Origin of the sequence: Kitasatospora sp. NPDC056531 (assembly GCF_042794375.1) — a bacterium.
Classification (GTDB): Bacteria; Actinomycetota; Actinomycetes; order Streptomycetales; family Streptomycetaceae; genus Kitasatospora.
In genome coordinates this window covers 53,673-111,343 of record NZ_JBHTTU010000001.1, presented here as the reverse complement: position 1 = coordinate 111,343, position 57,671 = coordinate 53,673, and the positions used below count along the sequence as shown (strand labels likewise).

Annotated in this window: 47 protein-coding genes, 3 tRNA genes and 2 pseudogenes (2 of these 52 cut by a window edge); 40 read left to right on the top strand and 12 right to left on the bottom strand. The window is 71.1% G+C overall.

The window, feature by feature from the left end; translation table 11 throughout:
• The 4 genes from kdpB to ACFQ87_RS00580 form a co-directional block, all read left to right on the top strand.
• Window positions 1-218, top strand: partial view of a potassium-transporting ATPase subunit KdpB gene (gene kdpB / locus ACFQ87_RS00595; protein ID WP_380608317.1) — the 3' end only. 1,897 nt of this gene lie to the left of the window's left edge; 218 of the gene's 2,115 nt are visible here — the last part of the coding sequence; its start codon lies off the left edge, out of view; the stop codon is at window positions 216-218.
• Window positions 219-239: 21 nt separating this feature from the next.
• Window positions 240-869, top strand: coding sequence for a potassium-transporting ATPase subunit KdpC (gene kdpC / locus ACFQ87_RS00590; protein WP_380608316.1), 630 nt, complete (start codon window positions 240-242; stop codon window positions 867-869).
• A 178-nt stretch (window positions 870-1,047) separates the two neighbouring features.
• Window positions 1,048-3,612, top strand: coding sequence for an ATP-binding protein (locus tag ACFQ87_RS00585; RefSeq protein WP_380608315.1), 2,565 nt, complete (start codon window positions 1,048-1,050; stop codon window positions 3,610-3,612).
• 60 nt (window positions 3,613-3,672) lie between these two features.
• A complete protein-coding gene (locus ACFQ87_RS00580) occupies window positions 3,673-4,377 on the top strand; it encodes a response regulator (RefSeq protein ID WP_380608314.1) in 705 nt (234 codons plus the stop codon).
• A 293-nt stretch (window positions 4,378-4,670) separates the two neighbouring features.
• Here ACFQ87_RS00580 and ACFQ87_RS00575 read toward each other — a convergent pair whose 3' ends face one another.
• The gene (locus tag ACFQ87_RS00575) at window positions 4,671-5,939 is read right to left on the bottom strand and encodes a hydrolase (RefSeq protein WP_380608313.1); all 1,269 of its coding nucleotides are present in this window, start codon (window positions 5,937-5,939) and stop codon (window positions 4,671-4,673) included.
• Between the two features lie 287 nt (window positions 5,940-6,226).
• Between ACFQ87_RS00575 and ACFQ87_RS00570 the strand changes: the two genes are divergently transcribed.
• From ACFQ87_RS00570 to ACFQ87_RS00545, 6 genes are all read left to right on the top strand, one after another.
• Window positions 6,227-6,299, top strand: a tRNA-Thr gene (locus ACFQ87_RS00570).
• A 43-nt stretch (window positions 6,300-6,342) separates the two neighbouring features.
• A tRNA-Met gene (locus ACFQ87_RS00565) sits at window positions 6,343-6,415 on the top strand.
• Between the two features lie 83 nt (window positions 6,416-6,498).
• The gene (gene rpmG, locus ACFQ87_RS00560; RefSeq protein ID WP_006604855.1) at window positions 6,499-6,663 is read left to right on the top strand and encodes a 50S ribosomal protein L33; all 165 of its coding nucleotides are present in this window, start codon (window positions 6,499-6,501) and stop codon (window positions 6,661-6,663) included.
• Window positions 6,664-6,779: 116 nt separating this feature from the next.
• The gene (locus ACFQ87_RS00555) at window positions 6,780-7,238 is read left to right on the top strand and encodes a MaoC family dehydratase N-terminal domain-containing protein (RefSeq protein ID WP_380608312.1); all 459 of its coding nucleotides are present in this window, start codon (window positions 6,780-6,782) and stop codon (window positions 7,236-7,238) included.
• Window positions 7,239-7,243: 5 nt separating this feature from the next.
• The gene (locus tag ACFQ87_RS00550) at window positions 7,244-7,666 is read left to right on the top strand and encodes a MaoC family dehydratase (protein ID WP_380608311.1); all 423 of its coding nucleotides are present in this window, start codon (window positions 7,244-7,246) and stop codon (window positions 7,664-7,666) included.
• 194 nt (window positions 7,667-7,860) lie between these two features.
• Window positions 7,861-8,904 (top strand): UDP-N-acetylmuramate dehydrogenase, encoded by a 1,044-nt coding sequence (locus ACFQ87_RS00545; RefSeq protein WP_380608310.1) that lies wholly within the window; start codon window positions 7,861-7,863, stop codon window positions 8,902-8,904.
• Here the strand turns inward: ACFQ87_RS00545 and ACFQ87_RS00540 are convergent.
• Window positions 8,901-9,944 carry an adenosine deaminase gene (locus ACFQ87_RS00540; RefSeq protein ID WP_380608309.1) on the bottom strand — a complete coding sequence of 348 codons (1,044 nt, stop codon included), beginning with the start codon at window positions 9,942-9,944 and terminating at the stop codon, window positions 8,901-8,903. The genes ACFQ87_RS00545 and ACFQ87_RS00540 overlap by 4 nt on opposite strands.
• 138 nt (window positions 9,945-10,082) lie before the next feature.
• Window positions 10,083-11,330: a pyridoxal phosphate-dependent aminotransferase gene (locus ACFQ87_RS00535; protein ID WP_380608308.1), complete on the bottom strand. Its 1,248-nt coding sequence runs from the start codon at window positions 11,328-11,330 to the stop codon at window positions 10,083-10,085.
• Window positions 11,331-11,615: 285 nt separating this feature from the next.
• Between ACFQ87_RS00535 and ACFQ87_RS00530 the strand changes: the two genes are divergently transcribed.
• From ACFQ87_RS00530 to ACFQ87_RS00470, 13 genes are all read left to right on the top strand, one after another.
• Window positions 11,616-11,688: transfer RNA gene (locus ACFQ87_RS00530), tRNA-Trp, on the top strand.
• A gap of 150 nt (window positions 11,689-11,838) precedes the next feature.
• Window positions 11,839-12,162, top strand: coding sequence for a preprotein translocase subunit SecE (secE, locus tag ACFQ87_RS00525; RefSeq protein ID WP_380608307.1), 324 nt, complete (start codon window positions 11,839-11,841; stop codon window positions 12,160-12,162).
• 209 nt (window positions 12,163-12,371) lie between these two features.
• Window positions 12,372-13,262, top strand: a complete 891-nt coding sequence (gene nusG, locus ACFQ87_RS00520; protein WP_380608306.1) for a transcription termination/antitermination protein NusG — start codon at window positions 12,372-12,374, stop codon at window positions 13,260-13,262.
• Between the two features lie 165 nt (window positions 13,263-13,427).
• Window positions 13,428-13,862, top strand: a complete 435-nt coding sequence (gene rplK / locus ACFQ87_RS00515; protein ID WP_380608305.1) for a 50S ribosomal protein L11 — start codon at window positions 13,428-13,430, stop codon at window positions 13,860-13,862.
• 80 nt (window positions 13,863-13,942) lie between these two features.
• On the top strand, window positions 13,943-14,665 hold the full coding sequence (rplA, locus tag ACFQ87_RS00510) for a 50S ribosomal protein L1 (RefSeq protein WP_380608304.1): 723 nt from the start codon (window positions 13,943-13,945) through the stop codon (window positions 14,663-14,665).
• Window positions 14,666-14,891: 226 nt separating this feature from the next.
• Window positions 14,892-15,674: a hypothetical protein gene (locus ACFQ87_RS00505; protein WP_380608303.1), complete on the top strand. Its 783-nt coding sequence runs from the start codon at window positions 14,892-14,894 to the stop codon at window positions 15,672-15,674.
• Window positions 15,675-15,778: 104 nt separating this feature from the next.
• Window positions 15,779-16,630, top strand: coding sequence for a hypothetical protein (locus ACFQ87_RS00500; protein ID WP_380608302.1), 852 nt, complete (start codon window positions 15,779-15,781; stop codon window positions 16,628-16,630).
• A gap of 88 nt (window positions 16,631-16,718) precedes the next feature.
• Window positions 16,719-17,642, top strand: a complete 924-nt coding sequence (locus ACFQ87_RS00495) for a hypothetical protein (protein ID WP_380608301.1) — start codon at window positions 16,719-16,721, stop codon at window positions 17,640-17,642.
• A gap of 265 nt (window positions 17,643-17,907) precedes the next feature.
• On the top strand, window positions 17,908-18,786 hold the full coding sequence (locus tag ACFQ87_RS00490; RefSeq protein ID WP_380608300.1) for a hypothetical protein: 879 nt from the start codon (window positions 17,908-17,910) through the stop codon (window positions 18,784-18,786).
• Window positions 18,787-19,137: 351 nt separating this feature from the next.
• Window positions 19,138-19,701, top strand: a complete 564-nt coding sequence (rplJ, locus tag ACFQ87_RS00485; RefSeq protein WP_030290437.1) for a 50S ribosomal protein L10 — start codon at window positions 19,138-19,140, stop codon at window positions 19,699-19,701.
• A gap of 90 nt (window positions 19,702-19,791) precedes the next feature.
• Complete coding sequence (gene rplL, locus ACFQ87_RS00480; protein WP_380608299.1) at window positions 19,792-20,175, top strand: 50S ribosomal protein L7/L12; 384 nt, start codon at window positions 19,792-19,794, stop codon at window positions 20,173-20,175.
• 662 nt (window positions 20,176-20,837) lie between these two features.
• Entirely contained in the window at window positions 20,838-24,314 is a 3,477-nt protein-coding gene (rpoB, locus tag ACFQ87_RS00475; RefSeq protein WP_380608298.1) for a DNA-directed RNA polymerase subunit beta, read from the top strand.
• A gap of 99 nt (window positions 24,315-24,413) precedes the next feature.
• Window positions 24,414-28,307 carry a DNA-directed RNA polymerase subunit beta' gene (locus ACFQ87_RS00470; RefSeq protein WP_380608297.1) on the top strand — a complete coding sequence of 1,298 codons (3,894 nt, stop codon included), beginning with the start codon at window positions 24,414-24,416 and terminating at the stop codon, window positions 28,305-28,307.
• 118 nt (window positions 28,308-28,425) lie between these two features.
• Here ACFQ87_RS00470 and ACFQ87_RS00465 read toward each other — a convergent pair whose 3' ends face one another.
• The 5 genes from ACFQ87_RS00465 to ACFQ87_RS00445 form a co-directional block, all read right to left on the bottom strand.
• Complete coding sequence (locus ACFQ87_RS00465; RefSeq protein ID WP_380608296.1) at window positions 28,426-29,733, bottom strand: M48 family metalloprotease; 1,308 nt, start codon at window positions 29,731-29,733, stop codon at window positions 28,426-28,428.
• Window positions 29,734-29,906: 173 nt separating this feature from the next.
• Entirely contained in the window at window positions 29,907-30,857 is a 951-nt protein-coding gene (locus ACFQ87_RS00460) for a hypothetical protein (RefSeq protein ID WP_380608295.1), read from the bottom strand.
• A gap of 44 nt (window positions 30,858-30,901) precedes the next feature.
• On the bottom strand, window positions 30,902-33,139 hold the full coding sequence (locus ACFQ87_RS00455) for a hypothetical protein (protein WP_380608294.1): 2,238 nt from the start codon (window positions 33,137-33,139) through the stop codon (window positions 30,902-30,904).
• A complete protein-coding gene (locus ACFQ87_RS00450) occupies window positions 33,136-34,029 on the bottom strand; it encodes a hypothetical protein (protein ID WP_380608292.1) in 894 nt (297 codons plus the stop codon). Before ACFQ87_RS00450 ends, ACFQ87_RS00455 begins: the two co-directional genes overlap by 4 nt.
• 111 nt (window positions 34,030-34,140) lie before the next feature.
• A complete protein-coding gene (locus tag ACFQ87_RS00445) occupies window positions 34,141-34,860 on the bottom strand; it encodes a Crp/Fnr family transcriptional regulator (protein WP_380608291.1) in 720 nt (239 codons plus the stop codon).
• Window positions 34,861-35,090: 230 nt separating this feature from the next.
• On the opposite strand from ACFQ87_RS00445, the gene ACFQ87_RS00440 reads away from it, so the two are divergent.
• The 10 genes and pseudogenes from ACFQ87_RS00440 to ACFQ87_RS00395 all read left to right on the top strand — a co-directional run bounded on the left by ACFQ87_RS00440 (window position 35,091) and on the right by ACFQ87_RS00395 (window position 43,734).
• On the top strand, window positions 35,091-35,765 hold the full coding sequence (locus ACFQ87_RS00440; protein WP_380608290.1) for a DUF4097 family beta strand repeat-containing protein: 675 nt from the start codon (window positions 35,091-35,093) through the stop codon (window positions 35,763-35,765).
• An 82-nt stretch (window positions 35,766-35,847) separates the two neighbouring features.
• Window positions 35,848-37,035, top strand: coding sequence for a sensor histidine kinase (locus ACFQ87_RS00435; RefSeq protein WP_380608289.1), 1,188 nt, complete (start codon window positions 35,848-35,850; stop codon window positions 37,033-37,035).
• Window positions 37,032-37,712, top strand: a complete 681-nt coding sequence (locus tag ACFQ87_RS00430; protein WP_380608288.1) for a response regulator — start codon at window positions 37,032-37,034, stop codon at window positions 37,710-37,712. The genes ACFQ87_RS00435 and ACFQ87_RS00430 overlap by 4 nt, the downstream gene beginning before the upstream one ends.
• 167 nt (window positions 37,713-37,879) lie before the next feature.
• Window positions 37,880-38,491, top strand: a complete 612-nt coding sequence (locus tag ACFQ87_RS00425) for a hypothetical protein (RefSeq protein WP_380608287.1) — start codon at window positions 37,880-37,882, stop codon at window positions 38,489-38,491.
• A gap of 54 nt (window positions 38,492-38,545) precedes the next feature.
• Window positions 38,546-39,286 carry an NAD-dependent deacetylase gene (locus tag ACFQ87_RS00420; protein ID WP_380608286.1) on the top strand — a complete coding sequence of 247 codons (741 nt, stop codon included), beginning with the start codon at window positions 38,546-38,548 and terminating at the stop codon, window positions 39,284-39,286.
• A gap of 93 nt (window positions 39,287-39,379) precedes the next feature.
• On the top strand, window positions 39,380-40,594 hold the full coding sequence (locus ACFQ87_RS00415) for a cytochrome P450 (RefSeq protein ID WP_380608285.1): 1,215 nt from the start codon (window positions 39,380-39,382) through the stop codon (window positions 40,592-40,594).
• 22 nt (window positions 40,595-40,616) lie between these two features.
• Entirely contained in the window at window positions 40,617-41,615 is a 999-nt protein-coding gene (locus ACFQ87_RS00410) for an ADP-ribosylglycohydrolase family protein (protein WP_380608284.1), read from the top strand.
• A gap of 84 nt (window positions 41,616-41,699) precedes the next feature.
• Window positions 41,700-41,963: pseudogene (locus tag ACFQ87_RS00405) on the top strand (hypothetical protein); the annotation flags it as partial.
• A gap of 95 nt (window positions 41,964-42,058) precedes the next feature.
• Window positions 42,059-42,373: pseudogene (locus ACFQ87_RS00400) on the top strand (NUDIX hydrolase); the annotation flags it as partial.
• A gap of 41 nt (window positions 42,374-42,414) precedes the next feature.
• A complete protein-coding gene (locus ACFQ87_RS00395; RefSeq protein ID WP_380608283.1) occupies window positions 42,415-43,734 on the top strand; it encodes a serpin family protein in 1,320 nt (439 codons plus the stop codon).
• 3 nt (window positions 43,735-43,737) lie between these two features.
• Here ACFQ87_RS00395 and ACFQ87_RS00390 read toward each other — a convergent pair whose 3' ends face one another.
• The 4 genes from ACFQ87_RS00390 to ACFQ87_RS00375 form a co-directional block, all read right to left on the bottom strand.
• Window positions 43,738-44,853: an ADP-ribosylglycohydrolase family protein gene (locus tag ACFQ87_RS00390; RefSeq protein WP_380608282.1), complete on the bottom strand. Its 1,116-nt coding sequence runs from the start codon at window positions 44,851-44,853 to the stop codon at window positions 43,738-43,740.
• A 49-nt stretch (window positions 44,854-44,902) separates the two neighbouring features.
• On the bottom strand, window positions 44,903-46,174 hold the full coding sequence (locus tag ACFQ87_RS00385) for a DUF2786 domain-containing protein (protein WP_380608281.1): 1,272 nt from the start codon (window positions 46,172-46,174) through the stop codon (window positions 44,903-44,905).
• A gap of 105 nt (window positions 46,175-46,279) precedes the next feature.
• Window positions 46,280-47,893: a transporter gene (locus ACFQ87_RS00380; protein ID WP_380608280.1), complete on the bottom strand. Its 1,614-nt coding sequence runs from the start codon at window positions 47,891-47,893 to the stop codon at window positions 46,280-46,282.
• A complete protein-coding gene (locus tag ACFQ87_RS00375; protein WP_380608279.1) occupies window positions 47,890-48,741 on the bottom strand; it encodes an ABC transporter ATP-binding protein in 852 nt (283 codons plus the stop codon). The genes ACFQ87_RS00380 and ACFQ87_RS00375 overlap by 4 nt, the downstream gene beginning before the upstream one ends.
• A 256-nt stretch (window positions 48,742-48,997) precedes the next feature.
• On the opposite strand from ACFQ87_RS00375, the gene ACFQ87_RS00370 reads away from it, so the two are divergent.
• From ACFQ87_RS00370 to ACFQ87_RS00340, 7 genes are all read left to right on the top strand, one after another.
• The gene (locus ACFQ87_RS00370; protein WP_380608278.1) at window positions 48,998-49,543 is read left to right on the top strand and encodes a DUF1707 and DUF4190 domain-containing protein; all 546 of its coding nucleotides are present in this window, start codon (window positions 48,998-49,000) and stop codon (window positions 49,541-49,543) included.
• Window positions 49,544-49,951: 408 nt separating this feature from the next.
• Window positions 49,952-51,550, top strand: a complete 1,599-nt coding sequence (locus ACFQ87_RS00365) for a DUF2142 domain-containing protein (RefSeq protein ID WP_380608277.1) — start codon at window positions 49,952-49,954, stop codon at window positions 51,548-51,550.
• Window positions 51,551-51,944: 394 nt separating this feature from the next.
• Complete coding sequence (gene rpsL / locus ACFQ87_RS00360; protein ID WP_014144289.1) at window positions 51,945-52,316, top strand: 30S ribosomal protein S12; 372 nt, start codon at window positions 51,945-51,947, stop codon at window positions 52,314-52,316.
• A gap of 2 nt (window positions 52,317-52,318) precedes the next feature.
• Window positions 52,319-52,789 (top strand): 30S ribosomal protein S7, encoded by a 471-nt coding sequence (gene rpsG, locus ACFQ87_RS00355; protein ID WP_030055803.1) that lies wholly within the window; start codon window positions 52,319-52,321, stop codon window positions 52,787-52,789.
• Between the two features lie 39 nt (window positions 52,790-52,828).
• On the top strand, window positions 52,829-54,934 hold the full coding sequence (gene fusA / locus ACFQ87_RS00350) for an elongation factor G (protein WP_380608276.1): 2,106 nt from the start codon (window positions 52,829-52,831) through the stop codon (window positions 54,932-54,934).
• A 221-nt stretch (window positions 54,935-55,155) separates the two neighbouring features.
• Window positions 55,156-56,349 carry an elongation factor Tu gene (gene tuf, locus ACFQ87_RS00345; RefSeq protein WP_380608275.1) on the top strand — a complete coding sequence of 398 codons (1,194 nt, stop codon included), beginning with the start codon at window positions 55,156-55,158 and terminating at the stop codon, window positions 56,347-56,349.
• A gap of 200 nt (window positions 56,350-56,549) precedes the next feature.
• Window positions 56,550-57,671: the 5' portion of a hypothetical protein gene (locus ACFQ87_RS00340; protein ID WP_380608274.1), read on the top strand. 930 nt of this gene lie beyond the right edge of the window; only the first 1,122 of its 2,052 coding nucleotides appear in the window; it begins with the start codon at window positions 56,550-56,552; its stop codon lies off the right edge, out of view.

The window sequence follows — 57,671 nt, the reverse complement described above, 5'->3', positions numbered from 1 at the left end:
GCCCCCAGTCCGCGATCACCTCGGCGATCATCTTCAACGCCCTGGTCATCATCGGCCTGATCCCGCTCGCCCTGCGCGGCGTGAAGTACCGTCCGTCCGACGCCAGTTCGCTGCTGCGCCGCAACATCGGGGTCTACGGCTTCGGCGGCCTGGTGGTGCCGTTCGTCGGCATCAAGCTGATCGACCTGATCGTCCAGTTCATCCCCGGCCTCAACTGACGCGGGGAAGGAGAGAACACCATGTCCAAGCCCCTGCCGACGACCGTCCGCACCCACTTCACCGCGCTGCGCGCGCTGCTGGTGCTCACGGTGATCCTCGGAATCGCCTACCCGCTGCTGGTCACCGGCATCTCGCAGGTCGCGTTCAGCGACAAGGCCAACGGCTCGATCGTGAAGTCCGACGGCAAGCAGATCGGTTCCAGCCTGCTCGGCCAGAACTACAACCTGCCCAAGGTCAACCCCGACGACCCGAAGGAGGAGCCCAAGCCGGACCCGAAGTGGTTCCAGCCCCGGCCCTCCGCCAACAACTATGCCGGTGACAACTCGGGCGCCAGCAACCTCGGCCCGAACAGCGACGACCTGCTCAAGGCCGTCAACGACCGCCGCGCCGCCGTCGCCGCGTTCGACGGCGTCGACCCGGCGAGCGTCCCGGCCGACGCGCTGACCGCCTCCGGCTCCGGCCTCGACCCGCACATCTCGGTGGCCTACGCCAAGGAGCAGGTCAACCGGGTCGCCAAGGAGCGCAACCTGCCGGTCGAGACGGTGGCCAAGCTGGTCGACGAGTACACCGAGGGCCGCTCCGCCGGGTTCCTCGGCGACGAGGGCGTCAACGTCGTCCTCCTCAACAAGGCGATCAGCGAGCAGAAGTGACCGAGCGGTGACGTCACATCAGACACCGCCGTCACCCACGGGCGGATGACCGGGCCGGCCCGGGCGAGGGAGGATTCCTCCCGAGCCCGGGTCGGCCGCCCCCGTGTCCGCACGCGCACGCACCACCCGGCCGTCACCTCCCGGCTGTCACCTCCCGATGATGGAAAGAGCAGTGCCCATGGCCCGCGACCTCGCCCCCGGCTCCGGCATCCGCAGGGGCCGGCTGAGGGTGTACCTCGGCTCCGCCCCGGGGGTCGGCAAGACCTACCGGATGCTGGACGAGGCCCGGCGCAGACAGCAGCGCGGTGCCGATGTCGTGGTCGGGTACATCGAGTGCCACGGCCGCCGCCACACCGAGGCCATGGCCGACGGCCTGGAGGTCCTGCCCCGCGTCCACCGCTCCTACCGCGACGCCGAGTTCGAGGAGATGGACCTCGACGGGGTGCTCGCCCGCCGTCCGGCCGTCGTCCTGGTGGACGAGCTGGCGCACACCAACATCCCCGGCGGCCGCAACGCCAAGCGCTGGCAGGACGTCGAGGAGCTGCTCGCCGCCGGGATCGACGTCATCACCACCGTCAACGTCCAGCACCTGGAATCGCTGAACGACGTCGTCCAGAAGATCACCGGCATCCCCCAGCGCGAGACCGTCCCGGACGAGGTGGTCCGTCGGGCCGACCAGCTCGAACTCGTCGACATGGCGCCGCAGGCGCTGCGCCGGCGCATGGCCCATGGCAACGTCTACAAGGCGGAGAAGGTGGACGCCGCGCTCTCCAACTACTTCCGGGTCGGCAACCTCACCGCCCTGCGCGAACTCGCCCTGCTCTGGGTGGCCGGGCGGGTGGACGAGGGCCTGCGCGACTACCGGGCCAGCCACAAGATCGACCGGGTCTGGGAGACCCGCGAGCGCGTCGTGGTCGCCCTCACCGGCGGCCCCGAGGGCGAGACCCTGATCAGACGGGCCGCCCGGATCGCCGTCGCCGCCGGCGGGGAGCTGCTGGCCGTCCACGTCTCCCGCAGCGACGGCCTGGCCGGTGCCTCCTCCGGCGCGCTCGCCCAGCAGCGGCAGCTGGTCGAGTCCCTCGGCGGCAGCTACCACGTGGTGGTCGGCGACGACATCCCCACCGCGCTGCTGGCCTTCGCCCGCGCCCACGACGCCACCCAGCTGGTGCTCGGCACCAGCCGCCGCGGCCGGATCAACCGCTTCCTCACCGGCCCCGGCACCGGGCAGACCACCGTGGACGCCTCCGAGGACATCGACGTCCACATGGTCACCCACGAGTTCACCGGCCGCGGCCGACTGCCCTCGCTCGGCCGGCGCCACTCCCGGCGCCGCACCGTCGCCGGCTACCTGGCCGGCCTCGTGCTGCCCTGGCTGCTCACCGCCGTGCTCTCGCAGGCGCACGACACCATCAACCTCACCACCGACGCCCTGATCTTCCAGCTCGGCGTGGTCATCGTCGCGTTGCTCGGCGGCGCCATGTCCGCCCTGCTGGCCGCCTTCATCGCCTCGGTGCTGCTGAACTACTACTTCATCCCGCCGGTGCACAGCCTCACCATCGGCGAGACCAACAACATCGTCGCCCTGGTGGTCTTCGCCGCCATCGCGCTCGCCGTCTCCACCGTGGTCGACCACGCGGGCCGGCTCACCACCCGGGCCGCCCGCGCCACCGCCGAGGCCGAGACCCTCTCCACCCTGGCCGGCAGCGTGCTGCGCGGCGCGGACGCGCTGCCCGCCCTGCTGGAGAAGTCCCGGACGGCCTTCGGCATGCAGGCCGTCGCGTTGCTCTCCCGCACCGGCGGCGAGGTGCTCGCCCACAGCGAGGCCGAGCACCCGGACGCCGGCGACGGGCAGCACGAGACCACCGAGGTCCCGGTCGGCCTCGACGCCCTGCTGGTCCTCACCGGCCGCCGGCTGCCCGCCGCCGACCAGCGGGTGCTCACCGCCTTCGCCGCCCACGTCGCCGCCGCGCTGGAGCGCGACCGGCTGGCCGTGGTCGCCGCAGAGGTCGAGCCGATCAAGGCCGCCGACCGGATGCGCACCGCCCTGCTCGCCGCCGTCAGCCACGACCTGCGCACCCCGCTGGCCGCCGCCCGCGCCTCGGTCGGCTCGCTGCGCAGCCCCGACGTCGAGTTCTCGCCCGAGGACCAGGCCGAACTCCTCGCCACCGCCGACGAGTCACTGGTCAAGCTCACCCGCCTGGTCGACAACCTGCTCGACATGAGCCGCCTCCAGGCCGGCGCGCTCACCCTGCACCTCACCGAGACCCACCTGGACGAGATCCTGCCCAGGGCGCTCGACAGCCTCCCCGACCCGTACGCGCCGATCCAGCCGCTCGATCTGGACAGCGCCCCGCCGGTGCTCGCCGACCCGCCGCTGCTGGAACGCGTCCTCGCCAACGTGATCACCAACGCGCTGCGCCACAACGCCCCCGGCGCGCCCGTCCTGGTCACCGCCAGCCACCACGCCGACCAGGTCGAGATCCGGGTGATCGACCGCGGCCCGGGCATCGCCCCCGAGGACCGCGACCGGGTCTTCCTGCCCTTCCAGCGGCTCGGCGACACCGACAACACCACCGGCGTCGGCCTCGGGCTCGCGCTCTCCCGCGGCCTCGCCGAGGCGATGGGCGGCAGCCTGGAGGTCGAGGACACTCCCGGCGGCGGCACCACCATGCTGCTCACCCTGCCCGCCGCCACCGAGCCAGCCGTCCCAGGGGAGGAACCATCGCATGAGTGCACGAAGTGAACGAATCATCGAGAGGTGCGTGTCTCGCGAAGCGACCGCTGAGCGAAGCGAGGCGGACGCATGAGTGACCGAAGTGAACGAATCACCGACAGGTGCGAGGTCCTGATCGTCGACGACGAACCGGCCCTGCTGCGCACCCTGCGGATCAACCTCAGCGCCCGCCAGTACGCCGTGCGCACCGCCGCCAGCGGCGGCGAGGCGCTCGACCGGGCCGCGCACTCCGCCCCGGACGCCGTCCTGCTCGACCTCGGTCTGCCCGACGTCGACGGCATGGACGTGCTGCGCGGACTGCGCAGCCACAGCGCGGTGCCGATCATCGTGCTCTCCGGCCGGAGCGACGCCGCCGACAAGATCGGCGCCCTGGACGCGGGCGCCGACGACTACCTCACCAAGCCGTTCCTGATGGACGAGCTGCTGGCCCGGCTACGTGCGGTGCTGCGCCGGCCGTTAGGCGGGGTCCCACTGGGCCGGCCGGTGATCGGCGACCACACCGTCGACCTCGCGGCCACCACGGTGACCGGCCCGGGCGGCCCGGTGCGGCTCACCCCGACCGAGTGGCGGATCCTCAGCCTGCTGCTCGCCAACCCCGGCCGGCTGGTGCCCGGGCGGCAGATCCTGCGCGAGGTGTGGGGCCCGGCCCAGGAGGCACGAGGCAACTACCTGCGGGTCTACCTCGCCGGGCTGCGCCGCAAGTTGGAGCGGGATCCGGCGCGCCCGCGCCATCTGGTCACCGAACCGGGGATCGGGTACCGCTACGTGCCCTGAGGGCGCGCTACGCGCCCTGAGGGCGTCAACGAACCGTCAAGGGCGGCGCGGCCGGCGACAGGAGGGCGTCAAGGCCGGTCGGCCGGGGTGTTCCGTGGGCGTAGCGTCAGTGCCGGAACGAGCGGGCCCTGCTCCGTGTGGGGGAAGCCCGGGGCCGCTCTCCAGCCGCCGCCAAGGCGGCCAGCAGGTGGGGGAGGGGCGCGCGACAAACATCGCGCGCCCCTTTGATTTCGCCGCTACGTGACGTCCCGGACACGTGCTCGCCCCGGTGCTCGATTCCGCCGGTACGGGCCTCAGCCGTCCGCACCGTCGGACTGCCGGGGCAGCGCCAGCGCCACGGTGTCCGCGAACTCCCGCACCGCGCTGGTCCGGCTGACCACCCGGCCGCTGTGCACCACCAGCCGGCTGTGCCCGCCCGCGAGCGCCCCGGCCAGACTGTCTCCGCGCACCGCCAGCAGCTCCGCCGGGAAGCCCGCGTCCACCCGGATCGGCGGCAGCCCGAGCGCCGCCCGGGCCTGGTTCGCCACCGCGTCGTACGCCGCGTCCGGGTCCAACTCCCCGCCCGCGGCGAGCAGGTAGGCCGACTCCAGCGGATCGGCCCGGCCGACCGGGTTGGACGGGTCCCGCAGCGCGCCGCTGCCCGCCGCCAACGGCACCCTGGCCGAGGCCAACTCCCGCACCAGGCCCGGCCGTAGGCCGGTCACCCGGCCCTCCAGCCCGGTGCACCCGCCGTTCTGCGGCAGGCAGACCACCCGCACCCCGCTGGTCGCCAACACGGTGGAGGCGCCCCGGGCCAGCGCCCCACACGGGCCGAGCGACACCCGCGGCCGAAGTGGGGCCAACGCGCCGGCCAGGCGGGCCAGTTGGGCCGCGTCGGCGGCGGTGGTGTGCAGGTCCACCGGGCAGTCCGCCTCCCGGGCGGCCTCCAGCAGCAGCTGCACGTACCCGGCCGGGTCCGGGTCCAGCTCCGGGCAGCCGCCGGCCGCGGTGGCGCCGAGCTTGAGTGCCTCGCGCAGCTGTGCCCGCCCGTCCGCGCCGGCCCGGCCGGTGAGCAGCCGGGGCATCGCCACCGCCTGGAGCTCGGCGAGGCCCCGCAGTGCCTGCCGGGCGGTGAGCACCGCCTCCAGTCGGTGCAGCCCGTGCACGTCGCCGATCCGGACGTGGGTGCGCTGGGCGGTGGCGCCGTAGCCGAGCGAGGTGAGCGCGGCCTCGGTGACCCGGCGGGTGAGGTCGGTGGGGGTCTCCGGCGGCGGGGCGGGCAGGGCGGCGGAGAAGGCGGCGTCGTAGTGGGCGTGCGCCTCGGCGGGGGCCGGGAGCAGCAGGTAGCCCTTGAGGTCGATCCGGGCGCCGGTGGTGACGGTGGGTGCGCCGGGCAGGGCGGGCAGCGGGCCGAGGCTGCCGACGGTGCCGACGGCCTGGATCCGGTCGCCGCTGATCCGGACGTCCACCACCCGTCCGTCGGCCAGTCGGGCGCGGGTGAGCAGCAGGACCGGGCCGTGCCCGAGCGGGTTGGCCGCCGGGCCGGGCCCGGAGTGCGGCCCGTCGGCGGCTGCGCTGTCCATCGCCGGCTCCTTCTCGCACTGCCCAGTGGGGACCGGTGGGGGACCGGTCGGGATCGGCTCCGTGGGGATCGGCCGGTGTCCCGGTCAATGAGGGTCGAGCCTATGGCGCGTGGGGGCGGGGCGCCGGGAGGCGGGCAATAGTCGTATCGGGTCGGGGCGCGCGGTGCGCGGGCCCGTCGAACACCCTGCCTTGGATCGGTCGTCCGTCCACCTCGCCGACCTGCGGTCTTCGCCTCGGGATACGGATTTCACCTCTGGGCGCGGAACGTGTAATCTCTTCCTCGTTCGCCCCTATAGCTCAGTCGGTAGAGCGTCTCCATGGTAAGGAGAAGGTCTGCGGTTCGATTCCGCATGGGGGCTCTGGTGAGAAGCAGTCAGCTCAGGCTGTCCTGCGGATCACTGTGGCGGTGTAGCTCAGTTGGTAGAGCAAGCGGCTCATAATCGCTGTGTCACCGGTTCAAGTCCGGTCACCGCTACCCCGCGTAGTCGGTCGGGAGATCGCACTCCCGGTCGGCTACTCTTGTTGTGTTCTTATTCGTTGTCCAAGGAAGGCACTCCCGTGGCTGCCACCGACGTCCGCCCGAAGATCACGCTGGCCTGCGTGGAGTGCAAGGAGCGGAACTACATCACCAAGAAGAACCGGCGTAACGACCCGGACCGTCTTGAGATGAAGAAGCACTGCCCCCGCTGCAACTCGCACACCGCGCACCGCGAGACCCGCTGACCCTGTCGTAGGGCGTCGGGCCTGTGTGAATTCAGGTCTTCTACTCCGGGCCGCATCCCTCAACGGGGGTGCGGCCCGGAGTTTTTTCGTATCCACCCGCGTTTCGAGGAGCTGCCATGGCGCTCGACCCCTCCTTCATCGGGCGTAGCTACCCGCCCACCGAGCCGTACGAGGTCGGCCGGGAGAAGATCCGCGAGTTCGCGATCGCGATCGGGGACGCCAACCCGGCGTACACCGACGCGGAGGCGGCGAAGGCCTTCGGCCACCGGGACGTGATCGCCCCGCCGACCTTCCCGTTCGTGATCACCTACCGTGCGGCCGGCCAGGTGGTCGAGGACCCGGACCTGGGCCTGGACTACAGCCGGGTGGTGCACGGCGACCAGAAGTTCGTCTACACCCGCCCGGTGCAGGCCGGCGACCGGCTGACGGTCGCGATCACCATCGACAACATCAAGTCGCTGGCGGGCAACGACGTGCTCACCGTGCGCGGCGAGGTGGCGGACGAGAGCGGCGAGCACGTGGTGACGTCGATCATGACGCTGGTGGCCCGGGCCGCCGACGAGGCGGGGGAGTGAGCGGCATGACGGTCAACTACGACGAGGTCGAGGTCGGCACCGAGCTCCCGGCGCAGTCCTTCCCGGTGACCCGCGCCACGCTGGTGCAGTACGCGGGTGCCTCCGGCGACTTCAACCCGATCCACTGGAACGAGAAGTTCGCACTGGAGGTCGGCCTGCCGGACGTCATCGCGCACGGCATGTTCACCATGGCCGAGGCGATCCGGGTGGTCACCGACTGGGCCGGCGACCCGGCCGCGGTGGTCGAGTACGGCGTCCGCTTCGTCCGTCCGGTGCCGGTGCCGAACGACGGGGTCGGCGCGGTGGTCGAGGTCTCCGCCAAGGTCGCCAAGAAGCTGGACGACCGCAAGGTGCAGGTCGACCTGCTGGCCACCACCGGCGGGCAGAAGGTGCTCGGGATGTCCAAGGCGGTCGTCCGGCTCGCCTGAGCTGCGGCTCCTTCGCTGATCAGCCGCCCCGGAGGCCCGCTCGACGGGTCTTTGGGGCGGTTCTCGTCCGTGCGGAGGCCGCCGAGCCCGAGGACGGGCAGGCCGAGGCCGCCGAGCCCGTCAAGGCCTGAGCACGGGCGGCTCCGGCCACGGGGCGGCGGGTCGGCCGCCCCCGCACCCGTACGCTGGTGGGCGTGCTGGTAGAAAACGACGCCCCCCTCGCCCCGCTGACCACGCTCCGGCTCGGCGGCCCGGCCCGCCGCCTGGTGACCGCCCACACCGATGACGAGGTGATCGCCGCCGTCCGCGAGGCCGACGCGGCCGGCGAGCCGCTGCTGGTCCTGGGCGGCGGCTCCAACCTGGTGATCGGCGACGCCGGCTTCCCCGGCACGGTGCTGCGGATCGCCACCACCGGTTTCGCCCTGGACGGCGCGGTGCTGGAGCTGGCGGCCGGCGAGGTGTGGTCGGAGGCGGTCACCCGCGCGGTGCGCGAGCACGGCCTGGCCGGCGTCGAGTTCCTGGCCGGCATCCCCGGCTCGGCCGGCGCGACCCCGGTGCAGAACGTCGGCGCGTACGGCCAGGAGGTCGCCCAGACGATCACCGAGGTGGTCGCGTACGACCGCGCCGACGACCGGGTGGTCACCCTGACGAACGCCGAGTGCGCGTTCTCCTACCGCCACAGCCGCTTCAAGGCGGAGCCGGACCGCTACGTGGTGCTGCGGGTGCGGTTCGCCCTGGCGGACCACGCGGGCCTCTCCACCCCGGTCAAGTACGCCGAGGTCGCCAAGCACTTCGGCGTCGAGCAGGGCGAGCGGGTGCCGCTGGGGGAGGCGTACCAGGCGGTGCTGAAGCTGCGCTCCGGCAAGGGCATGGTGCTGGACCCGGCGGACCACGACACCTGGTCGGCCGGCTCCTTCTTCACCAACCCGGTGCTCACGGCCGCGCAGTACGAGTCCTTCCGCACCCGCCCGGGCGCCGAGAACGCCCCCGCCTACCCGGCCCCGGAGGGCTGCACCAAGACCTCGGCGGCCTGGCTGATCGACAAGGCGGGCTTCGGCAAGGGCTACGGCAGTGGCCCGGCGACCCTCTCCACCAAGCACACCCTGGCGCTCACCAACCGCGGCTCGGCCACCGCCGAGGACCTGCTGGCGCTGGCCCGGGAGATCCGGGACGGGGTCAGGGAGGTCTTCGGGGTGGAGCTCGTGAACGAGCCGGTGATGGTGGGCGTCAAGCTCTAGGCGGCGCTGCGCCCGTCCACCAGCCAGGCGTCGATGTCCGCCAGCAGCTCCTTGCGGACGGCCTCCGGCGCGCACGAGCCGCGCACCGACTGCCGCGCCAGCTCGGCGAGTTCGGTGTCGCTGAAGCCCAGCACGTCGCGGACCAGGTCGTACTGGGCGGCGAGCCGGCTGCCGAACAGCAGCGGGTCGTCCGCGCCGAGCGCCAGCGGCACCCCGGCGTCGAACAGCTTGCGCAGCGGGACGTCCTCGGGGCGCTCGTAGACGCCGAGCGAGACGTTGGAGGACGGGCAGACCTCGCAGGTGACCTGCCGGTCCGCCAGCCGGGCCATCAGTCGCGGGTCCTCGGCGGCCCGCACGCCGTGGCCGATCCGGCCGGCGCCCAGGTCGTCCAGGCAGTCCCGGACGGACTCCGGCCCGGCCAGCTCGCCGCCGTGCGGGGCCGCCAGCAGCCCGCCCTTGCGGGCGATCGCGAAGGCCCGGTCGAAGTCCCGGGCCAGGCCGCGGCGCTCGTCGTTGGAGAGGCCGAAACCGACCACGCCGTGGTCGGCGTACCGGACGGCGAGCCGGGCCAGCGTCCGGGCGTCCATCGGGGACTTCATCCGGTTGGCCGCGACCAGCACCCGGATGCCCACCCCGGTGGCCCCGGCGGCGTGCTCCACCGCGTCCAGGATCAGCTCCAGCGCGGGGATCAGCCCGCCCAGCCGGGGCGCGTAGGAGGTCGGGTCGACCTGGATCTCCAGCCAGCGGGAGCCGTCCCGCTTCTCGTCCTCGGCCGTCTCCAGGACCAGCCGGCGGATGTCCGACTCGTCCCGGAGCACCGAGCGGGCGGTGTCGTACAGGCGCTGGAAGCGGAACCAGCCGCGCTCGTCGGTGGCCCGCAGTCGGGGCGGTTCGCCGGAGCTGAGCGCCTCCGGCAGCCGGACGCCGTGCTTGTCGGCCAGCTCAAGCAGGGTGGCGGGCCGCATCGAGCCGGTGAAGTGCAGGTGCAGGTGGGCCTTCGGGAGGCCCCTGACGTCTCGCGGGTTCAACAGGCGTTCCATTCGCCGATACTGCCGTATGCGACCCCCAAACGGGAACCGCCCCCTTTCCGTCCCCCGAAGGGGTGAAAGAGGGCGGTGCGCCGGGTGAATCCCGTACGTCGGATTGACGTCCGTACCGGAACTACCTCGGGGTGGGTCTCAGTCGCGGGCCTCGCCGAGCAGCTTCTGGATCCGGCTGATGCCCTCGACCAGGTCCTCGTCGCCGAGCGCGTAGGAGAACCGCAGGTAGCCGGGAGTGCCGAAGGCCTCACCCGGGACGGCGGCGACCTCGACCTCGTCCAGGATCAGGCTCGCCAGCTCGCCGGAGGTCTGCGGGCGCCGGCCGCGGATCTCCTTGCCCAGCAGGCCCTTGACCGACGGGTAGGCGTAGAAGGCGCCCTCGGGCTCGGGGCAGACGACGCCCTCGATCTCGTTGAGCATCCGCACGATGGTCCTGCGGCGGCGGTCGAAGGCGGTGCGCATCTCGTGCACCGCGGACAGGTCGCCGGCGACGGCGGCGATGGCGGCGCGCTGGGCGACGTTGGAGACGTTCGAGGTGGCGTGCGACTGCAGGTTGGTCGCGGCCTTGATCACGTCCTGGGGGGCGATCACCCAGCCCACCCGCCAGCCGGTCATCGCGTAGGTCTTGGCGACACCGTTGACCACGATGCACTTGTCGGCCAGCTCGGGCAGCAGGGTCGGCAGCGAGGTGAACTCCGCGTCGCCGTAGACCAGGTGCTCGTAGATCTCGTCGGTGAGCACCCACAGGCCGTGCTCCAGCGCCCAGCGGCCGATCGCCTCGGCCTCGGTCCGGGTGTACACCGCGCCGGTCGGGTTGGACGGCGAGACGAAGAGCACCACCTTGGTGTTCTCGGTGCGGGCGGCCTCCAGCTGCTCGACCGAGACCTTGTAGCCGGTGGTCTCGTCGGCGACGACCTCCACCGGGACACCGCCGGCCAGCTGGATCGACTCCGGGTAGGTGGTCCAGTACGGGGCCGGGACGATGACCTCGTCGCCCGGGTCCAGGATCGCCGCGAAGGCCTCGTAGATCGCCTGCTTGCCGCCGTTGGTGACCAGCACCTGGGACGCGTCCACCTGGTAGCCGGAGTCGCGCAGCGTCTTCGCGGCGATCGCGGCCTTCAGCTCGGGCAGGCCACCCGCCGGGGTGTAACGGTGGTTCTTCGGGTCGCGGCAGGCCTCGACGGCCGCCTCGACGATGTAGTCCGGCGTGGGGAAGTCGGGCTCGCCGGCACCGAAGCCGATCACCGGACGGCCGGCGGCCTTGAGGGCCTTGGCCTTGGCGTCCACGGCGAGGGTCGCGGACTCGGCGATCGCGCCGATCCGGGCGGAGACCCGGCGGTCGGCAGGGCGGATGGACTGGTCGGGCTGCGGGGTGGAAGCGCTCATGCCTGCATCGTCGCAGAACCGGGACGGACCGGGCATCGCGGTTTCAGTATCCGTACGGCTCCGTCCGCATCGGGGTCCCGCCGATCCGCCGGTGACCGCCGCGCCGGGCCGGACATCTGCCGGGCGGCCGGTGGCCTCGGAAGAAGAGGTTCGACCAAACACCCCTCGACCACGTACACTCGCTCCTCGACGGCCCACCGAAAAAGACCGGAGCTTTCACCGCCTGTACAGACAGCGGGGGGAGATACGGTAGGTTGGTCGCCATCAGGAGTCGCAAGGCTCCGTAGGGCAATAGCTCAATTGGTAGAGCACCGGTCTCCAAAACCGGCGGTTGGGGGTTCGAGTCCCTCTTGCCCTGCTGCTTGATCCGTTATCAGCCCGTTCGCTCCACAGAGCGAGCGGGCTTGATGCGGAGAGGGCACCGATCAGCACCGCTTAAGCCGACCGCTCGTGCCTCAAACGGGTACGCAGGTGATGTTCGGCCGGACCCGGATTCAGGTGAGGACGAGTGACGGAGACCACGGGCTCCACCGCAACGCCTGAGAGCGGCAACCCCGAGGGGGCCGACGGCGCTGCCGAGACCACGTCTGCCGAGGGCGACAGGAAGTCCGGCAAGAAGAAGTCCGGCAAGCGGGCCAAGAAGGGCCTGTTCGCGCGGATGGGTCTGTTCTACCGGCAGATCATCGCCGAGCTGCGCAAGGTCGTCTGGCCCTCCCGGAACGAGCTCACCAACTACACCGCTGTCGTGGTGACCTTCGTCGTGGTCGTGATGGCCTTCGTCGCCGGCCTGGACTACGGCTTCTCCAAGCTGAGCCTTCTGGTCTTCGGCTGACCGGCCGCCCCACCTTCGAAAGCACCTCCCGACCCGGGCCGAATTCTCGGCCCGGGTCGAGCTGTCTGCGGCGGACGTACGCGCGCGTACCGTGGACTCGGTACTGTTGAAGTCTCCGAGACCTCTCCTGGCGCCCGCGCGAGCGGCCGCGCGCCGGTCCGGTTTCGGAGCGCGCCACCTTCACCATCTCCAGGAAAGAAGCAGCCACCGTGTCTGAGTCCCCCCTGTACGACGCCGACGAGACCGTCCGCGAGGCGGATGTCGCCGCCGAGCTGGACGCGGCCGAGCTGGCTGACGACGCCGAGACCGCAGAGCAGATCGTGGACGCCTCGGACAGCGACGAGGACGAGGTCGAGGCGTACGACGAGGCCGAGGCCGGCGAGCCCGCCGAGGAGGCCGCGCTGCACGCGGAGGTCGCCGCGGCGGAGGACGGCACCGAGGAGCTCGCCGCCGACGAGGACGTCGTCGAGGAGTCCGTCGAGGACGCCGCCGAGGTCGACCCGGTCGCCAAGTTCCGCGAGGACCTGCGCTTCATGCCGGGCGAGTGGTACGTGATCCACACCTACGCCGGCTACGAGAACCGGGTGAAGCAGAACCTGGAGCAGCGCGCCGTCTCGCTGAACGTCGAGGAGTACATCTTCCAGGCCGAGGTGCCGCAGGAGGAGGTCGTCCAGATCAAGAACGGCGACCGCAAGACCATCCGCCAGAACAAGCTCCCCGGCTACGTCCTGGTGCGCATGGACCTCACCCCCGAGTCCTGGGGCGTCGTGCGCAACACCCCGGGTGTCACCGGCTTCGTCGGCAACGCCTACGACCCGTACCCGCTGACCCTGGACGAGGTCGTCAAGATGCTCGCCCCGGACGTCGAGCGCCAGGCCGCCAAGGAGGCCGGCAAGCCCTCGCCGGTCAAGCCGACCGAGATCCAGGTGCTGGACTTCGAGGTCGGCGACTCGGTCACCGTCACCGACGGCCCGTTCGCGACCCTGCAGGCGACCATCAACGAGATCAACCCCGACTCGAAGAAGGTCAAGGGCCTGGTCGAGATCTTCGGCCGGGAGACCCCGGTCGAGCTCTCCTTCGACCAGATCCAGAAGAACTAGTCATACGGTCTTCGGATTCGGGGCGGGGCCGAGGGCCCTGCCCCGAATCCGTTTTGGTCCAGCGGCGCGGACGCGTTAGCCTGGTCCGATGTGTGTGCTGGCGGCCGGGTGTCGCCCCGGTCCCGTACGCACCAGCAATCACCTCTCGGAAGGACCCGGAGAGACATGCCTCCCAAGAAGAAGAAGATCACGGGGCTTATCAAGCTCCAGATCAACGCCGGTGCGGCCAACCCGGCGCCGCCGGTCGGCCCCGCGCTGGGCCAGCACGGCGTCAACATCATGGAGTTCTGCAAGGCCTACAACGCTGCGACCGAGTCGCAGCGCGGCATGATCGTGCCGGTGGAGATCACGGTCTACGAGGACCGTTCCTTCACCTTCATCACGAAGACGCCGCCGGCCGCGCGCCTCATCCTGAAGGCCGCCGGTATCGAGAAGGGCTCCAGCGAGCCGCACAAGACCAAGGTCGCCAAGCTCACCAGCGCCCAGGTCCGCGACATCGCCACCACCAAGATGCCCGACCTGAACGCCAACGACCTGGACGCGGCGGAGAAGATCATCGCCGGCACCGCCCGGTCGATGGGCATCACGGTCGAGGGCTGATTCCTCTTCTCGTCCCCCTGTGGTAGGGCCTGCGCAGGCCCGTTGACTACCACAACTCCAATCACCATTCAGGAGCAGCAGTGAAGCGCAGCAAGGCTCTGAAGGCCGCGGACGCTCAGGTCGACCGCGAGCGCCTTTACGCCCCCCTCGAGGCCGTCCGCCTCGCCAAGGCGACCAGCACCACCAAGTTCGACGGCACCGTTGAGGTCGCCATGCGTCTGGGCGTCGACCCGCGCAAGGCCGACCAGATGGTCCGCAGCACCGTGATCCTCCCGCACGGCACCGGTAAGACCGCTCGGGTCCTGGTCTTCGCGACCGGCGAGCGTGCCGAGGCCGCGCGTGCTGCGGGTGCCGACATCGTCGGCTCCGACGAGCTCATCGACGAGGTCGCCAAGGGCCGCCTCGACTTCGACGCCGTCGTCGCCACCCCGGAGCTCATGGGCAAGGTCGGCCGCCTGGGCCGCGTGCTCGGCCCCCGTGGCCTGATGCCGAACCCGAAGACCGGCACCGTGACCCCGGACACCGCCAAGGCTGTGAACGAGATCAAGGGCGGCAAGATCGAGTTCCGCGTCGACAAGCACTCGAACCTGCACTTCATCATCGGTAAGGCCTCCTTCACCGACGAGCAGCTGGTCGAGAACTACGCCGCCGCGCTGGACGAGGTGCTCCGCGCCAAGCCGTCCGCCGCCAAGGGCCGCTACATCAAGAAGACCGCGTTCTCGACCACCATGGGCCCCGGCATCCAGGTGGACCCGAACCGCACCCGCAACCTCCTCGTCGAGGAGGACCCGGCCGCGGTCTGAGCCCCAGTGCTCTAGAGCAGTCCGTACGGCGGGCCCGCATCCCCTTCACCGGGGGTGCGGGCCCGCCGTCGTTCGTCGGTGCGGAAGGGGCCGTCGGGAGGGCCGCCGGAAGGGTCGCCGAAACGGTTGCCGGATCGGGACACGGGCGGATGGGAACGTGTGCCCGAAGCGTCGTACGCTCTGCCGGTCAGATCATGTGGAGAACCTGTGACCGCAGGAGTGTGCCGTGCCGCCCGCCCTTCGCTCCGCCGCGCTCGCGGCGGCCCTGTTGCTGCTCGGCACCGTCACCGGCTGCAGCGTCCTGGCCGCCCCCGGCACCCGCGTCCCCGGTGAGCCGGCGCCGGTGCCGCCCAAGCAGGTGGTGCTCACGGCGGCCCAGGCGCTGGACGACACCGGCGGCGCCCGGATCGACGTGGTGCGGGAGGGCCCGGACGGCAAGCGCACCGCGAGCGGCACGCTGGCCTGGGGCGACCGGGACGAGGCCGAGCTGACCGTCACCGACGAACTGGGCACCGGGCAGCTGACCCTCCGGGACGGCGCCGTCGACCTCGCCTACCAGGGCGGCGCGGCCAAGCACGCGGACCGCGCCACCGCGGAGTCGCTCGACCCGAAGGCCGGGGCCGACCCGGACGGCTACGCGGGCGGCTGGACCACCGCGCTGGTCACCAACCCGGGCAGCCGGGCGTACGCGATCGCCCAGACCGACCGGCTCGGCTCGCTCGGCGGCGAGCAGCTGGCCGGGACCACCGTCGCGCACTACCAGGGCTCCGCGTCGGTGGCCGACTACTTCGGCGCGGACCGGGAGCTGAGCCCGCAGCAGCTCGCGGTGGTGGTCGACTGGTACCGCCGACAAGGGGTGGCGGAGATCGGCTACGACGTCTGGGTCGGGCCCGGCCAGCGGTTGTTGAGGTTGCGTGAGACGGCCCGGGGGAGCGCCGGAACCACGGTGACCACGACGGACGTCTCAGCCTCCGGCACCGGGGATGCGACAGCTGCCGTAACCGGGTGACGGGAGGGGGATATCCGGTGCGGAAGGGATCCGGCGATCCGTTAGAGTCCGCGTGAGAAGAAGCTGAGGATCGGCTCTTCCGAAGAACCTACGGGGGTACCTCCATGCGCGCTGTGCGCCTCGCCTCGACCGTCGCGACCGCCGCCGTCCTGCTGGCCGCCCTCACCGCCTGCGGCAGCAAGGGCGGCAGCGACGCCAAGAGCACCGATGCCAAGAGCGCCGCCGCCCAGGACCCGGGCTCGCTCGCGGGCGCGCTGACCGGGGACCCGAAGGCCGCGCTGGCCGCCTCCGCCCTGGTGATGCAGAAGGCCGGCAACGGCAAGGTCGCCATGACCTCCCTGGACACCTCCAACCTCGGCGGCGGCGGCACCGCCGACTGGAAGGACCCGGCCAAGGTTTCCGTGGACCTGGCCGCCGACATGGAGGGCAAGAAGCTCAAGGTCCGGGTGGTCGGGACGGACGCGTACGTCGGCGGCGACGACGCCGGCGCCCCGGCCCTGGGCGGCAAGCACTGGGTCAAGGTGCCCGCCTCGGAGAAGATGGGCGGTGCCTTCGTCGTGATGGGCCAGATGATGAATCCGGTTGCCCAGCTCACCGTCGCCGCCCAGAGCGGCAAGCTGAGCAAGGTCGGCCAGGAGACCGTGGACGGCGTCCAGACCACCCACCTGCGGTCGGTCGAGGACACCTCGGTCCTGGTGGCCGGGATGACCGCGCTCTCGCCGGAGCAGCGCCAGTCCGTCCAGAAGCTGCTGGAGGAGGACGGCAAGACCCTCACCATCGACTTCTGGCTGAACGGCAAGCAGGAGCTCGTGAAGTACCAGGAGTACGGCGACACGAACGGCGAGTCGAAGGCCGTCACCGTCAAGTACTCCGACCTGGGCAAGGGCGACAAGATCGAGGCGCCCGCCGCCGGCGACCTCGGCTCCCAGGCCGACCTGCTCAAGCTGTTCGGCTGAGCCGGTCCCGCACCCGCTCGATCCGCACAGACCACCGGCTACCGCCCCGGGCGCACCGCGCGCCCGGGGGTTCTCAAGGGGGGAACCAATGGCTGGAACCCGCAAGACCGCCGTCGCCGTCGTCCTCGCCGCCCTGGCGCTGACCGCGACCGCCTGCAACAACAACGACGACAGCAAGAACGCCGCCCCGGCGGCCCCGGCCCCGGCCGCGCCGAGCTCGGCCGCTGCGGCCACCCCGTCCGCCGCCACCCCGACAAAGGTGAGCCCGGCGGTCTACCTGGAGCAGGTCACCCAGAAGACCAGCGCCGCCAAGTCCGCCAAGGTCGACGAGACGATCACGATCGGCGCGGTCGCCATGAAGGGCACCGGCGCGATCTCCTGGGCCGACGGCCTCCAGGGCGACCTCACGATGGACATGTCCGGCTCGCCGGTCGGCAAGGTCATCGCGGGCCTCACCGGCAGCGAGTCCGCGCCGTACCGCTTCACCAAGGACGGGATGTTCCTGAAGATCGGCGGCCAGGCCGTCGACGCCCTGGGTGGCAAGCACTGGATGCACTACAGCCAGGCCGACCAGGCCAAGGCCACCGGCGGCGCCTCCGACCAGCTCAAGAGCGCGGACCCGGTCGAGGGCGTGCGCTCGCTGATCGCCACCGGCAAGGTGACCGAGGTCGGCCAGGAGACCGTGGCCGGCAAGGCCACCACCCACTACACCGGCGTGCTCAACTCCAACGACATCGCCGCGGCGGCCGGCAAGGGCATGACCCAGGACCAGCTCGACCAGCTCAAGGAGAAGCTGACCACCGCCGGCATCACCAGTGAGACGATCGACGTCTGGGTCGACGCCGACAAGCTCGTCGTGCAGCGCACCGAGGCGGGCGACACCAAGGCCGGCACCTTCAAGGCCAGCGTCCTCTACTCGGACTACGGCGTGGCGGTCACCACCACCTCGCCCGACCCGGCCGACACCGTGGAGTCCTCCGAGCTGCAGAAGCTCGCGGGCGGCAACAGCTGACCCACGGCCGGTAGTGGGGGACCCGGACGGACCGGTGCGGCTCCGTCCGGGCCGACCGGCTCACGACCCCGGGCGCGTCCGGCGCCCGGGGTCTTTCCGCGCGGGCCGACGCGTCCGCCCGCCGTACGGCGCCCCGGGCTCCGTCCCGGTGCCCGGTTCGTCCGATCCGGTGGCGTGGCCCGACCCGTGAAGCGCAACGAGGGGGCCGCCACCGGCTGACCCCGGTCCGGATGGCAAGGTGGCCCGGGTGAGAGGGGAACGGACGATGGCGGGACGGCAGCGGTTGGCGGCGCTGGCCGCGGTCGCCGTGCTCGCGAGCGGGCTGACCGGCTGCGGCGGGGGCGACGACGCCGCCGACACGCCGTCCGGCAGTCCGACGTCCGCCAGTGCCCCGTCGACCAGCGCGACCCCGACCGGTCCGGCCAAGCCGACCGACCGGTCGCCGCACGGTGTGCTGCTCGCCGCCGAGCTGGCCGCGCAGACCGCCCGCCGGGCCAAGGTCAGCTACCGGCTGGGCGCCGACGCCGGCTCCGGCCCGCTGTTCTGGGCGCCCAAGACGGCGCTGCAGATCAAGCGCTCCACCCCGGCCGAGGCCGAGCAGCTGATCGTCGTGGACACCGTCGCCTACCAGGGCGGCGACGCCGCGACCGCGGCCCGCAACGGCGGCAAGCACTGGGAGCGCTTCTCCGTCCCGCCCGGACCGGACGGTCACAAGGAGGTCCCGTACGCGGGGCTGATCGACCTGCTGAACCCGGTCGAGGCGCTGGCCGCGGCCACCGCCGACGGGGTGGACCCGACCTTCGTCGGCGAGGAGAAGTACGAGGACTCGACCGTCGAGCACTACCGGGTGACCACCACCGCCGAGAAGTACGCGGCCGCCCAGACCCAGCTGAGCCAGGCCCGCCGGGACGGCCTGCGGGCGGCCCTGGCGCCCGGCGGCTCGCTCTCGCTCACCGTGGACCTCTGGCTCAACGACAAGGACCAGCTGGTCCGGCTCCAGCGCACCGGCAGCGGGGACAGCGGCCAGGCGGACGACTCGGTGCTCTACTCGGACTTCGCCGGGCCGCTGCTCTCGGCCCAGGCCCCGGCCGAGACGGACACCGTGGACACCGGGGTCCGGACGATCTCCCCGCTGGCCCGCTGAGCCGGCCCCGGGACTTCACCCGCCGAGGGGCGATTTGCGCCGTACGAACGAGTCCGGTTACTGTTACCGAAGCCAAAGACCGCTGGTTGTCGCCGAGCGCCCGTGAGGGAGTCGGTGGCCGAAGGATCTGCGCTTCGCGCAGGCAGCCCGCGCAGGTGTGTCTGGAGCTTCGATTTCCGGGTCCGCGTTCGCGCGGGTCGCCCGTCGAGGTCGTTTCGAGCCCCGTGCGCCTGCGCACCGGGGCTCATTGCATTTCCGCAAGAGCTTTCCTTCCGTCCGGTCGGTTCGAGGTGTGAATGGTCGACTTCACGGTCGGCCGGACTTCGACATCACGGAAGGAGGCGTAAGCCTATGGCCAGGCCCGACAAGGCTGCTGCCGTCGCCGAGATCACGGACAAGTTCCGTGGCTCCTCCGCGGCGCTGCTGACCGAGTACCGCGGTCTCTCGGTGAAGCAGGTCAAGACCCTGCGTCGCTCGCTCGGCGACAACGCCGAGTACGCCGTGGTGAAGAACACGCTGACCAAGATCGCGGCCAATGAGGCCGGGATCTCCGAGCTGGACGACCTGTTCAACGGTCCGACGGCTGTCGCCTTCGTCACCGGTGACCCGGTGGAGTCGGCGAAGGCTCTGCGTGACTTCGCCAAGGAGAACCCCGCTCTCATCATCAAGGGCGGTGTCCTTGACGGCAAGGCGCTGTCCGCCGATGAGATCAAGAAGCTCGCGGACCTCGAGTCCCGCGAGGTGCTGCTCGCCAAGCTGGCGGGTGCCCTGAAGGCCAAGCAGTCCCAGGCTGCCGCGCTCTTCCAGGCCCTGCCGTCGAAGCTCGTCCGCACCGTGGACGCGCTGCGCGACAAGGTCGAGCAGGGCGGTGCCGGTACGCCGGCTCCCGCCGCCGAGGACGAGGCCGCGGAGTAATTCCGCAGGCTCACGCCTCGCTGCGGGCCCGTACGCCCGCCAACCCGTACATCCGGCACCACCTGCCGATTTAGTGGAAGGACGCCAATCATGGCGAAGCTGACCCAGGACGAGCTGCTCGCGCAGTTCGAGGAGCTCACCCTCATCGAGCTCGCTGCCTTCGTGAAGGCCTTCGAGGAGAAGTTCGACGTCACCGCTGCCGCTCCGGTCGCCGTTGCCGCCGCCGGCGTTGCCGGCCCGGCCGCCGAGGCCGCTGAGGAGCAGGACGAGTTCGACGTCATCCTCGACGGTGCCGGCGACAAGAAGATCCAGGTCATCAAGGAGGTGCGCACCCTGACCTCCCTCGGCCTGAAGGAGGCCAAGGACCTCGTTGACACCGCTGGTGCCAAGGTCCTGGAGAAGGTTGCCAAGGACGTTGCCGAGAAGGCCAAGGCTGCCCTCGAGGCCGCTGGCGCCAAGGTCACCGTCAAGTGACTCCTCGCCCCCTCTGAGGGGGCCTGAGGCCGGGCCGATCACCCTTGCGGGTGGTCGGCCCGGCCTTTTCGCGTTTCCGGAGGTCGTCCCGAACCACCGGTGTGGCCGAACGCCCACTCGGCACTGTCGGCGCCGAGGAGTATGGTGATCACCGTCATCGACGGTGGCCCCCACCACGGCTTCTGTAACGCCGGAGGGCTTCGGGCCGATGAACGGGTCGAGGTCCGCACCGCCGGCGGGCCCTTGACGAACCCGGCGCGGCGCGCGATTCTCAAGGCGCGAGTCCGCCCGGTTGGTTTGCGGCTGGATGCATAACCAGCGGCTGCGGCGGGAAATGACTCCACGTGAGTTAGAGCAGTACCCGGTGGGCGCCCGCGTCCGCCGGCTACCGGGAGGAGTCTCCGATTCGGTTTCCGAATCAGAGCTGGACAGCAGTGTGGCCTTTGGCTACACTGTCCCTTTGCGCTGCCTGTTAGCTTCTCCGTGACTCGTCGCCCGGAGTTTGCGTTGCCCTGAAGGGGTCTGGCACCGCCTCCGCGAAGCGGCTCTGACCTGGGGTTTCGACCCCGGCGGAGGCCGGTGGCGGGAGGCGGCACCTAGGCTCAAGCAGGCCCGGCTGGTACGCGCGTAGTGAGCTCCGAGCCCTCGGAAGGACCCCCCTCTTGGCCGCGCCGCGCAACGCCTCGAACAATTCCGCCGCATCCACCGCCCCGCTCCGCGTCTCCTTCGCGAAGATCAAGGAGCCCCTCGAGGTCCCGAACCTCCTGGCCCTGCAGACCGAGAGCTTTGACTGGCTGCTCGGCAACGCGGCCTGGAAGACCCGGGTCGAGCAGGCGCTGGAGTCTGGTCAGGACGTCCCCACCAAGTCCGGTCTGGAGGAGATCTTCGAGGAGATCTCCCCGATCGAGGACTTCAGCGGGTCGATGTCCCTGACCTTCCGCGACCACCGTTTCGAGCCGCCGAAGAACTCCATTGACGAGTGCAAGGACCGCGACTTCACGTACGCGGCTCCGCTCTTCGTCACGGCCGAGTTCACCAACAACGAGACCGGTGAGATCAAGTCTCAGACGGTCTTCATGGGCGATTTCCCGCTCATGACCCACAAGGGCACGTTCGTGATCAACGGCACCGAGCGTGTCGTCGTGTCGCAGCTGGTCCGCTCCCCGGGTGTGTACTTCGACTCCACCCTGGACAAGGTGTCCGACAAGGACATCTACTCCTGCAAGGTCATCCCCTCGCGTGGTGCCTGGCTGGAGATGGAGATCGACAAGCGCGACATGGTCGGCGTCCGCATCGACCGCAAGCGCAAGCAGTCCGTCACCGTGCTGCTCAAGGCTCTCGGCTGGACCAACGAGATGATTCTCGAGGAGTTCGGCGAGTACGAGTCGATGCGCAACACCCTGGAGAAGGACCACACCCAGGGCCAGGACGACGCGCTGCTGGACATCTACCGCAAGCTGCGTCCGGGCGAGCCGCCGACGCGCGAGGCCGCGCAGACGCTTCTGGAGAACCTGTACTTCAACCCGAAGCGCTACGACCTGGCGAAGGTCGGCCGGTACAAGCTCAACCGCAAGCTGGGCAACGCCGAGTCGCTGGACTCCGGCGTGCTCACCGAGCCCGACATCATCGGTGCGATCAAGTACCTGGTGAAGCTGCACGCCGGTGAGACCGAGTGGCGCGACGAGACCGGCCGCGACATCGTGGTCGAGGTCGACGACATCGACCACTTCGGCAACCGCCGCCTGCGCAACGTCGGCGAGCTCATCCAGAACCAGGTCCGTACGGGTCTCGCCCGCATGGAGCGCGTCGTGCGCGAGCGCATGACCACCCAGGACGTCGAGGCGATCACGCCGCAGACCCTGATCAACATCCGGCCGGTCGTCGCCTCCATCAAGGAGTTCTTCGGCACCAGCCAGCTGTCGCAGTTCATGGACCAGACGAACCCGCTGTCGGGCCTGACCCACAAGCGTCGTCTGTCCGCCCTCGGCCCCGGTGGTCTCTCCCGTGAGCGCGCCGGCTTCGAGGTCCGTGACGTGCACCCCTCGCACTACGGCCGCATGTGTCCGATCGAGACCCCGGAAGGCCCGAACATCGGTCTGATCGGGTCGCTGGCCTCGTACGGCCGGGTCAACGCCTTCGGCTTCATCGAGACCCCGTACCGCAAGGTCATCGAGGGTGTCGTCACCGAGCAGGTCGACTACCTCACGGCCGATGAGGAGGACCGCTACGTCATCGCGCAGGCCAACGCCCCGCTGACGGCGGAGCTGACCTTCGCCGAGCCGCGTGTCCTGGTCCGCCGCCGTGGTGGCGAGATCGACTACATCCCCGGCACCGAGATCGACTACATGGACGTCTCGCCGCGCCAGATGGTGTCGGTCGCGACCGCCATGATCCCGTTCCTCGAGCACGACGACGCCAACCGCGCGCTCATGGGCTCGAACATGATGCGCCAGGCGGTGCCGCTGCTGAAGAGCGAGGCCCCGCTGGTCGGTACCGGCATGGAGTACCGCTGCGCCGTCGACGCCGCGGACGTCATCACCGCCGAGAAGGCCGGTGTCGTTCAGGAGGTCTCGGCCGACTACGTCACCGTGGCCAACGACGACGGCACGTACACCACGTACCGCGCCGCCAAGTTCACCCGCTCCAACCAGGGCACCGCCTTCAACCAGAAGGTGCTCGTGGACGAGGGCGCCCGGGTCGAGTCCGGCCAGGTGCTGGCCGACGGCCCCTGCACCGACGCGGGCGAGATGGCCCTCGGCAAGAACCTGCTCGTGGCGTTCATGTCGTGGGAGGGTCACAACTACGAGGACGCGATCATCCTGTCGCAGCGCCTCGTGCAGGACGACGTCCTCTCCTCGATCCACATCGAGGAGCACGAGGTCGACGCCCGTGACACCAAGCTCGGCCCCGAGGAGATCACCCGGGACATCCCGAACGTCTCCGAGGAGGTCCTCGCGGACCTCGACGAGCGCGGCATCATCCGGATCGGCGCCGACGTCGTCACCGGTGACATCCTCGTCGGCAAGGTCACCCCGAAGGGTGAGACCGAGCTGACCCCCGAGGAGCGCCTGCTCCGCGCGATCTTCGGCGAGAAGGCCCGTGAGGTCCGCGACACCTCGCTGAAGGTCCCGCACGGTGAGTCCGGCAAGGTCATCGGCGTCCGCGTCTTCGACCGCGAAGAGGGCGACGAGCTTCCCCCGGGCGTGAACCAGCTGGTCCGCGTCTACGTGGCCCAGAAGCGCAAGATCACCAACGGTGACAAGCTCGCCGGCCGCCACGGCAACAAGGGTGTCATCTCCAAGATCCTCCCGGTCGAGGACATGCCCTTCCTGGAGGACGGCACCCCGGTCGACATCATCCTCAACCCGCTGGGTGTCCCGTCCCGAATGAACCCGGGACAGGTTCTGGAGATCCACCTCGGGTGGCTCGCCAAGCAGGGCTGGGACGTCTCCGGTCTCGCCGACGAGTGGGCCAAGCGCCTGCAGTCGATCGGCGCCGACCAGGTCGTGGGTGGCACCAACCTCGCCACCCCGGTCTTCGACGGTGCCCGCGAGGACGAGATCACCGGCCTGCTGGACAACACCACCCTCACCCGTGACGGTGAGCGCCTGGTGAACTCCACCGGCAAGGCCCGGCTGTTCGACGGCCGCTCCGGCGAGCCGTTCCCGATGCCGGTCTCGGTCGGCTACATGTACATCCTCAAGCTGCACCACCTGGTCGACGACAAGCTGCACGCCCGTTCGACCGGTCCGTACTCGATGATCACCCAGCAGCCGCTCGGTGGTAAGGCGCAGTTCGGTGGTCAGCGCTTCGGTGAGATGGAGGTGTGGGCCCTGGAGGCGTACGGCGCTGCGTACGCACTGCAGGAGCTGCTCACCATCAAGTCCGACGACGTCCTCGGCCGAGTCAAGGTCTACGAGGCCATCGTCAAGGGCGAGAACATCCCCGAGCCCGGCATTCCCGAGTCCTTCAAGGTTCTCATCAAGGAAATGCAGTCGCTCTGCCTCAACGTGGAGGTGCTGTCCTCGGACGGCCAGTCCATCGAGATGCGGGACTCCGACGAGGACGTGTTCCGCGCCGCCGAGGAGCTCGGCATCGACCTGTCCCGGCGCGAGCCGAGCAGCGTCGAAGAGGTCTGACGGAGGCCGGGCCGGCTGCCCCGAGCAGCCGGCCCGCCCCCAGGCCCCCCTCAGACCACAGATAAGACTCTCGAATTACGAAAGAGGGCTTGACGACCAGTGCTTGACGTCAACTTCTTCGACGAGCTCCGCATCGGCCTGGCCACCGCCGACGACATCCGCCAGTGGTCGCACGGCGAGGTCAAGAAGCCGGAGACCATCAACTACCGCACCCTGAAGCCCGAAAAGGACGGCCTCTTCTGCGAGAAGATCTTCGGCCCCACCCGGGACTGGGAGTGCTACTGCGGTAAGTACAAGCGCGTCCGCTTCAAGGGCATCATCTGTGAGCGCTGCGGCGTCGAGGTGACCCGCGCCAAGGTGCGTCGTGAGCGGATGGGCCACATCGAGCTGGCCGCCCCGGTCACCCACATCTGGTACTTCAAGGGTGTGCCGTCCCGCCTCGGCTACCTGCTCGACCTGGCGCCGAAGGACCTCGAGAAGGTCATCTACTTCGCCGCCTACATGATCACCTGGGTCGACGACGAGCGCCGCCAGCGCGACCTGCCGTCCCTGGAGGCGCACGTCTCGGTCGAGCGTCAGCAGATCGAGAACCGTCGCGACTCCGACCTCGAGGCCCGCGCCAAGAAGGCCGAGACCGACCTGGCCGAGCTGGAGGCCGAGGGCGCCAAGGCCGACGTGCGCCGCAAGGTGCGCGAGGGCGCCGAGCGCGAGATGAAGCAGCTGCGCGACCGCGCGCAGCGCGAGCTCGACCGCCTCGACGAGGTGTGGGCCCGCTTCAAGAACCTCAAGGTCCAGGACCTCGAGGGCGACGAGCTGCTCTACCGCGAGCTGCGCGACCGCTTCGGCACCTACTTCTCCGGCTCGATGGGCGCGGCGGCCCTCAAGGACCGCCTGGAGACCTTCGACCTGGCCGAAGAGGCCGAGCGCCTGCGCGAGATCATCCGCACCGGCAAGGGCCAGAAGAAGACCCGTGCGCTGAAGCGCCTCAAGGTCGTCTCCGCGTTCCTGCAGACCAGCAACAAGCCCAACGGCATGGTGCTGGACTGCGTCCCGGTCATCCCGCCGGACCTGCGTCCGATGGTGCAGCTGGACGGTGGCCGCTTCGCGACCTCCGACCTGAACGACCTGTACCGCCGCGTGATCAACCGCAACAACCGCCTGAAGCGCCTGCTCGACCTCGGTGCCCCCGAGATCATCGTGAACAACGAGAAGCGCATGCTCCAGGAGGCCGTCGACGCGCTGTTCGACAACGGCCGCCGCGGCCGTCCGGTCACCGGCCCGGGCAACCGCCCGCTGAAGTCCCTCAGCGACATGCTGAAGGGCAAGCAGGGTCGTTTCCGCCAGAACCTGCTCGGCAAGCGAGTCGACTACTCGGCCCGTTCGGTCATCGTCGTCGGCCCGCAGCTCAAGCTGCACCAGTGCGGTCTGCCGAAGGCCATGGCGCTGGAGCTCTTCAAGCCGTTCGTGATGAAGCGCCTGGTCGACCTGAACCACGCGCAGAACATCAAGTCGGCCAAGCGCATGGTCGAGCGTGCCCGCCCGGTCGTGTGGGACGTGCTCGAAGAGGTCATCGCCGAGCACCCGGTCCTGCTGAACCGTGCGCCCACCCTGCACCGCCTCGGCATCCAGGCCTTCGAGCCGCAGCTGGTCGAGGGCAAGGCCATCCAGATCCACCCGCTCGTCTGCACCGCGTTCAACGCGGACTTCGACGGTGACCAGATGGCCGTCCACCTGCCGCTCTCCGCGGAGGCGCAGGCCGAGGCCCGCATCCTGATGCTGTCCTCGAACAACATCCTGAAGCCGGCCGACGGTCGCCCCGTCACCATGCCGACCCAGGACATGGTGCTCGGTCTGTTCTTCCTGACCTCGGACCGCGACAACGTGAAGGGCGCCGGCCGCTCCTTCTCGTCGACCGCCGAGGCGATCATGGCCTTCGACGCCCGCGAGCTGGACGTCCAGGCCCCGATCGAACTGCGCCTCGGTGCCGGCACCGTCCCGCCGCGCGGCTGGACCGCTCCGGTGGACGAGGACGGCCAGCAGACCTGGTTCGAGGGCGAGCCCTTCCGCCTGACCACCACCCTGGGCCGCGCGCTCTTCAACGAGCTGCTGCCCGAGGACTACCCGTTCGTCGACTACGAGGTGGGCAAGAAGCAGCTCTCCGCGATCGTCAACGACCTGGCGGAGCGCTACCCCAAGGTCGTCGTCGCGGCGACCCTGGACAACCTGAAGGCGTCCGGCTTCCACTGGTCGACCCGTTCGGGTGTCACCGTCTCGATCTCGGACGTCATCGTCCCGCCGAGCAAGCCCCAGATCCTGGAGGGCTTCGAGGCGAAGGCGGAGAAGGTCCAGAAGCAGTACGAGCGCGGTCTGATCACCAACGACGAGCGCAAGCAGGAGCTCGTCGGCATCTGGACCCAGGCGACCAACGAGGTCGCGGACGCCATGGCCGCGAACTTCCCGAAGACGAACCCCATCTTCATGATGGTCGACTCGGGTGCTCGTGGAAACATGATGCAGATGCGCCAGATCGCCGGTATGCGTGGTCTGGTGTCGAACGCCAAGAACGAGACCATCCCGCGACCCATCAAGGCGTCGTTCCGTGAGGGTCTCACCGTGCTGGAGTACTTCATCTCCACCCACGGTGCCCGTAAGGGTCTGGCCGACACCGCCCTCCGTACCGCCGACTCCGGCTACCTCACCCGTCGTCTGGTCGACGTCTCCCAGGACGTCATCATTCGCGAGGAGGACTGCGGCACCGAGCGCGGCCTGAAGCTGTCGATCGGCTCCGTGGGCGCCGACGGCGTGCTGCGCAAGGCCGACGACGTCGAGACCAGCGTGTACGCCCGCATGCTCGCCGAGGACATCACCGTCGACGGCAAGCTGCTGGCCACCGCCAACACCGACCTCGGTGACGTGCTGATCGACGAGCTGATCCGCCACGGCATCGCCGAGGTCAAGGTCCGCTCGATCCTGACCTGTGAGTCGGCCGTCGGCACCTGTGCCTTCTGCTACGGCCGTTCGCTGGCCACCGGCAAGCTGGTCGACATCGGTGAGGCGGTCGGCATCATCGCCGCCCAGTCCATCGGTGAGCCCGGTACCCAGCTGACCATGCGTACCTTCCACACCGGTGGTGTGGCCGGTGACGACATCACCCAGGGTCTGCCGCGTGTCGTCGAGCTCTTCGAGGCCCGTACCCCCAAGGGTGTGGCCCCGATCTCGGAGGCCACGGGCCGGGCGCGGATCGAGGACACCGAGAAGACCCGCAAGATCGTCATCACGCCGGACGACGGCACCGACGAGATCGCCTACCCGGTCTCGAAGCGTGTGAAGCTGCTGGTCAGCGAGGGCGAGGCGGTCGAGGTCGGCCAGAAGCTGACCATGGGTGCCACCAACCCGCACGACGTCCTGCGCATCATGGGCCAGCGTGCCGTCCAGGTCCACCTGGTCGCCGAGGTCCAGAAGGTCTACAACTCGCAGGGCGTGTCGATCCACGACAAGCACATCGAGATCATCATCCGGCAGATGCTCCGCCGCGTGACGATCATCGAGTCGGGCGACGCCGAGCTGCTCCCGGGCGAGCTGGTCGAGCGTGGTCGCTTCGAGACCGAGAACCGTCGTGTGGTCTCCGAGGGCGGTCACCCCGCCTCCGGCCGTCCGCAGCTGATGGGTATCACCAAGGCCTCGCTGGCCACCGAGTCCTGGCTGTCGGCCGCCTCCTTCCAGGAGACGACCCGGGTCCTCACCGACGCGGCGATCCACGCCAAGTCGGACCCGCTGCTGGGCCTCAAGGAGAACGTCATCCTCGGTAAGCTCATCCCGGCCGGTACGGGTCTTCCCCGCTACCGCAACATCCGGGTCGAGCCGACCGAGGAGGCCAAGGCCGCGATGTACTCGGCCGTCGGCTACGACGACTACGACCTGTCGCCCTTCGGCGCCGGCTCCGGCCAGGCGGTTCCGCTGGACGACTACGACTACGGCCCGTACACCGGCTGAGTCACCTTTTCGGCCGGCGACGGCCGCTGATCGCAGGGCGGTCACCCCTCACGGGGTGGCCGCCCTGCGGCGTTTCCGGCTACCGGGCGCGCTCAGCGGGTGTGCTCAGCGGGCTGGTTCAGCGCGTGCCGGCGGCGGCTGCCGCGCGCCAGTCCTCCAGACGGCGGATCCGGGTGTGGGTGTCGGGGTGGGTGGAGAGCAGCCGCTGACCGAGGCCCGGACGGACGGCCTTGCCGCCGTTCTCCCGCGCGGCGACCGCCAGCGCCGCCTCCTCGTCCCGCAGGAAGCCGTGGAAGACCTCGATCATGGCGTCGGCGAAGCCGAGCTCGGCAGCCTGGATGTCCGCCCGCAGCTCGGAGCGGCGGCCGACCGCGGCGAGCAGGTACGGCGTGACCAGGACCAGCAGCAGTGGCGGGAAGGAGAAGGCCACGGCCACCACCAGGACCACCGCGACCAGCCCGACCACGAGGGCGCCGAGCAGCGAGAAGATCGAGGCGATCTGGAACGCGATGACCGCCGCGAACCGGAAGACCACCCAGGCGATCCGGGCCGGCATCGAGTACCAGTAGCCGAGCAGGGTCGCCCAGGCGTGACCGCCGCGGTGGTGGCCGAGCTCATGCGCGAGCACGGCGGCCAGCTGGGCGTCGGGGAGGGTCTCCAGCGCGTACCGGGTCACGCCGACGATGTGTCCGGCGGCGGCGGTGGCGTTGATCGCCTTGTGGTCCTCGATCCACAGGTCGTACGACTCCGGGCTCACCCCCGCCTTGGCGGTCACCTGGTGCCAGATCGGCTCCAGCCGGGTCAGCTCGGAGTGCAGCGCGGGGCGCATCCGGAAGAGGTAGCGGGCGAGGAGCTTCTCCGTCGGGCGGTGGAAGACCAGGGCGCCGGAGGCGACCCAGAGGCCGATCAGCAGCCAGTTGAGCGGCTCGGGGAGGAGCAGCGAGACCAGCGTGACGACCAGCAGGCTGCAGAGGAAGTGCGGGAGCTGGAACAGCAGCTGACCGATCGTGGTGGCGTCGGCGCCGCGCTGGCGGGCGGCCATGTGGATCCGGCCGGTGTGCGGGTCGATGTCGACCGTGGGGTCGAGTACGGGCGGCTGCGGCGGTGCGGGCGGCGGGGCGAAGCCCTGGGCGGGGACGCGGGGCGGCTGCTGCGGGGGCTGGTGCGGGGGCGGGGGCGGGGGCGCGTACTGCGGCGGGACGGTGGTGGGGTACTGCGGGGCCGCGGTGGGGTGCTGAGGAGCCGGGGCCGGGTACTGCGGCGGGGCCGCGGTGGGGTGCTGAGGAGCCGGGGCCGGGTACTGCGGCGGGGCCGCGGCCGGGTGCTGGGGAGCGCCGTGCGGCTGCTGCGGCGGGACGGTCGGGTACGGCGGCGGGGACGTCGGGTACTGCGGCGGCGGAGCGTCCGGATGGGTCGGTTCGGTCATGACGGAGTCCTTGGGACGGGACGCGCGCGGCAGCGGCGTCCGTACGGCGGTGGACGGGTCTGGACGGGTCTGGACGGGTCTGGACGGGTCTGGACGGGTGTGCGGATCCGGGTCGGCCCAGCAGCAGGGCGGTGACCAGTGGGAACAGGCCGGCGCCTACGGGTTCCTCGGGTTCACTGGGGGAGCGTCGGGTTCGGGCCCTTGTCGAGCCGGGGCTTCTCCGGGGCGCCGGGCCGGGCGCGCAGGATGGCCTCGAACGCGGCCTTGGCGTCCTGGCGCGGGCCCTCCAGCTCGAAGTCCTCCAGGGCGTCCTGGTCGAGCAGTCGCTGGATCACCGAGAGCTGCCCCTGGACCAGCTCCTGCTGCTCGTCCTTCAGGTAGCCGAGCGCCCGCGGCAGGTCCTCCGGGTGGGCGGCGACCTGGAGGGCCCAGGCGGCCACCCCGCCCTGCTCCAGGTGGTATTGGTAGAACTTCGCCTTCGCGGCCAGGATCTCGTTCGCCTCCTGGACCTGCCGGAGGGCGTGCGGATGGGCCTGGGTGTCGAAGTGGTACCCGCGCAGCCGCTCCTTCTGGTCGCGGGCGGCCTGGTCGATGTCGAGCTGGACGGCGCAGCCCACCCGCAGGCCCTCGGCCTCGGCGACCGGGTACTCGTCCAGCGCCTGTTGGACGGCGAGTTCGGCCTCGCCGCTCTGGTCGGTGGTGAGGGCGCGGGTGACCGCGCGCATCCGCTGCCGGATGCGGGGGACGAGCACGGCCGGGACGTCACCGATCCGGCTGGTCACCACCAGCTCCGGGACCGTGACCTGCCAGTCGATCTCCACCACCGCCTCGAAGGCGCCGACGTCGTCCCGGCCGGGCAGCCGCTCCACCATCCTCAGGTGGTGCAGGCCGAGGTCGATCTCGTACGCGGCCTGGTAGCCGCGGCCGACCAGATCGCTGAAGCCGGGGCGGTGCGGCGGGAGGAAGACCTGGTGCTCGCCGGAGGGCGAGGTCAGCACCAGCGCGGAGTCGGCGCGGGCGGCCGGCCGCTTGGGCAGGCCGAGCGAGCGGCCCAACGGGTGGACCTTCAGGACCGGGTCACTGAGGTCCCCGGCGGGGAGGTCGGGGCGGTGTCGTGCCGACATGCGCGGATGCTCCAGGATCGGGACGGGTCGGGTGGGCTTCGGCTTCAGCCGCTGGACGGGGACGGTGCGGGCGGCAGGGTGGCCGGGCCGCCGTCGCGGACGGTGCGGACGAGGTGGTCGAGCCGCTGGCGGTCGCGCTCGGTGACCGCCAGGTCGTCGAACAGCTCGGTGAGTCGGGAGTTCGTCTCGGGCTGGTCGGTGGCGCCGATCAGCCAGCCGCGCAGCACGCCCAGGGCGACGGTGCCGTAGAGGCGGTCGGTGAGGGCCGTACGCCACAGGAGGGCCAGCAGGGACCGGACCGGCGGCGGCTCCTCGGGGGCCGACAGCACCGTGACGCTGACCACGCCCCCCGGTTCGGGGCGCGGGCTCCGGGCGTACCAGTCGAGCAGCAGCGGCCGGCCCACGACGGTGTCCTCGGTGCGCTGAGCGGCGGTCAGGAAGGTGGCCAGGGCGAGTTGCCGCAGGCCGGCCGGGCCGGAGAGCCAGCGGACCAGGGCGCGCAGGGCCTCCTCGGCCTCGGGGGAGAGCAGCAGCAGTTCGGCGGCCTCGACCAGGCCGAGTGCCTGGTAGCGGCCCGGCTGGTCGACGGCCGGGGCCTGGCTGCCGAGCCGGAGCTTGGCGGCGAGCTGGTCGAGTTCCGCGGCGGTGAGCCGGTCGGCGGCCAGCGCGAAGGCCTCCAGCGCCTGGGCCGGGAGCAGCGGGCCGAGCAGGGCGTAGCAGCGGATGGCGGTCCAGCGGCGGTGGGCGTTGTCGTCGGCCGCCCAGCTGCGCAGGATGCGCGGGACGGCGGCGGTGCCCGCGTGGTACGCGAGGGCGAGGCTGTTGGCGGCCTGGACACACAGCCGGAAGTCCTTGGCGCCGGACCACGGGCCGAGCAGTCCGCTCATCGTGGCGGAGAGGTCGACGGAGGCGAGCAGGGCGGTGGCGGAGGCCACCCGGGTGCGGACCAGGGCGCGGGAGTCGGTGGCCAGCGCGTTCAGCCAGCCGGTGATCGCGGGGCGGGCGGAGGGGTGGCTCGCCCAGACCTCGCGCAGCAGCGTGTGCGAGGTGCGGGGGTCGAGGAAGGAGGCCATCCGCTGCGGGACCGGTCCCCACGGGGTCTGCTCGGTCTCCTCGGTGAGTTCGGCCCGGGAGAGGGTCATCCGCTCCTCGATCGAGCTGCCGAAGGGCGGGATGCCGTCCGGCTCGCCGGCGGTGCGGATGGTCTCCAGTCGGCGGAAGAGCTTGTCAGCGCCCTCAGCGGCGAGGGTGTACGGGGCGTGGTCGAAGACGGCCAGGGACAGCAGGAACGCCTTTTCGCGGAGCGGGAGTTCCTGGTCGCCGAACCAGCGGCCGACCTGTTCCTGGACGATGCTTTGGCCGAACTTGGCGAGGTTCGAGGGGTCTGTTCCGAGCGAGTACTCGGACAGCGCAACAGCGAACTCGGCGAGCTCCCGCATAGGCCGGTTCTGGGCCAGGAGCTCCTGGACCGGGTCGAGGGCGAGCAGCTCTCTGACAGGCGGGGCCGAGACATGCGCCAGCAGAGCAGACAAATGCTTGCGCAGCACGTCCCGAGGGTCGGGCGGCTGCCAGTCGACCGAGGGCAGTTCGCGGATCGCGCTCGAGCGGATGGTGGTGATGACCAGGTAGCCGTCCTGCTTGGCGAGGGTTTCGCGGAGGCGGTCGAGGTCGGGGCGGCGTAGCGGGCGGGTGCGGGAGGTGGTGTAGTCGGCGAGCAGGTAGCCCTTGGCCTGCTCGGCGCCGGTGAGTACGGCGGCGGGGGAGACATCGGGGTCGAGGTTGCGGATTTGCCGCGCGCCCATCACTCGCAGCAGCATCAGTCCGGCGGCGCGACGACCGGTGTCGGCACGGCCGGTGAGGATCAGGACCCGCTGTTCGCGAAGTTGCTGGATGGCGTCATCGAAGTCCGGCCCGGGTTGGAAGACTGAGGTTAGAGCGGCGAGTTCGTCGAGAGGGACCTCGCCCGAGGCGTGCAGCGGGGCGCCGAAGGCGGAGCCGAGCTGGTAGACGGTGGTCTTGTGGCCGGTGACGACGTCGCCGTGGACCTGCCCGCCGGAGACGGTGTGCTGGTCGCCGCCGACGAGGTCGCCGCCGAAGCGGGGGTTGCCGCCGGCGAAGAGGAAGCCGTGGCCGGCGAAGGCGTCCGGGACGTGCTCCAGCAGTTCCTGGGCGGCCTCCCAGGCGTTCTGGGGTTCCTCGGGCGGGGCCTCCTGGAGCTCGGCGCCGTCCTGGTCGGGGTCGGCTGGCTGCTGGGCGGCCTCCTGCTCGGGGGTGGCGGTCATCGGTCGCCGCCGACGGTGTTGCCGGTGTTGACGTCGCCGTGGACCTCGCCGCCGGAGACGACGTGCTGGTCGCCGCCGATCAGGTTGCCGCCGAAGGACGGTGAGCCGCCGAGGAACTGGAAGGTGGCGGGGGTCCGGCTCTGGGCCGGGGCGGCGGCGGGGGCCGGGGCCGGGGCGGTCGTAGGGGCGGCGGCGGGGGCCGGGGCCGGGGCGGTCGTAGGGGCGGCGGCGGGGGCCGGGGCGGTCGTAGGGGCGGCGGCCGCGATGGGAATGCCCTGGGGGGCCGGGGGGACGGCGACCGGGGCCGGCGCCGGCTCGCCGTGCAGCCAGGCGGGGAAGTCGCCCTCCTTGCCCTGGACGGTGATCCGGTGGAAGGCGCCCGTCGGCAGCCCGCCGTGACCGTGCCGGACGATGCCCTGGTAGACCGCGTCGGAGACGCTGATCACGCACGGGCCGTCCCGGTGCTTCAACGCCTCCCGCAGGGCCGTCGAGTCGAGCAGCCGGAAGGCCTGGTTGAGGTCCCAGCCGACCGCGCCGCCGAGCGCTCCGCCCAGCTCCTGGACGGCGACCTCGCCGGCGGCGAGCACGATCCGCAGTCGTACCCGGGCGCTGTCGGCGGCGAGGCGGTTGTTGGCGTGCAGCAGGGTGGGGGTCTCGTTGATCAGGGCGTGCAGCAGTTTGGCTTTGGGAACGGTGGGGCTGATCAGGGCCATCACCGAGTCACCGCGGTCCTCCAACCGCTGTTCGGCGGGTTCGATGCCGGCGCTGCGCAGCGTCTCGTGCAGGACGGAGTAGAGCATCCGGCGCATGAAGGCCTGCTCGACGTCGTCCCGTCGGCCGAACTGCTCGATGTCCAGCAGCAGGATGGTGTGGTTCACCGGCTCGGTCATGGTTACCTCTCGGTTCGTCAGCTGGCCTCAGCCTGCCCGGTGCGGGCAGAGTGGCGTGAGCGCGGGTGAGGCATTCGTTCTGTGACGGTGTGCACAGAACCTCTGTACGGATCAACGGAGTTGACCGGACCTCCGGAGCAGGTCGGGGCGCGCGATGACCAGCGAGCGGCGGCTGGTGGTGACGATGCCGCGGTCCCGAAGGGACTTGAGCAGCCGGGCGACGGCCTCCCGGGAGGCGCCGACCGAGCCGGCCAGCTCCTGCTGGCTGAGCGGGACCGAGATGACGATGCCCTCGTCCGTCCGGCGCCCGTGGGTGCGGGCCAGTTCCAGCAGGAGGTCGGCGAGGCGCTCGCTGACGCTGAGCGAGGCGAACTTCAGCCGGTGGTGGTCGGCCGCGCGCAGCCGGTCGGTGGAGAGTGCCAGTAGTTGCATCGAGGCCGCGGGGGTACGTTGCAGGTAGCCGGTGAAGGTGGCCCGGTCGACGGCGGCGGCCTCGACCTGCTCCAGCGCGGTGACGGTGGCCGCCCGGGGCCGTCCGCTGAGGGCGGCGGACTCGCCGACGATGTCGCCCGGTCCGCGCAGCGCGAGCAGTGCCTCGTACCCGTTCTCGGCGGCGGCGGTCACCTTCAGCCAGCCGTGCAGGACGAGCAGGACGTGGTCGGAGGGTTCGCCCTCGCGCAGCGCGGTGGACCGCGCGGGGTAGCTGAGCCGGCGGCCGAGGGCGAGCAGTGCGCTGCGGTCGGCGTGGTCCAGCCTGGCCAGGAAGGGCACGCGGTCGTCGAGGCCGTGGCCGGTCGCGGGACCGGGTCCGCCGGACGGCGTGTTGGCCATGCCTGATCAGCCCTCGTTGTGTTCGCCTCGGCGGGGGTGGGCGCGGGTGGTTGAGCGCGGGCAAACAAGCTACTCGCGAACCGGCCGCGCCGTCGGCGATTTCGCGAATTCCCCTTTCCTCCCCCTCGCGGGGGAGCCGAGGGAACCGCTCCGGCGGGGGAGGTGGCGGAGGGGCCGCTGCGGGAGGCTTCTCGGTGTCGGGATGACGGGGCTTGAGAAGGGGGCCGGAAATGAAGCGGGTGCTGGGCGCGATGGCGATCACGGCGGGGGTGCTGGTCGGGATGTCGGGTTGTCTGCCGATCGGGGACGACCAGGAGCACCGGACGGTCAGCTACGGGGTGGCCGATCAGGTCAAGGAGCTGGTGGTCGAGGGGCAGAACGGCGGCGTGGTGGTGACCGGCGGCGGCGACGCGGTGCACGTGGTCGAGAACCAGAACTACAAGGGGGACGCGCCGAAGAGCACCCACGAGGTGAAGGACGGCGTGCTCCGGCTGACGTACGACTGCGGCTCCTGCGGGATCGGGTACACCGTGCAGGTGCCGGCCGGGACCAAGGTACGGGTCAAGGAGGGCAACGGCGGCATCAAGCTGTCCGGGCTGGCCGCCGAGGTCGACGCCGACGTGACGAACGGCGGGGTCGAGGCCGGCGGGCTGACCTCCCCGCAGGTGCGGCTGAGCGCCGTGAACGGAGGAGTGCGGGCCGACTTCGCCGGCGCGCCGTCGAAGGTGGAGGCGAAGACCTCGAACGGCGGGGTGAAGCTGAAGGTGCCGTCCGGGGAGACGTACACGGTGGACGCGCGGGCCACGACGGGCGGGACGGACGTGAGCATCCCCTCCCAGCCGGGCGCGGCGCACAGCATCACCGCGCGGGCGGAGACCGGCGGTGTGACGGTCAGCGGTGCCTGACCGGGCGGTGCCGGAGGTTCTGCCGGTAGGGCATGATCTTCTCCGCGGGGGCGGGGCCCCCGGGTACGGGGGAGGTACGAGGGTGGAGCGCGTGGCGCGCTGGCGGACACGGACGACCGGGCTGAGCCCGTACGTGCTGGACACCTTCCTGGCGGTCTGCTCGGCCGCGGTGTCGGTCTGGGCGGTCTACAACGACGACACGGACTGGCCCTGGTGGGTCTACCTGCTGGCGGTGTCCACCGCGCTGTACCTGCCCTGGCGGCGCCGCGCCTCGCTGACCGCCCTGATCGTCGGCAGTGTGCCGTCGCTGGTGCTGTCGGTGGTGGCGCACTCGGCGAACCCGCAGGTGCCGCTGTACGCCGTGATCGGGATGTACACGGTGGCGGAGCGCTTCCCCGACCGGCAGCGTTGGCCGGTGCTGGCGGTGGTGGTGGTCGCCAACGTGATCGGCACCCACTCGCCGAACGGCGCGCTGTTCAGCGTGCTCACCTCGGGCGGTTCCTTCGTCTTCGGCGCCTTGGTGCGCACCCAGCGGGAGTTGGCCCGGATCCAGGCGGAGCGGGCGCGGGAGGCCGGCGAGCGGGCGGCCACCGAGGCGGCCCGGGCGGTCGCCGAGGAGCGGGCCCGGATCGCCCGGGAGATGCACGACATCCTGGCGCACGCCGTGTCGTTGATGGTGATCCAGGCCGAGGCCGGGCCGCTGGTGGTGCACAACAAGCCGGAGCGGGCGATTCGCGCCTTCGACACCATCGCCGATTCGGGCCGTGACGCGATGGTCCAACTCCGGCGCGTGCTCGGGGTGTTGAAGGATCCGGAAGCGGGGCGGGAGCTGGCGCCGCAGCCCCGGCTGGCCGAACTCGCCGACGTGGCCGAGCGGGTGCGCGGGGCCGGCCTGCGGGTGGAGTTCGAACTCGCGGACGGGCTGGGCGCGGTGCCCGCCGACGTGGAGGCGGCGGCGTACCGGATCGTGCAGGAGGCGCTGACCAACACCGTCAAGCACTCCGGGGCCGACCGGGTCGCGATCCGGGTTCGGCGCACCGGTGACGTGCTGGAGGTCGTGGTGTCCGACAACGGGCGCGGCGTGCCGCTGAAGGCCGACCGTACGGTGGCCGGCTGGTCCGGCGGGCGCGGGCTGGTCGGCATCCGCGAGCGGGCGGCGGCCTGCGGCGGCCGGGCCGAGGCCGGTCCGGGGCCTGAGGGCAAGGGGTTCCTGGTGAGTGTCCGACTGCCGCTGGGGTCGGCGGGCGTGGTGGAGAGGGTGGGCGGATGACGTCGATACGGGTGGTGGTCGCGGACGACCAGGAGCTGGTGCGGGCCGGGTTCGGAATGATCCTGGACGCGCAGCCGGACATCGAGGTGGTGGCCGAGGCGTGCGACGGCGCCGAGGCGGTCGAGGCGGTGCGCGCCCACAACCCGGACGTGCTGCTGCTGGACGTCCGGATGCCGGTGATGGACGGGCTGGAGGCGGCCCGCCGGGTGTGCGCCGAGTTCCCGTCCACCAAGGTGATCATGCTGACCACCTTCGACATCGACGACTACGTCTTCGACGCGCTGTACGCGGGCGCCAGCGGCTTCCTGCTCAAGGACGTCCGCCGGGACGACCTGGCGCACGGGGTGCGGATGGTCGCCTCGGGGGAGGCGCTGCTCGCGCCCTCGGTGACCAAGCGGTTGATCGGCGAGTTCGCCGCCCGCCGTCCGGGGGCGCCGGACCGGGCGCAGCGGCCGCCGTCCAAGCTGCTGGAGCAGCTGACCCTGCGCGAGCAGGAGACGCTGCGGCTGATCGCGCGCGGGCTGTCCAACGCGGAGATCGCGGCCGAACTGGTGGTCAGCGAGCACACCGTGAAGACGCACGTCAGCAATGTGCTGAGCAAGCTCGGGCTGCGCGACCGGGTGCACGCGGTGGTGTTCGCGTACGAGGCCGGGGCCGTGGTGGCGGGGGAGTCCTGACTTCCGGCAGGGGAGGCGTGAGCGGCTTTCCGACCGGGCAGTCCTGACCGGCTCCCCCCAGCGGGGGAGGCCGGGAGTTCGCCGGTGCGGGCGATCCGCGACGAGGGCCCCGGCCGGGAGGCTCTGGGGTGTCGCAACGGATCACGGACACCACGGGAGAACCTCGCATGAACGCCCTCCGGAACAGCCGCCTCACCTGCTATGCCGCCGTCGGCGCCCCCGCGCTGATCGCCCTCTACGGCGGCATCCGCCTGGTGCCCGGCTCCCGCGCCCCGGGCCTCGGCTGGACCGCCGGGCACACCGCGATGTTCGCGGGCCTGCTGCTGTTCGCCCCGGTTCTCCTCGCCCTGCGCCGGCTGCTCGCCCCGCGCGGCACCACGGTCGGGCGGCTGGCCGCGAACACCGCGCTGGGAACGGCGTTCATCGGCCTGGCGGCCTCGCTGGCGCAGATCGGGATCGACCTCTACGTCGGCCTGGCCTCGGCCACCAAGGACGAGCAGGCGCGCCTCTTCGAGCGGGTCCAGGACGTCCCCGGGGTGCTGCCCGCCGTCTACAAGGTCGGCCCGCTGCTCTTCTACGTCGGCCTGCTGGCCCTGCTGGTCGCCGCCTCGGTGGGCGCGGCCCGGACGCTGCGCTGGTGGAGCCCGGTGCTGATGCTGCTCGGCACCGTCGCCTCGGCCGCTGACCTGGCCTTCATCCCGCTCGCCGCCGCCTGCTACCTCGGCGCGCTCTCCCCGCTCACCCGCCCGGCCCCCGCGCCCCGCGCGGCGCTGGCCTGACGGGACGTCTATATCGGTGGCCGCGAGTGGTGCGGCGGCCGTACCTTCCGGGGTATGAACGCCAAGCGTCCCCTGATCGCCGTGCTCACCGGCGCGGGCATCTCGACCGACTCCGGCATCCCCGACTACCGCGGCCCGCAGGGGCTGTGGCAGAAGGACCCGTCGGCGCAGAAGCTCGTGACCATCGGCCCGTACCTGGCCGATCCGGAGGTCCGCAAGCGGGCCTGGCTGATGCGCCGCGACGCCGGCGCGCTGGCCGCCGAGCCGAACGCCGGGCACCGCGCGCTGGTGGACCTGGAACGTTCCGGCCTGCCGGTGCGGGTGCTCACCCAGAACGTGGACGGGCTGCACCAGCGGGCCGGTCTGCCCGCCCGCAAGGTGTTCGAACTGCACGGCACCGCCCGGGAGGTGCAGTGCGTGCGCTGCCGGGTCACCGGGACGATGGAGGAGGCGCTGGCGCGGGTCGAGGCGGGCGAGCCGGACCCGGCGTGCCGTGACTGCGGCGGCATCCTCAAGCCGCGCACGGTGATGTTCGGGGAGAACCTGGACCCGGTGGTGCTGGACCAGGCCGACGCGATCGCCAAGGCCTGCGACATCTTCGTCGCGGTGGGCACCAGCCTCCAGGTCTACCCGGTGGCCGCGCTGCCGCAGATCGCGGTGGAGGGCGGCGCCCGGCTGATCGTCATGAACGGCGAGCCGACCCCGTTCGACGAGGCCGCGGCCGAGGTGATCCGGGAGCCGATCTCCCAGGCGCTGCCCGAGCTGGTGCGGCGGCTGGTCACGGAACGGGCGTGAGAGCAGGTGGCCGTGAAAGGGTCTCGTGACGGACGTACCGCGTGCGTACGATGATCCTTCCGGCTTCCCCTCACGGCCTGGAGTGAACGACCGATGACGACGACGGCGAAGTTCGACCCCTGGTCGGCGGCTTTCGTGGCCCACCCGTACGACGCGTACGCCGAGCTGCGCGAGCACTCGCCGGTGACGTACTTCGAGCCGACGAACCAGTGGCTCGTTTCCCGCCACGAGGACGTCAGCGCCCTGCTGCGCGACCGCCGGCTCGGTCGCACCTACACCCACCGCTTCAGCCACCAGGAGTTCGGCCGCCTCGAGCCCGACCCGGCGCACGAGCCCTTCCACACCCTCAACGACCACGGGCTGCTCGACCTGGAGGCGCCCGACCACACCCGGATCCGCCGCCTGGTCTCCAAGGCGTTCACCCCGCGCATGGTCGAGGGGCTGCGGCCGACAGTCCAGCGCCTCGCGGGCGAACTGGTCGACGGGCTGCTCGCGGCCGGCGGCGGCGACCTGATCGCCACCGTCGCCGAGCCGCTGCCGGTCGCCGTGATCGCCGAGATGCTCGGCGTCCCGGAGGGCGACCGGCACCTGCTGCGCCCCTGGTCCGCCGACATCACCGGGATGTTCGAGCTCAACCCGAGCGAGGAGACCGCCCGCCGGGCCGTCACCGCGAGCATCGAGTTCTCCGACTACCTGCGCACCTTGATCCGCGAGCGCCGCACCGCCCCCGGTACCGACCTGATCAGCGCCCTGATCCAGGCCCAGGAGGGCTCCGACGCGCTCAGCGAGCAGGAGATGGTCTCCACCTGCGTGCTGCTGCTCAACGCCGGCCACGAGGCGACCGTCAACACCACCGGCAACGGCTGGTGGGCGCTGTTCCGCAACCCCGGGGAACTCGCCCGGCTGCGCGGCTCGGTGGACGAACTGCTGCCCACCGCCGTCGAGGAACTGATGCGCTGGGACACCCCGCTGCAGATGTTCGAGCGCTGGGTGCTGGAGGACATCGAGGTCCGCGGCGTCACCATCCCGCGCGGCGCCGAGATCGCCCTCCTCTTCGGTTCCGCCAACCGCGACCCCGAGCGCTTCGCCGACCCCGACCGGCTCGACCTCGCCCGCGCCGACAACCCGCACATCACCTTCGGCGCCGGAATCCATTTCTGCCTCGGCGCGCCTCTTGCCAGACTGGAGCTCACCGAGTCCTACGGCACCCTGCTGCGCCGGGCCCCGGGCCTGCGGCTGGTCCGCGAGCCCGAGTGGAACCCGGGCTATGTGATCCGTGGGCTCAAGGAACTGCTGGTCGAGGTCTGACAGAGGAAGAGGGGGAGCGGCCGTGGGCAAGGCGACGGGGGCACTGCTGGGGCTGGCGATCGGGGACGCGATCGGCCACCGTACCGAGTTCGACGAGATCGAGCACATCGCCCAGTACTGCCCGGACTGGCGGCAACTGCCCTTGCCCGAGCCTGCGCTGGTCACCGACGACACCCAGATGACCCTCGCCCTCGGCCGCGGCCTGCGCACCGCCCTGGAGCGCGGGCCCCTGACGCCCCTGCGGCTGGAGCGACCGGTGCGCGAGGAGTTCGTCGACTGGTGGCGCTCCCCGGAGAACAACCGCGCCCCCGGCATGACCTGCCTGCGCGCCTGCGAGCGGCTCAGCCGTCCCGAGTACCGCTGGCAGCAGGCGAGCGACGTCGGCTCCAAGGGCTGCGGCGCCAACATGCGGGTCGCCCCGATCGGATTGATCCGCGACCTGGACGCCCGGCAGCTCTCCGGCGCCGCCCAGCTGCAGTCCGCGCTTACCCACGGCCACCCGACCGCGCTGGCCGCCAGCGACCTCACCGCGTACGCCGTGCGTAAGCTCGCCGAGGGTGTCCCGCCCGCCGGGCTGCCCGCGGTGCTGCGGGCGTACGCGCTGGCGAGCCGCGAGCGGTACGACGAGTTCTGGCTGGGCGACCTCGCCGCGCGCTGGTACGGCAGCTCGCCGCAGGCCGTCATCGCCCGCGGCTGGGACGACTGCCTGAAGTCGCTCGACGACCTCGATGCCGCGCTCGCCGCGCACGACCTGGAGGCCGACCCCTGCCTGATCACCGGCGAGGGCTGGATCGCCGAGGAGGCCTTCGTCACCGGCCTGCTCTGCTTCCTGCTGCTGCCCGAAGACCCGGTCGCCGCCGTCCGCCGGGCCGCGTACAGCTCCGGGGACTCCGACTCCCTCGCCTGCCTGACCGGAGCCTTCGCCGGCGCCCACCACGGCGAGTCGGTCTGGCCGCAGGAGTGGGTCGAGCGGATCGAGTACCGCGACGAGCTGCTGGCGCTCGGGGCGCTCTGGGACTGAGCGGTCGTGGATGAGATACGAGACCGCATCCAGCGGGGCGACTACGTGTCCGGCCTGAAGATCACTGCGACCGGGCTTGAACAGCTGTCGTTCGACCTCACTGTCGATCGGAACATCGTGACGGGCTCATGGGTAGAACAGACCGCACAGGACGGCTACTACCAGGGAGCGAGGTACCACGGCGCCGTTCAGTTGCTGGTCGATCCAACTGGGCGGCGCATGGCCGGTGAATGGGTTGGCTTCGGCAAGGAATTCGACGTCAACACTGGGCCTTGGGAGTTGCGCCTGTTGGACAAGTCCACGGCTGACGATGTCTTGAGTCGCTACAGCGTGCCGCCGGAGGCATAACGCGCCTCGACACAAGAGCGGAGAGCCCCCGTACCGGCCACACCCAACATGGGCAGGACGGGTACGGGGGCTCTTGATTTCAGTAGTGCTCGGGACAGCTGGGCGAATCCCTCGCGGGATGCGGGATCCGCGAGACCCACGAGGAGACCGGTATCGAGATCGAGATCACCGGGATCGTCGGCACCTACACGAACCCGGGCCACGTCTTCGCGTACGACGACGGGGAGGTCCGCCAGGAGTTCTCCATCTGTCTACTCGGACGGGCTGTCGGCGGGACCCTCCGCACCTCGGACGAGTCCTTCGAAGTCGCCTGGTTCCACCCGGGCGAGGTGGACGCGCTCCCCATGGTCGCGAGCATCCGCAAGCGGCTCGATGACTGGCGAAGCGGTCGGATTCCCGTCGTCCGGTAGCCGAGACGGAACCGGTCGGCGGGGTGCCGCGTCGAAGGGCCATGACGAACAGCAGCACCGGAACCCGTCGTACGTCCCGCCGCCCGGCGGCGCTGCTCCTCGCCGCCGCGCTCGCCGCGCCGCTGATCGCCGGCTGCGGCAGCACCGGGGCCCCGACCGGCGCGGAGGTGAGAGCCTCCGCGCCGGACGGCGGGGCCGCAGTCGATCCGACCCAGGTGGCGGCCACCGCGAAGGCCACCGACGCCTTCGGGCTCGACCTCCTGCACACCCTCACCGCCAAGCCGGACGACGCCGGGCGCAACCTCGTGGTCTCCCCGTCCGGCCTGGCCACCGTGCTCGCCATGCTGCTCCCCGGCGCCCGGGGCGCGAGCGCCGATGAGCTCGCCAAGGCCCTGCACACCGACCTCGATCCGAAGCAGTACGCCCTCGCCACCGGCGCCCTGAACCGACCCGTGCCGACCACCGACGGGCTCACCCTGCGTCAGAGCGACGAGGTCTGGACGCAGCAGGGCTTCCCGGTGGAGCCCGACTACCTGGCCGGCCTCGCCGCCGCCTTCGACGCCGGAGTGCACACCACCGACTTCAAGAAGGATCCGGAGGGCAGCCGCAAGGCCGTCAACGCGGCCGTGGAGAAGGCCACCGACGGGCGGATCAAGGACCTCTTCGCCCCGAACCAGATCAACGGGGACAGCCGGGTGGTCCTCACCGACGCGCTCTACCTCAAGGCGAAGTGGGCCTCCGAGTTCAAGCCCGGGCACACCGCGGACCGCCCGTTCCACAAGCTCGACGCCTCCACCCCGTCCGTCCCCACCATGAGCCAGACCGGCGAATTCAAGTACGCCGACGGCTCCGGCGGGATCGTCGGCGAGCCCTGGCAGGCCGTCGAACTCCCCTACAAGGACGGCAACCTGGTGATGGACCTGATCGTGCCCGCCCAGGGCGGCTTCGCGGCCTTCACCAAGGGACTGGACCAGCCCCAGCTCGACCGGATCCTCGGCGCCCTCAGCGCGCAGCCCGTCGACCTGCAGCTGCCGCGCTTCCACTTCGACACGTCCAACGAGCTCACCTCCGCGCTACGCTCGCTCGGCGTCCACTCGGTCTTCGACCACGCCGACCTCAGCGGCATCGCCAAGGAGCCGCTCGCCGTCAGCACCGTGGTGCAGAAGGCCACCGTCCAGGTCGACGAGGAGGGCACGGTCGCGGCGGCCGGCAGCGGCGTCGGGATCGTCGCCGGGGCGGCGCCCGCCCCGAACAAGCCGGTCCAGCTGCACATCGACCGGCCGTTCCTGTTCCTGGTCCGGGACACCTCCAGCGCGCGGCCGCTGTTCCTCGGTCAGGTCACCGACCCCCAGGCGAAGTAGCGCCTACCAGGCCGGATAGCGCCCGCCGAGCGCCGGGTGGGCCGGGTCGCGGCTGCCGAACAGCACCAGCAGGTCGTCCGCGACCGTCAGCAGTTCGGCGCGCCCCTCGACCGCCCCGGCCCACTCGGCGGGCAGCGCCGAGGCGCCGTACGCGGCCCCGACCAGGTTGCCGCAGACCGCGCCGGCGGAGTCGCTGTCCCCGGAGTGGTTCACCGACAGCAGCAGCGCGGTGCGCACCGGGTCGGGGTCGAGGGTGGCTGCCAGCAGCGAGTACACCGCGATGGCCAGGCACTCCTCGGCGATCCAGCCCAGCCCGACCCGCTCCACCGTGTCCGCCGAGGGCTCGGCCTCCTGGGCGAGCCGCACCGCCCGGGCCAGCGCCTGGACGGTCTCCTTGGACTTCGGCAGCTCGCGGATCTGCTCCACCGTCTCGCCGACCGCCGCCCACGGCTCCGTCCCGGCCGCCAGCCGCTCGACCAGCGCCGCGAAGGCGCCCGCCGCGAGGTAGCCGGTCGGGTGCCCGTGGGTGAGCTGGGCGCACTGCACGGCCAGTCCGAAGGACTGCTCGACACCCAGGCGGGCCAGCCCGAACGGCGCCGAGCGCATCACCGTGCCGCAGCCCTTGGAGCCGGGGTTGATCGGCCCCGGGCGCCCGATCGCGGACGGCGCCTCGAACACCGGGTGCTCGGACACCCCGCTCAGGCACGCGTTGCCCGGCGCCCGCCGCGCGTACAGGAACGGCCGGCCCAGCAGCCAGCCGTCGTACGGGCGGGGCTGCGGCTCGGCGTCCGGCTCGCCCTGGTACTGGGTACGCAGCCAGCGCCGGTAGGCGCCGTGCACGGCCTCCGGCACCGAGCCGCCGCCGCCCGACCAGCCGCGGACGAAGCCGCGGATCAGGCCCTCGGCGGTGAACAGCGTCATCTGGGTGTCGTCGGTGACCTCCACCGGACCGCCGCCTGCGGACGGCAGCGCGGTCACGCCCTGCGGCCCGAACCGGTCCCGGATCTGGTGGAGTTGCTGGAACTCCACCGGCCAGCCCAGCGCATCGCCGATCGCGCCGCCCAGCAGCGCTCCGCGCACCCGGTCCCGGTATCCCGACTCCGCCGCCGACTCCGTCACGTCGAATCCCCCCTCGTTCGTGGCGGGATACGTTCTACCAGGCGGCCCGTCAGTTGTGGATCTCACCCCGCCCGTGCAGGGCGGCGCGGTCGGCGGCGGCGCGGCCGGCCGCCCAGCCCTCGCCGTCGCTGACCCGGACCCGCTGCGAGACCAGCTTCGGGAACAGCCGCCCCACCTCCTCGTCCACCTTCGCCGAGCGGGCGGCCAGCGCGGGCAGCAGCCGCTCGTCCGGCAGCAGCTGCTCCTCGGTGCCGTCCTCGCGCAGGTGGCGCCCGGCCGCGGCGGCGCTGGTGGTCCGCTCGGTGGCGGTGGTCAGCCGCTCGCGGATCCGCGCCGCGTACGCCACCAGGAAGGACTGCCGGAACGCCTTACTGCGGGAGTCCTTGCCGGAGCCGGCCTTGTTGAGCGCGTGGGTGGCCTGCACCAGCAGCGAGGTGTAGAGCAGCTCGACGCCGTCGAGGTCGCCGTCGAAGCCGATCACGGTGCAGAAGCCGTACTCCTTCGCCCACACCACCCGGCACCGGTTCGCCGCCGCGACCGCGTCCAGCAGCATCGTCTTGGGGCCCTCGTACGGGTTGTCCACGCCGATCCGCAGCGCCGCCGGGGTGTCCCGGTCGGCGCCGGCGGCGGCCAGCAGCGCCTCGTCGATGCTGTGCTGGGCCATCAGCTGCTGGGCCTTGGCGGTCAGCGCCTCGGCCTCCTCCGGGTACTCGGTGGACTCGGCCTTGGCCAGCAGCGCCCGGATCCGCGCCAGCATCCGCGGCTCCCCGGTCACCGGCCCGGTGGCGTGCTGCGCCCGTACGGACTGTCCGGGCACCGGGCCGACCGGGGCGATCGGGGGCAGCCGGCCCCAGCTGCGCAGCAGTTCCAGGACGGCGGTGGCGAGCGCGAAGCGGTCCAGCCGGTGCCGGTGGGCGAAGGCGCCGAGGTACTGCTCGTCGGCCGGCCACCAGACCTCGGTCTCCAGCTCGCGGAGCTGCTCCTGCCAGCGCCGGTCCAGGCTCGCGGCGGGGTGGCGGCGGCCCTCGGCGGCGATCAGGTCCACCGCGAGCGCCAGGTGGACGGGCTTCAGCTGGCGCCGCACCACCCGCACCAGGTCGGCCGGGCGCCAGCCCGCCGACCAGCAGCGGCCCACGGCGGTGTCCACGTACCCCAGCAGCGCCCGGCTGACCGCCGGCCACTGCCCGGCCGAGGCGGCCAGCAGCGAGGCCCCGGTGTCCAGCGCGAGGTCCAGCCCCTCGTCCGGGGCGGTGAGCACCGACCGCACCGCCTGCTCCAGCAGCGGCCCGGCGTTCCCGCCCTGCTGCGCGCGCTTGCCCACGGTGTGTCCCTGCTCTCCTCGACGACGCCTCGACGGCCCGACCTCTCCGGCCCATGATGCCGGAGTGGCCGAGCCGGCCGACGAGGCCGACGGGGTCCCGGGCCTCTAGCGCTCGATCGCCTTGGCCAGGATCTCCGGGGTGCGCTCCAGCAGCCGGGCGGCCGCCAGCCGGATGCCCAGGACGGCGATCAGGCCGCCGTAGAGCGGGCCGACCAGCAGCACCGGCCAGGTCGGACCGTCCGAGGTCAGCGCCCAGAGCAGGTAACCGCCGACCGGCAGGGCGAGCAGCGCGACGCCGAACATCGAGCCGAACTGGTTGAGCAGGATCAGCCCGCCCTGCCCGGGGGCCGCGTTGCGCATCGGGTTGCTGTCGGCCGGCATGGTGTACGGCGCGAGCACGCTGAACACCGAGCCGAGCGCGACGCCGCAGCCGAGCATCGCCAGCGCGAGGCCGAGCGCGGAGGGCAGCCCGGCCCAGTCGCCGGTGACGGCGGCCAGCACCAGCCCGAGCACCGCCGCGACCGGCACGGCGTACGACAGCACCGCGTACGCCCGGCCGCGCAGCTCGTCCCGGGCGTCGGCCGGGGTGCGCAGGGTGGCGGCGACCATCCAGAACGCCGAGCCGTCCATGCCGAACAGGTTGAGCATCTGCAGCCCGAGGAAGGTCCCGGTCATCGCCAGCAGGTAGACGCTCGACCAACCCTGGACCACCGACAGCACGCAGATCACCAGCGTCATCCCGATGCTGGTGAACAGTGCCGCCTTGGCCCGCGGCTCGCGCCAGGCGTACCGCAGGTGGCGCTGCATCACCGCGCCGGCCCGGCCGTGCGGCAGGAAGCGCCAGCCGCGCGACGCCTGCACCCCGCGGGCCACCTCCAGGGTGGAGGAGTCGGCGGTGACCATCAGCTCCTGCAGGCTGCTCCGCCACCAGCGCAGCAGCAGGACCAACAGCGCCCCCGCCGCGGCGAGCTGCAGCAGCGCCAGCGCGTACCGGCCCTGGCCGGCGGTGTGGGTGGCGTCGGCCGCGCTGATCGGCGGGATCCAGCGCAGCACCGAGGCGATCGGCTTCAGCGGGCTGAGGTCGATCGGCCCGCCCCGGCGGCCGAAGATGCTCTGCGATCCGACGTTGGCGGCCTGGACCAGCAGCGCGAAGGCCAGCCCGCCGAAGATGGCGAAGTCCTTGCCGCGCCGACTGGAGAGCATCCGGGCGTTGCCGGCCGCGACCGCCCGGGAGAGCGTGACCAGGCAGAGCACCGCGAGCGGCACCCCGACCACCGCAGCCGCGGCCGAGGCACCTCCCTCGGCGCCGGACAGCGCCGCGCCGGTGACCAGCACCAGGCTGATCAGCGGACCGGGCCCGATCAGCGCGGCCAGTAGCGAGCCGCGCAGCAGCGGTCCGGGCCGCAGCGGCAGCATGGTGAGCCGGGTCGGGTCGGAGCTCTCGTCGCTGGAGAACAGGAACAGCGGCAGCGCGGCCCAGCCCAGGGTGAGCACGCCGAGCAGCACCACGCCGGCGTTCGCGGAGCCGGCGTAGCGCCCGTTGAGCATCGCCAGCGCGAAGGCGACACCGCCCGCGAAGGCCAGGCCGACGACGCCGCCGATCAGGTACACGGCGGTACGGCCGGGGCTGCGGCGCAGCCCGTTGCGCAGCAGCCGCAGCTTGAGCGCCACCAGGGCGCGGACCACCGTCCGCCCGTCGGGCACGGAAGCCGCGTTCACTGCCCACCGCCGAGCCGCTCGCCGCCGAGCTGCGCGCTCCCGGCGTGTCCGCCGCCGAGCCAGCCGAGCGCCTGGCCGTCGTCCTCGCGGACGCCGATCAGGTCGAGGAAGGCCGCGTGCAGGCTGCGCTCGCCGCGGACGCCGTCCAGCGGGCCGTGGGCGATCACCCGGCCGGCGTTGACCACCGCGACCCAGTCGCAGAGCTGCTCGACCAGCTCCATCACATGGCTGGAGAAGACCACCGTGGAGCCCGCCGCCGCGTACCGCTTGAGCACGCCGCGGATGGTCTGGGCGGAGACCGGGTCGACGCCCTCGAAGGGCTCGTCGAGGAACAGCACGTCGGGGTTGTGCAACAGCGCGGCGGCCAGCCCGATCTTCTTGCGCATGCCGGTGGAGTAGTCGGCGACCAGCTTGTCGGCGTCCCGGCCGAGGTCCAGGACGGTCAGCAGCTCCTCGGCGCGGCGGTCCACCTCGGCGCCGGGCAGGCCGCGCAGCCGGCCGGTGTACTGCAGCAGTTCGCGTCCGCTGAGCCGCTCGAACATCCGCAGGCCCTCGGGCAGGATGCCGATCCGGGCCTTGACCGTGACCGGGTCGGCCCACACGTCGGCGCCGTGCACCAGCACGGTGCCCTGGTCGGGCCGGAGCAGGCCGGTGACCATGGACAGCGTGGTGGTCTTGCCCGCGCCGTTCGGCCCGACCAGGCCGATGAAGGCCCCGGCGGGCAGTTCGAGGCTGAGCCCGGCCACGGCGGCCTGGCTGCCGAAGTGCTTCCACAGTCCCTGGATGCTGACGGCGGACGGGGTGAGCGGTCCGGGGTGCCCGGAGGGCGACGGTACTGACGCCTGCATGGCGGCCTTCTGTCTCTACTCGTGTGCGGGTGGCTGAACGGTTGTCCGGGGCCCCAGCCTGTCACTGCCCGAACGGACTGTCGCCGACTTTGAGCATCCCCTGAGCGTGTCCGCCGAACGGGTGGGGCGCGCCGCCCGGAAACCGCGCCGCCGCGGCAGACGGGCCGATTTGGCAACTACTCAGCTCCACTGTTCGTCCTGCACTATGAGGAACAGTGAGCGCGCGCGGGGGCGCCGCGTTTCCGGGAGGTGGCGGATGTCCGTTCAACCGTGGGGCGAGTCCCGTCCCGCGCATCCGCACGGCCATCGGGCCGCGGTGCCGGGCTGGCAGCCCGCGCCCTCCCCGCAGGCGGTGATGCGGGCGAGCCACGCGGACCGGGACCGGACGGTGGACGTGCTGAAGGCCGGCTTCGCCGAGGGCCGGCTCTCCGCCGAGGAGTACGAGCAGCGCCACGAGGCGGCCGCCCTGGCGCGCACCTACGGCGAGTTGGCCGCGCTGGTGGCCGACCTGCCGGCCGGGCCGATGGTGGCGCCGCCGCTCCAGGCCGCGCAGCCGGTCCCGGCGACCTTCCTGCCGCCCCCCGCGCCGCAGGTCCGCCCCACCAACGTGCTGGCGGTGGTCTCCCTGGTGTGCAGCCTGACCGGCTTCCTGTCGCTGCCCGCGGTGGTCACCGGCCACATCGCCCGGGCGCAGATCCGCGAGCGCAACATGAACGGGGACGGGGCGGCCGTCCTCGGGCTGGTCCTCGGCTACCTGGGCACGGCCTTCTGGGCCCTGATCATCCTGCTGGGCATCGCGTAGCCCGTCCGTCCTCCCCGGCCGCCTCCGCCGCGCCGGACGCCCCGTTGGCGGGCCGGTTCCGCACACATCGGTCGTGGTCGGACAAGCCGGAACCGGACCGGGCGGGGTGCCTCCCGATAGGGTCTTCACATTGTGAAGACCCTATGATGCCCGGAGGACTTCCATGTGCCCGGGGCCGTCGTCGTTCCGTGGCGGCCCGTGAACGAGGGGACCGGACATGACGTCCGGCACATACGAGCTGAGGACCGTTCCAGTGACAGTCAGAGCCTGGGAGACCGTCAGAGTTTCGCCGTCCGGGGGAGGCGTCCGCGCTCGGCGGCCGGTGCTCGAAGGACGGCGATTAGTCGTGGCTCACGACGATCCAGGACCCCATGGCGAGCTCCCGTTGACCCAGAAGGCCCATCAGGCATGATGATCACCGCCGTCAAGAGCCTCGCCGACCGGCTCGCGTCGTCGCCCAGGCGCCTGTGGGCCGTGTCGTTCACGGTCTTCCTGCTGCTGGGTGCCTCCTGGTCGCTGACCACCCCGACCGGTGCCTCCCCGGACGAGAGCGCGCACCTGATCCGGGCCGCGGCCGTCGCCCGAGGCCAGGTCGACGGCCGCGAGGTGATGGTCCCGCACGTGGTCGCCGGTATCGAGGGCCACTTCGCGGAGACCGAGGTCATGCTTCCGCGGATGTACAAGGACCTGAAGGACGTGAACGCCTGTTACGTCTTCCAGCCCGAGGTGTCGGCCTCCTGCGCGCCCAAGCTCAAGGACGCCCCGGGGACGGCCCCGGTGACCACTGCGGCGGGCCGCTACCACCCGGCCTACTACTTCGCGGTGGGCTGGCCGAGCCTGCTGGTCGGGGGCGAGACCGCGCTCCACCTGATGCGTCTGGTGTCGGCCGCGATCTGCGCCGCCCTGGTGGCGAGTGCGGTGGTCTCGGCGGCGGAGTGGCGGCGCCGCGACTTCACCCTGCTCGGCGTGATCACCGCGGCGACCCCGATGGCCCTGTTCATGTTCGGCATGGTCAACCCGAGCGGCCCGGAGATCGCGGCGGGCATCCTGGTCTGGAGTGCCGGGCTGCCCGCGCTGATCAGCCCGGACCCCTACCTGCTGAACCGCCGGCTGGCCCGGCTGGGCATCGGCGCGCTGGTGCTGATCAGCATCCGTCCGCTGGGGCTGATCTGGTTCTCGGCGGCGCTCTTCTTCGCGCTGCTGCTGCAGAGGAAGGGCGCGCTGAGGGAGGTGCTGCGCCGGAAGGCGACCTGGCTCTGGGGGCTTGTGGCGGCGGCCGCGGCAGGCTCCGCGTACGCCTGGACGGCGAACCACCCTGACAACTCGCTCATCAACACGCCGAGCAGCCTCACCCCGGTGGTGGCGGCCCGCAGCACCTTCGACAACTCGCTGGACTACATCAAGCAGATGGTCGGCTACTTCGGCTGGCTGGACGCGCCGCCGCCGGCCGCCACGCTGCTGGTCTGGTCCGGCGTGGTGCTCGCGCTCGTGCTGTTCGCGTTCTGCTTCGCGAAGGTCCGGGACGTCCTCGCGATCGTGGGGACGATGGCCGGGATCATAGTGATACCGATAGCGGCGCAGGCCATGCAGGCCAGGTCACTCGGCATGATCTGGCAGGGCCGCTACCTGCTGCCCTTCGCCGTCGGACTGCCGATCGTCTGCGCCGTGATCTGCCACGAGCGCCTCCCGCTGGGCGGCTTCACCTTTCGCCGGCTGCTGGTGCTCTCCTCCTTCTCGCTGGCGGTGGTGAACGTCGCCGCGTTCGTCTGGGCGCTTCGCCGCAACGCGGTCGGCACCAAGGGCCCGCTGCTCATCAGTCCGGCCCACTGGGTGCCGGTCGGCGGATGGCCGCTCTGGGTGGCGGTGTACGCGGTGGCGGCACTGGTGCTGGGCGTGCTGGTGGCGGTGTCGGACAACCGGGGGCGCAGCGGGCCGGACGCCGGCGGCGCCGGGGGCGGTGCGACGGTCGGACGCGGTCGGCTCGCCGCGGCCCACGGGGAGGCGTAGGGTCGACCTGCGGGCGGGGCCCGGTTGTGGTAGAGCCTGTGGAAGCGGCCCGACACCGGCCGGTCGCGTACGGGACACCGTGGCGACACCCGGCCGAAGGTCGCGACCTGCGGCGTTGCATTTGTTTTGACCGCGCCCCATGCGCTAGGTACGCTCTGACCTTGTGCCTGGGGTGTCCCCGGGTCCTTGTGCGTGCATGCACACCGGTCGCCGCGCCGAGCCGGAGCGCCTCCCAGCGCGCCGCGCGTAGAGCGCCGTCGCTGCATCAGCTCATGGGATTCCGTGTCGGAATAGCCCAACACACCCGACCGCGTGGGTCGACCACGGGGTCGTGTGCGAGGGAACACCGCAGGTTAGTTCCACCAAGCCTTGGCACACAGAAAACGGAGAAACGGTGCCTACGATCCAGCAGCTGGTCCGAAAGGGCCGGCAGGACAAGGTCGAGAAGAACAAGACTCCCGCGCTGAAGGGCTCCCCGCAGCGCCGTGGGGTCTGCACGCGTGTGTACACGACCACCCCGAAGAAGCCGAACTCGGCGCTTCGCAAGGTCGCCCGTGTGCGCCTCACCAGCGGGATCGAGGTCACCGCTTACATCCCGGGCGAGGGCCACAACCTGCAGGAGCACTCCATCGTGCTGGTGCGCGGTGGTCGTGTGAAGGACCTTCCTGGTGTCCGCTACAAGATCATCCGCGGTTCGCTCGACACCCAGGGTGTCAAGAACCGCAAGCAGGCCCGCAGCCGCTACGGCGCCAAGAAGGAGAAGTAAGAATGCCTCGTAAGGGCCCCGCCCCGAAGCGCCCGGTCATCATCGACCCGGTCTACGGCTCCCCGGTCGTCACCCAGCTGGTCAACAAGATCCTGCTGCACGGCAAGCGCTCCACCGCCGAGCGGATCGTGTACGGCGCCCTCGAGGGCGTCCGCGAGAAGACCGGCTCGGACCCGGTCGTCACGCTGAAGCGCGCGCTGGAGAACGTCAAGCCGGCCCTCGAGGTCAAGTCCCGCCGTGTCGGTGGCGCGACCTACCAGGTTCCGGTCGAGGTCCGTCCGGGCCGCGCCAGCACCCTGGCGCTGCGCTGGATGGTCGGTTACTCCCGCGCCCGTCGCGAGAAGACCATGACCGAGCGCCTGATGAACGAGATCCTCGACGCCAGCAACGGCCTGGGCGCTTCCGTGAAGCGTCGCGAGGACACCCACAAGATGGCCGAGTCCAACAAGGCCTTCGCGCACTACCGCTGGTAGTCCGTACCCCGTCACTAGACAGAGAGAGAACGAGCCACCATGGCTGCAACCTCCCTTGACCTCGCCAGGGTCCGCAACATCGGGATCATGGCGCACATCGACGCGGGCAAGACCACCACCACCGAGCGGATCCTGTTCTACACCGGTGTCTCGTACAAGATCGGTGAGGTCCACGATGGCGCTGCCACCATGGACTGGATGGAGCAGGAGCAGGAGCGCGGCATCACGATCACGTCGGCCGCGACGACCTGCCACTGGACGGTCGACGGCGTCGACAACACCATCAACATCATCGACACCCCGGGTCACGTCGACTTCACCGTCGAGGTGGAGCGTTCGCTGCGCGTCCTCGACGGTGCCGTGACGGTGTTCGACGGTGTCGCCGGTGTCGAGCCCCAGTCCGAGACCGTGTGGCGGCAGGCTGACCGCTACGGCGTCCCGCGCATCTGCTTCATCAACAAGCTGGACCGCACGGGCGCGAACTTCTTCTTCTGCGTCGACACCATCGTGGAGCGCCTCGGCGCCACCCCGCTGGTGATGCAGCTCCCGATCGGTGCCGAGGCGGACTTCCAGGGCGTTGTCGACCTGGTCCGCATGAAGGCGCTGGTCTGGTCCGCCGAGGCCGCCAAGGGCGAGATGTACGACGTCGTCGACATCCCGGCCGAGCTGCAGGAGCAGGCCGACGAGTACCGCACCCAGCTGATCGACACCGTCTCGAACGTCAGCGACGAGATCATGGAGCTCGCCCTCGAAGAGGCCGAGATCCCGGTCGAGCTGCTGCAGGACGCGATCCGCAAGGGCACCCTGAACTCGGACTTCACCCCGATCTTCTGCGGTACCGCCTTCAAGAACAAGGGCGTTCAGCCCCTGCTCGACGCGGTCGTCAAGTACCTGCCGTCGCCGCTGGACATCGAGTCCATCGAGGGCACGAAGCCGAACGACCCGGAGACCAAGATCTCCCGCAAGGCTTCGGACGACGAGCCGCTGGCCGCGCTGGCGTTCAAGATCATGTCCGACCCGCACCTGGGCAAGCTCACCTTCGTCCGGATCTACTCCGGTCGCCTGGAGTCCGGCACCTCCGTGCTGAACGCCGTGAAGGGCAAGAAGGAGCGCATCGGCAAGATCTACCGCATGCACGCGAACAAGCGTGAGGAGATCGAGTCGGTGGGCGCCGGCGACATCGTCGCCGTCATGGGCCTGAAGCAGACCACCACCGGTGAGACGCTGGCCGACGAGAAGAACCCGGTCATCCTGGAGTCCATGGACTTCCCGGCCCCGGTCATCCGCGTCGCCATCGAGCCCAAGTCCAAGGGTGACCAGGAGAAGCTGGGTGTCGCCATCCAGCGTCTCGCCGAGGAGGACCCGTCCTTCCAGGTCAACACGGACGAGGAGACCGGCCAGACCATCATCGCGGGTATGGGCGAGCTGCACCTCGAGGTGCTCGTCGACCGTATGCGCCGTGAGTTCAAGGTCGAGGCCAACGTCGGCAAGCCGCAGGTCGCGTACCGCGAGACGATCCGTCAGGCCGTCGAGCGCATCGACTACACCCACAAGAAGCAGACCGGTGGTTCCGGTCAGTTCGCCAAGGTGCAGATCGCGATCGAGCCGCTCGAGCAGGCCGAGGGCTACGAGTTCGTCAACCTGGTCACCGGTGGCCGCGTGCCGCGCGAGTACATCCCGTCGGTCGACGCCGGTTGCCAGGAGGCCATGGAGTTCGGTGTTCTCGCCGGCTACCCGCTGCAGGGTGTCCGCGTGAAGCTGCTCGACGGCCAGTCGCACGACGTCGACTCCTCCGAGCTCGCGTTCAAGATCGCCGGTTCGATGGCCTTCAAGGAAGGCGCCAGGAAGGCCAAGCCGGTCCTTCTTGAGCCGATGATGGCCGTCGAGGTCACCACGCCCGAGGACTACATGGGCGACGTGATCGGTGACATCAACTCTCGCCGTGGCCAGATCCGGTCCATGGACGAGCGTCACGGTGCCCGCGTCGTCACGGCGCTGGTGCCCCTCTCCGAGATGTTCGGCTACGTCGGTGACCTGCGCAGCAAGACCTCTGGTCGCGCCAGCTACTCGATGCAGTTCGACTCGTACGCCGAGGTCCCCAAGGCCGTGGCTGAGGAGATCATCGCAAAGTCCAAGGGCGAGTGAGGTCCGGCTCTGCCGGCTTCAGAATCAGTCCGACATTCGGGATGATTCCGACCCCTTAGGCTATTAGGAGGCGACCCGGGAGGATCCGGACGGATCCTCCCGGGGCCTCCGGCCCCCACCCCGCGGGACGGTACGAGGTGCTTCCGGCACCACGGACCAAGCCCGATCAAGACCAACTGACGTCAGCACGGCGTACAGGAACTGTCCTCAGGAGGACTGCAGTGGCGAAGGCGAAGTTCGAGCGGACGAAGCCCCACGTCAACATCGGCACCATCGGTCACATCGACCACGGTAAGACGACCCTTACCGCGGCCATCACCAAGGTGCTGCACGACGCGTACCCGGAGATCAACCCCTTCACGCCGTTCGACCAGATCGACAAGGCGCCGGAGGAGCGGCAGCGCGGTATCACCATCTCGATCGCGCACGTCGAGTACCAGACCGAGGCGCGTCACTACGCCCACGTCGACTGCCCGGGTCACGCGGACTACATCAAGAACATGATCACCGGTGCGGCCCAGATGGACGGTGCGATCCTCGTCGTCGCCGCCACCGACGGCCCGATGCCGCAGACCAAGGAGCACGTCCTCCTGGCCCGCCAGGTCGGCGTCCCCTACATCGTCGTCGCCCTGAACAAGGCCGACATGGTGGACGACGAGGAGATCCTGGAGCTCGTCGAGCTCGAGGTCCGTGAGCTGCTCTCCGAGTACGAGTTCCCGGGCGACGACCTGCCGGTCGTCCGCGTCTCCGCGCTGAAGGCGCTGGAGGGCGACAAGGAGTGGGGCGAGAAGCTCCTCGGCCTGATGCACGCCGTCGACGAGGCCATCCCGACCCCGGCCCGCGCCGTGGACCAGCCGTTCCTGATGCCGATCGAGGACGTCTTCACGATCACCGGTCGTGGCACCGTCGTCACCGGTCGTATCGAGCGTGGCATCCTCAAGGTCAACGAGACTGTCGACATCATCGGCATCAAGGAGACCAAGACCACCACCACGGTCACCGGCATCGAGATGTTCCGCAAGCTGCTCGACGAGGGCCAGGCCGGTGAGAACGTCGGTCTGCTGCTCCGTGGCATCAAGCGCGAGGACGTCGAGCGCGGCCAGGTCATCATCAAGCCGGGTTCGGTCACGCCGCACACCGACTTCGAGGCCCAGGCCTACATCCTGTCGAAGGACGAGGGTGGCCGTCACACCCCGTTCTTCAACAACTACCGCCCGCAGTTCTACTTCCGTACCACGGACGTGACCGGCGTCGTGACCCTCCCCGAGGGCACCGAGATGGTCATGCCGGGCGACAACACCGCCATGACGGTCGCGCTGATCCAGCCGATCGCCATGGAGGAGGGCCTGAAGTTCGCCATCCGTGAGGGTGGCCGCACCGTCGGCGCCGGCCAGGTCACCAAGATCATCAAGTAATTGATGCTCTGACGTTCTGACGTCTGACCTCTGGTCGAGGAGGGCTTGGTGAGGATCCTTGGATCTTCACCAAGCCCTCCTTCGTTGTGCAGAAAATCGTCAACTATGCTCGCGGCGTAAGCCGGAGCGACGCCGGGCGCGGGAGCGCGCTCGATAACAGGGGATGGGATTTCGGGCTCTCGATGGACACTCTCCGCACCATGGCGGCCACTTCCTCGTCCGAGGAGGCCGCGCCGGGTGGCAGCCCCGGATCTCCGCCGCGCTCCGCAGGCAGGTCGGCCCGCAGCCTGCCGGTCCTGGCCGGCGCGCTGCTCGCGTCCTGGCTGGTGCCCACCGCGCTGATCTCGGCCGGTCTCGGCTTCCTGGTCCTGCCGCTGCTGGTGCTGGCGGTCGCCGCGGTGATGCGGGTCGGCGGGGTGCTGCTCGACCGGCTGGTGGCGGCCGCGCTGGTCATCGCCGGCGGCGTGTTGGTGTTCGGCCTGGTGTTCTCGCTCTGGCCGTGGGGGATCGACCCCGTCCCGACCTCCGGCGTGCTGTTCTCCGTGGTGACCCTGACCGGCTGGGCGAGCCGCCGCGCGCCGCGGCTGCCGCTGCGCTTCCGGCCCTCGGACCTGCTGGTCGTCGGCACCGGCTACGTGATGTGGCACTACCTGCACAAGCCGCTGGTCGACATGGGGCAGGGCGGGCGGCTGTCGTTCCTCACCACCTCCGAGGACCGGCTCAACCACTTCTCCTACTTCGTCGGCATCGAGCACGTCGGCGGCTACGACTTCCTGCACCAGGAGGCCGCCAAGGCGTACATGATGTCGGGCGAGGGGGTGTACCCGCAGGGTTCGCACTTCCTGCTGGCCTGGATCGACTCGCTGTTCCGCTCCTCGGCGGACCTGGGGTCGACGCTCGACACCATGAACCGCTACCTGCTCTACGTCCTGGCCGCCTACGCGCTGCTCGGCGTGGCGCTGGTCTGGGGGGCCCGCTGGATCGGCGGCCCGCGCCTGCGCGGCTGGCGCACCGCGGCGGTGTGCGGGACGGTCGCGGCGCTGGTGTTCTCCAGCAACTACACCGACCTGGTCACGCACGGCTTCGACTCGACGGTCATCGGCCTGCTGATGGTGGCCCTGCTGACCGCCTTCCTGGTCCGCCCCGCGCTGCGGACGCCGGACTTCCTGGTGCTCGCCGGGGCCGGACTGATCACCGTCACCTACGTCTACAACCTGTTCGGCGCCGTCGCCGGGGTTGGCCTGGCGGCCGCGCTGCTGGTCCACCGGCGGCGCCTGCGCCGCTCGCGCTGGCTGCTGTACGTCCTCGCCGGGGTCGTCACG

Coding starts and splice junctions, on each gene's coding strand:
- kdpC (WP_380608316.1), top strand. CDS start 240: ATGTCCAAGCCCCTGCCGACGACCGTCCGCACCCACTTCACCGCGCTG.
- ACFQ87_RS00450 (WP_380608292.1), bottom strand. CDS start 34,029: ATGACCGAGCCGGTGAACCACACCATCCTGCTGCTGGACATCGAGCAG.
- ACFQ87_RS00365 (WP_380608277.1), top strand. CDS start 49,952: ATGATGATCACCGCCGTCAAGAGCCTCGCCGACCGGCTCGCGTCGTCG.
- ACFQ87_RS00430 (WP_380608288.1), top strand. CDS start 37,032: ATGACGTCGATACGGGTGGTGGTCGCGGACGACCAGGAGCTGGTGCGG.
- ACFQ87_RS00500 (WP_380608302.1), top strand. CDS start 15,779: ATGCGCGCTGTGCGCCTCGCCTCGACCGTCGCGACCGCCGCCGTCCTG.
- ACFQ87_RS00490 (WP_380608300.1), top strand. CDS start 17,908: ATGGCGGGACGGCAGCGGTTGGCGGCGCTGGCCGCGGTCGCCGTGCTC.
- ACFQ87_RS00425 (WP_380608287.1), top strand. CDS start 37,880: ATGAACGCCCTCCGGAACAGCCGCCTCACCTGCTATGCCGCCGTCGGC.
- rplJ (WP_030290437.1), top strand. CDS start 19,138: ATGGCCAGGCCCGACAAGGCTGCTGCCGTCGCCGAGATCACGGACAAG.
- rplK (WP_380608305.1), top strand. CDS start 13,428: ATGCCTCCCAAGAAGAAGAAGATCACGGGGCTTATCAAGCTCCAGATC.
- fusA (WP_380608276.1), top strand. CDS start 52,829: ATGGCTGCAACCTCCCTTGACCTCGCCAGGGTCCGCAACATCGGGATC.
- ACFQ87_RS00415 (WP_380608285.1), top strand. CDS start 39,380: ATGACGACGACGGCGAAGTTCGACCCCTGGTCGGCGGCTTTCGTGGCC.
- ACFQ87_RS00375 (WP_380608279.1), bottom strand. CDS start 48,741: ATGCAGGCGTCAGTACCGTCGCCCTCCGGGCACCCCGGACCGCTCACC.
- ACFQ87_RS00455 (WP_380608294.1), bottom strand. CDS start 33,139: ATGACCGCCACCCCCGAGCAGGAGGCCGCCCAGCAGCCAGCCGACCCC.
- ACFQ87_RS00585 (WP_380608315.1), top strand. CDS start 1,048: ATGGCCCGCGACCTCGCCCCCGGCTCCGGCATCCGCAGGGGCCGGCTG.
- ACFQ87_RS00555 (WP_380608312.1), top strand. CDS start 6,780: ATGGCGCTCGACCCCTCCTTCATCGGGCGTAGCTACCCGCCCACCGAG.
- rpsG (WP_030055803.1), top strand. CDS start 52,319: ATGCCTCGTAAGGGCCCCGCCCCGAAGCGCCCGGTCATCATCGACCCG.
- ACFQ87_RS00550 (WP_380608311.1), top strand. CDS start 7,244: ATGACGGTCAACTACGACGAGGTCGAGGTCGGCACCGAGCTCCCGGCG.
- ACFQ87_RS00495 (WP_380608301.1), top strand. CDS start 16,719: ATGGCTGGAACCCGCAAGACCGCCGTCGCCGTCGTCCTCGCCGCCCTG.
- ACFQ87_RS00460 (WP_380608295.1), bottom strand. CDS start 30,857: ATGTCGGCACGACACCGCCCCGACCTCCCCGCCGGGGACCTCAGTGAC.
- ACFQ87_RS00370 (WP_380608278.1), top strand. CDS start 48,998: ATGTCCGTTCAACCGTGGGGCGAGTCCCGTCCCGCGCATCCGCACGGC.
- ACFQ87_RS00540 (WP_380608309.1), bottom strand. CDS start 9,944: ATGGAACGCCTGTTGAACCCGCGAGACGTCAGGGGCCTCCCGAAGGCC.
- ACFQ87_RS00420 (WP_380608286.1), top strand. CDS start 38,546: ATGAACGCCAAGCGTCCCCTGATCGCCGTGCTCACCGGCGCGGGCATC.
- ACFQ87_RS00440 (WP_380608290.1), top strand. CDS start 35,091: ATGAAGCGGGTGCTGGGCGCGATGGCGATCACGGCGGGGGTGCTGGTC.
- ACFQ87_RS00395 (WP_380608283.1), top strand. CDS start 42,415: ATGACGAACAGCAGCACCGGAACCCGTCGTACGTCCCGCCGCCCGGCG.
- ACFQ87_RS00575 (WP_380608313.1), bottom strand. CDS start 5,939: ATGGACAGCGCAGCCGCCGACGGGCCGCACTCCGGGCCCGGCCCGGCG.
- ACFQ87_RS00465 (WP_380608296.1), bottom strand. CDS start 29,733: ATGACCGAACCGACCCATCCGGACGCTCCGCCGCCGCAGTACCCGACG.
- ACFQ87_RS00580 (WP_380608314.1), top strand. CDS start 3,673: ATGAGTGACCGAAGTGAACGAATCACCGACAGGTGCGAGGTCCTGATC.
- rplL (WP_380608299.1), top strand. CDS start 19,792: ATGGCGAAGCTGACCCAGGACGAGCTGCTCGCGCAGTTCGAGGAGCTC.
- ACFQ87_RS00535 (WP_380608308.1), bottom strand. CDS start 11,330: ATGAGCGCTTCCACCCCGCAGCCCGACCAGTCCATCCGCCCTGCCGAC.
- ACFQ87_RS00445 (WP_380608291.1), bottom strand. CDS start 34,860: ATGGCCAACACGCCGTCCGGCGGACCCGGTCCCGCGACCGGCCACGGC.